The following is a 55515-nucleotide window of genomic DNA, read 5'->3' on the forward strand; positions in this document are numbered from 1 at the left end:
GTGGCTGCCCTGTCCGGCTGCTGGCAGCCGGGCGGTCCCGTGGGTGGCTGCTCGGCTCCCTGCGGGCGGTTGCTCACTCGGCCGGGGGTGGCCGCCCGGTCCCGCCCGCGGGCTGTCGTCGACGCTCTGCGGGTAGCTGCCCGGTTCGTTGCAGGTAGCTGCTTCGCCCGCCGGTGGGCAGTTGCCCGGCTCTCTTGTGGGCAGGCGGCCGGCGCGCTGGGGGCTGGCGTCCGGCCCGCTGTGGGCCGGTTGTCCGCCCGGTCGTGGGGCAGTCGCCCGGCACCGCCCCTGGGCAGGCGTTCGGCCGTCGGAACGGGTGGGCACGGCCGGCAGCGCCGGGTACCGGCAAGAGCGCCCCGGGCTGCCCGGCCCCGCCCGCCCCGGGCGTCTGCCGAGTGGCCCGGAGCGCCTCCCCGGCCCTCGCCGCCCTGCCCGAGCGGCGAGCGCTCACGTACGGTTGACGCATGACGAGCATCGGTGGTGCTTCAACCGGCATGGTCGACTGGAATCTCGCGGTGGCGACCGCGACCCGGCTCGTGCGCCCGGGCCCCGAGGTCAGCCGTGAGGAGGCGAGGGCCGTCGTCGCGGAGTTGCGCCGGCACGCCAAGGCCTCGGAGGAACACGTCCGCGGCTTCACCCGGCTGGGCACCGAGGAGGGCCACGACACCCCGGTCCTCGTCGTGGACCGCCCGGGCTGGATCCGCGCGAACGTCGCCGGCTTCCGGGAGATTCTCCGGCCCCTGCTCGACAAGATGCAGGAACGGCGCGGCAGCAACCCCGGCGGCGCGATGATGAGCGCCGTCGGCGGCAAGGTCACCGGCGTCGAACTGGGCATGCTGCTGTCCTTCCTGGCCTCCCGCGTCCTCGGCCAGTACGAGACCTTCGCCCCCGCCACCCGCGAACTCCCCGCCGGGGCGAACGGCGGCGGCCGGCTGCTCCTGGTCGCCCCCAACATCGTCCACGTCGAGCGCGAACTCGACGTCGACCCGCACGACTTCCGCCTCTGGGTGTGCCTGCACGAGGAGACGCACCGCACCCAGTTCACGGCCGTGCCCTGGCTGCGGGACCACCTGGAGGGTGAGGTCCAGTCGTTCCTGGGGGAGACCGACGTCGACCCCATGACCGTCCTGGAACGCGTCCGTGAGGCCGCCCAGAGCCTGGCCGGGGGGCGCCCGGAGGCCGAGGAGGACGACGGCGGCCGCTCCCTCGTCGAGATCGTCCAGACCCCCGCCCAGCGCGAGATCCTCGGCCGTCTCACGGCCGTGATGTCCCTGCTGGAGGGGCACGCCGACTTCGTCATGGACGGCGTCGGCCCGGCGGTCGTGCCGTCCGTCGGCGAGATCCGCGAGAAGTTCCAGCAGCGCCGCGCCAAGGGCGCCTCCCGCCTCGACCTCGCCCTGCGCAAGCTCCTCGGCCTGGACGCCAAGCTCCGCCAGTACCGCGACGGCGAGCGGTTCGTCCGGGCCGTCGTCGACGAGGTCGGCATGGACGGCTTCAACCGGGTGTGGACCTCACCCAACACCCTGCCCACCAAGTCGGAGATCGCCAAACCGGCGGACTGGGTCGCGCGGGTGCATCGCAAGGCCGAGTAGTGAACATCGCGGGAAGGTCGTGAAAGGAAACCGGCCCGCGGCAGGCGAACGCCCCTGCAATCACCCGTCCGAGGGACCGTGAGCCAGGGGTAGGCGTGCAATGCTCGGGGAACGGCCCGTTTCTGTCACCATCTATACACTCTGCGTGACCGGCACGCGGGTTCACCCCCGAAAACCTCATGAAGGGAACCGGACATGGGTCCCCATCCTGCGGTCGCGGCGATACGCCTGGCGGTACGCCGCGTCCTCCACGACCTCCTCACCGAACACCACCGCGCCCCCGCCGCGGTCCCGCACGCCCTCTCCCAGGAGTCCCCGCCGCTCGTGCTCGTGGCGTGCTCCGGCGGCGCCGACTCCATGGCCCTCGCCTCCGCCCTCGCCTTCGAGTCCCCCAAGCTCGGCATCCGAGCCGGCGGCGTGACCGTCGACCACGGCCTCCAGCCTGGCTCCGACCTGCGCGCCGCGGAAGTCGTCCAGCGCCTGCGGGAACTCGGCCTCGACCCCGTCGACTCCGTCGCCGTCACCGTCGGCCGCGCCGGCGGACCCGAGGCCGCCGCCCGCGACGCCCGCTACGCCGCGCTCGACACCGCGGCCGAACGCCACGGCGCCGCAGCCGTCCTGCTCGGCCACACCCGCGACGACCAGGCCGAGACCGTCCTGCTCGGCCTCGCCCGGGGCTCCGGCATCCGCTCCCTGTCCGGGATGGCCGCGGTCTCGGGGGCCGACGGCCGTTACCGCCGCCCCTTCCTGGAACTCGACCGGCAGACCGCCCGCAAGGCCTGCATGGTCCAGTCCCTGCCCGTCTGGGACGACCCGCACAACGCCGACCCGGCCTACACCCGCTCCCGGCTGCGCCAGGAGGGCCTGCCCGCCCTGGAGAAGGCCCTCGGCAAGGGCGTCGTCGAGGCCCTCGCCCGGACGGCCCGGCTCTCCCGCGACGACGCCGACGCCCTCGACACCTGGGCCGCCCAGGCCGAGGCCACCGTCCGCGACGCCGCCGGACTGCTGGAGTGCGCCAGGCTCTACGCCCTGCCGCCCGCGGTACGCCGCCGCGTCCTGCGCCGCGCCGTCATCGCGGCCGGTGCCCCCGCGGGCTCGCTGTTCGCCCGCCACATCGAGGAAGTCGACCGGCTGATCACCGGCTGGCGCGGTCAGGGAGCCATCAACCTCCCCGGCAAGGTCGTGGCACGGCGGCAGGGTGGCAGACTGGTGATTCGGCAAGGCTGAATCCGACCCCTCCGAGCAGTCGGGGCAGGGGCCGAGCGGCCGGTGGGACGACCGAAAGTGATGCGGGTGGACGCGAAAGACATGGGTGCCGACCTCCAGCAGGTGCTCATCACCAAGGAAGAGATCGACGCCAAGCTGGCAGAGCTGGCAGCGAAGATCGACGCGGAGTACGCGGGCAAGGACCTGCTGATCGTCGGTGTCCTCAAGGGCGCGGTGATGGTCATGGCCGACCTCGCGCGGGCGCTGTCCACCCCCGTCACCATGGACTGGATGGCCGTATCCTCGTACGGGGCGGGCACCCAGTCCTCCGGTGTGGTGCGGATCCTCAAGGACCTCGACACCGACATCAAGGGCAAGCACGTCCTCATCGTCGAGGACATCATCGATTCCGGCCTGACCCTGTCCTGGCTGCTCTCCAACCTCGGCTCGCGCGAGCCCGCCTCCCTGAAGGTGTGCACGCTGCTGCGCAAGCCCGAGGCCGCGAAGGTGGCCATCGACGTGGAATGGGTCGGCTTCGACATCCCCAACGAGTTCGTCGTCGGCTACGGCCTGGACTACGCCGAGAAGTACCGCAACCTCCCGTTCGTCGGTACGCTCGCGCCCCACGTCTACGGCGGCTGAACCCCCGCCGGGGCGCCGTGACGGTGATCGGGAACCCCAGGGCGCTTCCCGCCGTTGGAGCATGCGTGGACGGATCGCCAGCCGCACCGCGCAGCTTCAGGTGACAATGCTGGGGTACCGTCCGAAGAACAGTCTTTATCAAACTCACTATGGCAGGAGGGACGGGGCGGCACCGCTCCGTGTGGATGGACGTGAAGCGATACTTCCGTGGGCCGGTCATGTGGATCGTGCTGGCCGTCCTTGCCGTGGTCGTGTTGATGCAGGTCGTCGGCTCGTCCGGCGGCTACAAGACGGTGGACACCGGCCAGGTCGTCCAGGCGATCAACCAGAACAAGGTCGAGTCGGCCAAGCTCACCACCGGTGACGAGCAGATCATCAAGGTCACGCTCAAGGGCGACGAAAAGATCGAGGGCAGCTCGAAGATCCAGGCGAGCTACATCGGCGACCAGGGTGTGGCCGTCGCCAACATGCTGCAGAACAAGTACCAGGACAAGCAGATCCCGGACGGCTACACGGTCTCGCCGTCCAAGCAGAACCCGTTCGTCGGGATCCTGCTCTCGCTGCTTCCCTTCGTGCTGATCGTGGTCGTGTTCCTGTTCCTGATGAACCAGATGCAGGGCGGCGGCTCCCGTGTCATGAACTTCGGGAAGTCCAAGGCCAAGCTCATCACCAAGGACACCCCCAAGACGACGTTCGCCGACGTCGCCGGATCGGACGAGGCCGTCGAGGAGCTCCACGAGATCAAGGAGTTCCTCCAGGAGCCGGCCAAGTTCCAGGCGGTCGGCGCCAAGATCCCCAAGGGCGTGCTGCTCTACGGCCCGCCCGGAACCGGCAAGACCCTGCTCGCGCGTGCCGTCGCGGGCGAGGCGGGCGTGCCGTTCTACTCGATCTCCGGTTCCGACTTCGTCGAGATGTTCGTCGGTGTCGGTGCCTCCCGGGTCCGTGACCTGTTCGAGCAGGCCAAGGCGAACGCCCCGGCGATCGTCTTCGTCGACGAGATCGACGCGGTCGGCCGCCACCGCGGCGCCGGCCTCGGCGGTGGTCACGACGAGCGCGAGCAGACCCTGAACCAGCTGCTCGTCGAGATGGACGGCTTCGACGTCAAGGGCGGCGTGATCCTCATCGCCGCGACGAACCGGCCCGACATCCTCGACCCGGCCCTCCTGCGCCCCGGCCGTTTCGACCGGCAGATCGCCGTCGACCGCCCTGACATGCAGGGCCGTCTGGAGATCCTCAAGGTCCACCAGAAGGGCAAGCCGGTCGCCCCGGACGTCGACCTGTCGGCCGTCGCCCGCCGCACGCCCGGCATGACCGGTGCCGATCTCGCCAACGTCCTGAACGAGGCCGCCCTGCTGACGGCCCGCAGCGACCGGAAGCTGATCGACAACCACATGCTGGACGAGGCGATCGACCGTGTGGTCGCGGGCCCGCAGAAGCGGACCCGGATCATGTCGGACAAGGAGAAGAAGATCACCGCGTACCACGAGGGCGGACACGCCCTGGTCGCGGCGGCCTCGCCGAACTCCGACCCGGTCCACAAGATCACGATCCTGTCGCGTGGCCGTGCCCTCGGCTACACGATGGTCCTGCCGGACGAGGACAAGTACTCGACCACGCGCAACGAGATGCTCGACCAGCTCGCCTACATGCTGGGCGGCCGCGCGGCCGAGGAACTCGTCTTCCACGACCCGACCACGGGTGCCGCCAACGACATCGAGAAGGCCACGGGCCTGGCCCGCGCGATGGTCACGCAGTACGGCATGACCGAGCGTCTCGGCGCGATCAAGTTCGGCGGGGACAACACCGAGCCGTTCCTCGGGCGTGAGATGTCTCACCAGCGGGACTACTCGGAAGAGGTCGCCGCGCTGGTCGACGAAGAGGTCAAGAAGCTCATCGAGACCGCGCACAACGAGGCCTGGGAGATCCTGGTCGAGAACCGCGACGTCCTCGACAACCTGGTGCTGCAGCTGCTGGAGAAGGAGACGCTGGGCAAGGAGGAGATCGCCGAGATCTTCGCCCCCATCGTCAAGCGCCCGCCCCGGCCCGCCTGGACCGGCTCCTCCCGCCGCACGCCGTCCACCCGTCCGCCGGTCCTCTCCCCCAAGGAGCTGGCCCTGACGAACGGGGCGAACGGCGCGACGCCGGCCATCAGCACCGCCAAGAGCACCGCGGCGGAGCCCGCCCCGGCGCCCGAGCGGACCCCGGAGGACCGCCCCGAGAGCTGATCCGGCTCTCCCGACGGTCCCACCGGGCCCGGAATGGATGCCGCGCCCCCCAGGTTTTAGCCTGGGGGGCGCGGCTTTCCGCCATTTACGCAGGCCGCCCCGGATGGACACAGGAACGAGGCACCAGATGACCGACCCCGTGACGCTGGACGGCGACGGCCAGATCGGCGAGTTCGACGAGAAGCGCGCCGAGAACGCCGTACGCGAACTGCTGATCGCGGTCGGCGAGGACCCGGACCGCGAGGGCCTGAGGGAGACGCCGGCACGGGTGGCGCGGGCCTACCGGGAGATATTCGCGGGGCTGTGGCAGAAGCCCGAGGACGTGCTGACGACGACGTTCGACCTCGGGCACGACGAGATGGTCCTGGTGAAGGACATCGAGGTGCTGAGCTCGTGCGAACACCATCTCGTGCCGTTCGTCGGCGTCGCGCACGTCGGCTACATCCCGTCCCTGGAAGGCAAGATCACAGGCCTGTCCAAGCTCGCTCGGCTCGTGGACGTCTATGCCCGGCGCCCGCAGGTGCAGGAACGACTCACCACGCAGATCGCCGACTCCCTGATGCAGATCCTGGAGCCGCGCGGCGTGATCGTCGTGGTCGAGTGCGAGCACATGTGCATGTCCATGCGCGGGGTCCGCAAGGTGGGCGCGAAGACGATCACCTCGGCCGTGCGGGGGCAGCTGCGCGATCCGGCGACCCGTAACGAGGCCATGAGCCTGATCATGGCGCGCTGACGCCCCGCGTCACACCGAGGGCGCCGCCCCCGTGCCGTCGTGCTCGTCGTCCTCCGGGAGCTTGCAGACGCGCTCCAGGAAGATCGCCGCCGCTATCACGCCGATGCCCGCGAGGACCGAGAAACCGGCGTAGATGGCCTGGTCGCGGCGGGCGGGGATGTCGAGGGACTCCAGCAGGAAGACGCCCGTGCCGCCGTACATGCCGGAGACCAGGGCGGCGACCAGGGCGCTGGCGTGGCCGAAGACGACCGCGCGGGCCGCCATCATGGGGTCGACGCCCTTGGCGTCGGGCCGCCGCTCGCGCTGGGCCTTCAGCCGGGAGCGCAGCGACAGCGCCGTGGCCAGCAGGACCACGGCGATCAGGGCCAGGACGATGGGGGCGGCCAGGGGGACGCTGGGGAGCGTGCCGATCGAGTTCCACAGGCGGGCGCCCGCCCAGGACAGGACCCCGGCCACGACGAAGAGGCCGGCCAGCAACCTGATACGCAGCTCTTTCACGGTGTCCCTTCGGTTCCCCCGGCCCCGTTCGCGGCCGTCTCGACCTTAACGGCTACTCGGGCAGCCGGAGTTCCAGGTCCGCGCGGGGCGCGACACCTTCCCGGGTGACGGCGTCCAGCAGGCCGGCGACCGGGCCACGGCCGGGGAGCTGCGCCTCGGGGTCCAGGTCGTGCCAGGGGGCCAGGACGAAGGCGCGCTCGTGGGCACGGGGGTGGGGGAGGGTGAGCTGCGGGTCGTCGGAGACGACGTCGGCGTAGGAGACGATGTCGACGTCGAGGGTGCGCGGGCCCCAGCGCTCGTCGCGGACCCGGTGGAAGGCCTCCTCGACCGCGTGCGCGCGCTCCAGGAGCGAGGAGGGCGGGAGGGTGGTCTTGAGGACCACGACCGCGTTGAAGTAGGAGGGCTGGCTGCCGGGGTCCACGCCCCAGGGCTCGGTCTCGTAGACGGGGGAGACGGCCTTGACGCGGACGCCGGGCGTGTCCTCCAGGGCGTCGATGGCCCCCTGGAGGGTCTCCAGGCGGTTGCCGAGGTTGGAGCCGAGGGCGACCACGGCCCGCCTGGGGTTGGACAGGGTCGTGTCGGCGGCGTCGACCTTGTCGACGACGGAGGCGGGTACCGGCTGTACGGTCGGATCGCTGGGACCCTTGAGGAAGGGCGCGGTCATACTCGGCTCCGGATGATGGTGACGGTCACGTCGTCGAAGGGGACCGTGATCGGGGCGTCCGGCTTGTGGACGCAGACCTCGACCTGCTGGACCGCCTCGTGTTTCAGACAGACCTGGGCGATGCGCTCGGCGAGGGTCTCGACGAGGTCGACGGGCTCGCCCTTGACGACGGCCACGACCTCCTCGGCCACGATGCCGTAGTGCACGGTCTTCGTCAGGTCGTCGTCGGCCGCGGCCGGGCGGGTGTCCAGGCCGAGGACGAGGTCCACGATGAAGGTCTGGCCCTCCTCGCGTTCCCTCGGGAACACACCGTGGTGCCCACGGGCCTTCAGGCCGCGCAGCGCGACACGATCCACGCGAATCACTCCTGCAATCGTCGGTCACGGCCGGTCCGTGCCGTGTGCGGGCGGCACACCGGCCTCGGTCGAATCTACCTGCGAGCGCGGGCGGGGCCGGGCCACGGGGGGTGGGGCCCGGCCGGGGTCCGGCAGGATTCATCCAGCGTTCCCCCAGGGGAATCCGGCGGCTCACGGGTTGATAGCCGCCCCTACCCGCGGCTCGGTGATTCCAACCACTACCGGGCGACTACCCACTCATGCGGGGGAGTCGCCCTGCTCGTCCTCGTCGGTTTCGGCCAGGACGGGGGAAGCGTGGTGCGACCAGATCTTCCACCCCGAGGGCGTGCGCCGGAACACGTTGGTGGCGACCACGAGCTGGCCGACGAGCGGGCCCAGCTCCTCTCCCTCGCCCTCGGGGGCGGGGCCGCCGCTGAGGATGTTCTCCGTGCAGGTCACCAGAGCGGTGTCGCCGGTGACGGAGACGTGCACGTCGGTGAGGAAGAACTGGATGTAGTCGGTGTTGGCCATGATCAGGGCGTAGGAGCGCAGGACCTCGCCGCGGCCGGTGAGCACGGGCCAGCCGGGGTGCACGCAGGAGACCACGCCGGTGTCGGCCGGGTCGTGGTAGGTCTCGTCGACGCCCAGGTCGGCGGGGGTGAGCCAGAGCGACGCGAGTTCCTCGAAGTCGCCCTGTTCCAGTGCCTCGTAGAAGGCGGTGTTGGCGGCTTCGACCTGCTCGACGTCGGTGTGCGGGGCGCTCACCGGGTTCCTTCCGCGCCGGGGCGTGCCCCTTCGAGGGCGCGGGCGACGCGCACGGCGTCCGCTGTGGCGCGTACCTCGTGCACGCGTACGGCCCACGCGCCGGCGTGCGCCGCGAGGGCGGAGACGGCGGCGGTGGCCGCGTCGCGTTCCCGGGCGGGCGGGGGCGGTGCGTCGGGTCCGGCCAGCACCCGGCCGAGGAACCGCTTGCGGGAGGCGGCGACCAGGAGGGGGTGGCCGAGGCGGAGGACCCGGTCGAGACCCGCGAGGAGCGCCAGGTCGTGCTCGGCGTCCTTGGAGAAGCCGAGGCCGGGGTCGACGACGACGCGGTCGGGGGCGATGCCGCCGGCGAGGACGGCCTCCACGCGCGCGTGGAGCTCGTCCACGACCTCGGTGACGACGTCGGCGTAGACGCCCTTGACGTTGCCGCCCTGGAGGAAGCCGCGCCAGTGCATGACGACGAAGGGGGCGCCGGCGTCGGCGACGGCCGGGATCATGCGCGGGTCGGCGAGGCCGCCGCTGACGTCGTTGACGAGGGCGGCGCCGGCCGCGAGGGCCCGCTCGGCGACGGAGGCGCGCATGGTGTCGACGGAGACGGTGACCCCTTCGGAGGCCAGGCCGCGGACGACGGGGATGACACGGCGCAGTTCCTCGGCCTCGTCCACCCGGGTGGCGCCGGGGCGGGTGGACTCGCCGCCGACGTCGACCAGGTCCGCGCCCTCGGTGACGAGGTCGAGGCCGTGCTTGACGGCGGCCGTGGTGTCGAAGAAGCGGCCGCCGTCGGAGAAGGAGTCAGGGGTGACGTTCACGACTCCCATGACCGCGCAGCGGTCCCATTCCGGTAGGCCCGCCACGCGCCCGCGTCCGCTCTGATTGCTCATATGTTCAGCGTAGGCCCCGGCGGGGGCCGCCAGGCGCCGCGGCCCGGGCCACGGCCCCGGGCGGGCGTCCGGGTCAGGCCGCCCGGACGGTGCGTTCGGTCGCGGTGCCGTGGGCGCAGGGGCGGCGGGGCGTCGTGCGGCGGCGGCGCAGGAAGCGGGGCAGGGGCAGGGCGAGGTTGACGAAACCTTCCGCCTGCATGGCGGCGAAGCCGATGCGGGGCAGGTCGGCGGAGGCGCGGTAGACGACGAAACGGGGCTCCCAGCGCGGCTGGAACTTGGCGTTGAACCTGTACAGGGACTCGATCTGGAACCAGCGGGAGAGGAAGACCAGCAGGCCGCGCCAGGCACGCAGGACCGGGCCCGCGCCGATCTTCTCGCCGCGTGCCAGGGCCGAGCGGAACATCGCGAAGTTGAGGGAGACGCGTGCGATGCCGAACCTCGGGGCGGCCTGGAGGGCGGCCACGATGAGCAGTTCGTTCATGCCGGGGTCGGCACAGCGGTCGCGGCGCATGAGGTCGAGCGAGGCGCCGTCGGTGCCCCAGGGCACGAAGTGCAGGACGGCCTTGAGGTCGCCGTGGGGGCCGGGGTGGTCGTCCTGCTTGTGGGCGGTGGCGATGAGGCAGTCGCCGTCGGCGGGGTCGCCGATCCGGCCGAGGGCCATGGAGAAGCCGCGCTCGGTGTCGGTGCCGCGCCAGTCGTCGGCGGCGCGCCGGATGCGCTCCAGCTCGGCCTCGCCCAGGTCACGGACACGTCGTACCCGGGTCTCGTAACCGGCGCGCTCGATGCGCTTGACCATCTGGCGCACATTGCGCATCGCGCGGCCGGCGAGGGAGAAATCCTTGACGTCCACCACCGCCTCGTCGCCCAGTTCGAGGGCGTCGAGCCCGGTCTCGCGGGTCCACACCTCGCCCCCGGTCTCGGAGCAGCCCATGACGGCGGGGGTCCAGGAGTGGGCCCTGGCCTCGTCCATGAACCGTTCGATGGCGCCGGGCCAGGCCTCCACGTCGCCGATGGGGTCGCCGCTGGCGAGCATCACGCCGGAGACCACGCGGTAGGTGACGGCCGCCTTGCCGCTGGGGGAGAAGACGACGGCCTTGTCGCGGCGCAGCGCGAAGTGGCCGAGGGAGTCGCGGCCGCCGTGCCGGTCCAGCAGGGCGCGCAGCCTCGCCTCGTCCTGCTCGGTGAGCTGGGCGGCCGGGTGCTCGGGGCGGAAGGCCAGGTAGATGGTGGTGACGGCGGTGAGCAGGCCGAGGGCGCCGAGCGAGAAGGCGACGGTCCAGGAGGTGCTGCCCTGGTAGTCGACCGGGCCCTCGAAGCCGAAGAGGCCGTAGACGACGTGGGTGATGCGGTCGGCCAGGCTCGGGTCGCCGAGCATGCGGTCGCCGTGCACGCTGACGACGATCAGGCCCAGCAGGAGCGAACCGGCGCTCATCAGCAAGAAGTTGGCCAGTGCCCGCCAGCGGCTGCGCGGGTCGGGCAGGGCGTCGAACTGGTCCCGGTGGCGCAGCAGGGGCGCCAGCAGGGCGAGGGAGATGAGGACGCCGGCGACCGAGTGGCGGTAGGTGAACTGCGCGACGGCCCCGGCCGGGAGCAGGGCGACGGCGGCCCGCCAGGCCCGGCGCTTGCCGCGCTTGAGGCCGTGGGCGAGCAGCAGCAACAGCGCGCCCGTGCTCAGCGACAGGGCGGCCGCGAAGGGCCCGAGGGCGCCGGGCAGCACCTCGGCGACGGCGTGCATCCGGCTGTGCCGGAAGCGTGGGAAGACGCCCGCGGCGATGTCCAGCACGCCCACCAGGGCGCAGGCTCTGCCGACGAGGAGCGGCACGGCCTCGGGGCGCGGCCCGCGCAGCAGCCGGCCCACCCGGCCCGTGCGCGCCGTACCGCCGCGGCGGTACGGAACCCCACCCGATATTTCCTCATCTGTCCTGACAGACATCGCATCCTGTAGTTCTGCGAGAGACCTTGGATCCGGTGCCGATTCGGGCATCCGGCGACATTGCGCCCTCTAGGACGGTGTCTCGGGGGGAGAGGTTCACTCCCCACGTCAAAGCCGTTTCAAAGGCGGAGGAAAGTCCGGGACAAGCCCTCGCGAAGGTGTGATCGCGGGGCGGGCCCGGGCGGAGAGCGCGGACAGGTAACCGATCCATGGGTCTCACGAGTGACAAGACGCTGGCACTGGCGGTGCTCTGCGCCGTGCTGCTGTTCTCCGGCACGGTCCGGCTGTGGCCGCGGCTGGCCCGCCGCGGATGGCGGGCGGTGAGCGGCCGCGTCGGCCTGCTGCTGGGCACGCAGTTGGCGCTGTTCGCCGCGGTGGGCCTGGCCGCCAACCAGGCCTTCGGGTTCTACGCGAGCTGGGCGGACCTGTTCGGGCAGGAGAAGGACCAGGGCGTGGTCGTCGACCACACGCCGGGCCGGGGTCCGCTTGAGGTGGTCGGCTCGCGGCGGGTGCCGGGGGCGGGCGGGGTGCGCCCGGCCTCCGGCGGCCGGATCCAGGAGGTCGAGCTCATGGGCCGCACGACCCGCATCGCCACCCCCGCGTACGTGTATCTGCCGCCGGAGTACTTCCAGCCGCGGTACCGCACCCACCGGTTCCCGGCGGCCGTCGTGCTGACCGGATATCCCGGCACGGCGTCGGCGCTGGTGGAGAAACTGCACTATCCGCGCACCGCGCTGGAACTGGCCCGGGCCGGCCGGGCGCGGCCGATGATCCTCGTCATGCTGCGGCCGACGGTGGCACCGCCCCGGGACACGGAGTGCGTCGACGTTCCCGGCGGTCCGCGCACCGAGTCGTTCTTCGCGAAGGATCTTCCCGAGGCATTGCGCACGCACTACCGGGTGGCCGAAAAGCCGGGCGGTCTCGGCGTCATCGGCAACTCCACGGGCGGCTACTGCGCGTTGAAGCTCGCACTGCACCATCCCGGTGTCTACGGCGCCGGGGCGGGTCTGTCCGCGTACTACAAGGCGCCGATCGACGCCACGACGGGCGATCTCTTCCAGGGCGACAAGGGCCTGCGCGAGCGCGCCGATCTGTGGTGGTACCTCGCGCACATGCCCGCTCCCGACACGTCCCTGCTGGTCACCAGCAGCAAGAGGGGCGAGGCCAACTACCGGGACACGCTGGAGTTCATAGCGCGGGTGAAGGGCAACGGGCGGACACGGATCTCCTCGATCGTCCTGGAAAGCGGCGGGCACAACTTCAACACCTGGCGGCGGGAGATTCCGGCGACACTGGAGTGGATGAGCGAGCGGCTGACACGGGGCTGAACGCGCTGTTCCCCGGTGCCGGAAATGATCTTGGAAATTGAATGAGCGACGGGTTCCGGTTCTTCCGGAGTTCTGATGCGTCGTGACTCTCTTGGTATGGCTTTGTTTTTGCGGGGTGGCTCACCACGATTCGCCTACGCGCGGTAAGTTTCTGGCCATGCCACGTGGACGTCATCGCCATTCCCCGCCCCTGCACAGGCTGCTGCCCCCGTCGGCGATCGCAGGCGTCTCCCTCGTCTGCGCCCTGGGGCCCTGGGTGTTCACGGAGCCGACGCTGCTCCGTGGTCTGGCCGCGGCCGCCGCGGCGACGGCGGTCATCGGCGCGGTCGTGCTGCGCCGCTGGGACATCCAGGCGGGCAAACAGGTCGCGGACCTCACGCGCGCGCGGGCGAGCGACGAGTGGCGCTTCGAGGAGCGCGTCGCCGAACTCGAAGCCGATCTGGAGGAGTCCCGCGAGCTGCGCGCCAAGCTGGAACAGCGGCTGCGCGCCAAGCGCACTGAACTGGCCGGGCTGCGCAACGAACACGCCGCGCTGCTGCGCCGGTACGCCACGTCGGAGACCGAGCGCGCGAGCGTCCTGGAGGAGCGCCGGGTACTGGAGATCGAGGCGACGGCTCCGGTGCGGGCGGCGCTGCCGGCGGGGGCCGCGGACGCGGCGGACGTCGGCCCGGCGCAGCCGGACGAGGCGGCCGCCGGTCTCTCCGCCGCGACGGAACCCGCGGCTTCGGCGGTGTTCTCGCCGGAGGGCTCCCGGCTGTTCCTGCGCGCCGCGGCCGCGCTCGCCCGGTTCGACGGCGAGCGGGTCCCGGACCCGGACGGTGGCGGGGACGGCGGCGGCGACGGCGTGCCGAAGGGCGAGGACACCGCGGAACCCGCGCGGGAGTCCCGGCGGGAGCAGGCGGAGCAGCGGGAGCCGTCCCGGGAGGACGAGCCGCAGGGGCAGTCCAAGGCGGTCGACGGACACGAGCACACCACCGCCGCCGCCCCCGCGCAGACCGGTGCCGGGCAACTGCCCGAGCCCGCCCGGGCCGGGCAGGCGGGGTCCGGCCACTACGCGGTGCCGACCGCCGTGGCCGTCGCGCCGCAGCGGCCGGTGCGGCGCCCGCGGACCGAGGGCGGCTTCGACTTCTTCGGCACCAAGCAGGGCACCTCACGGGCGGCGCTTGAGGCCGTGCAGAACGAGGACCTCGCCGATGTCGTCGGCCAGGAGGCCCTCGCCCTGCACAAGGCCGAGACCGAGGCCCGTTACAAGCCGGCGGACGAGGAGTCGCGCGGTATCGGCCAGGTCATCGACCTGACGGCGCACGACGAGACGGAGCAGATCGATCTTCAGGGGCTGCGGAGCGCGGTGTCCTGACCGTGCTCCGGCCGCTGCGTGCGCGAGGCCTCCGGCTGTGGCCGGGGGCCTTCGCGCGTGCGCGGGGGCTCATGCCATCCAGCGGTCGGGGCGGGCGTCGCGGCGTCCGGTGCGTGAACGTTCCGCCTGGGCCGCCAGCAGCCCGCGCGCCTCGGCGGTGTCGCGCAGCCGTGCCGTCACCGTCTTGCCGGCGCCGGTGTCCACCGACACGTCGGCCAGGCCCCGGGCCCGTTCCCACGGTCCCTGCGTCAGCCGGACGCTCTGCACCTTGGCGTGCGGCACCAGCGCCAGGCTCCGCCGCAGCAGCCCCGAACGGGCCGCGAACACGGCGTCCGTGACGGCGAGTCCGTAGCCACGCCACCACACCGGCACGCACCAGCGGGCGCGGCGCGGCGACGGTGCCAGGGCCGTGGGCTGCGGCACCGTCACCCCGGGCAGCACGCGCGCGACGACGTCCTCGGCGATCTGGCGCGGGGCGACCGGCAGCAGCACGGAGTTGGACGAGCCGGCGACGTCCAGTTCCACGCGCACCCAGCCCCGCCGCCGCCACAGCAGCGGCTCCACGATCCGCACGGTCTGCACGCGCCCCGGCGGCACCGTCTCGTGGGCCCGGTCCAGCAGGCCGTGGTCGATGCGCAGCCCGTCGGGCGACTCGCCCACGGTCCAGTCGTACTCGGTGACGAACCGGCCCACGCTGCTCGCGCCGGCCGCGCCGAGCAGCGGCAGGGCGACCGCGAGGACCGTCCACAGGCTGTGGGTGGCCAGCCACAGCACCGGCGGTACGACGAGCGCCGCGGCCAGTGATCCCCAGGTCGCGCCGGTCAGCACCAGCGACATCGCGAGCACGCCCGGCGGCACCCGCAGCAGCTGCCGGGAGGGGGCCTCGCCGACCTCGTGCGCGGTCTCGGGGGCGAAACCGGCCGCCCGGGCGAGCAGTTCGGCCCGCAGGGCCCGGGCCTCGTCGGCGCCGAGGAAGGCCAGCTCGTCCTTCTTGTCGGTGCCTATGACGTCGAGCCGGAGCTTGGCGACGCCGGCGACCCGGGCGAGCAGCGGCTGGGTGACGTCGATGGCCTGGATCCGCTCCAGGCGGATGTGGGCGGTGCGGCGGAAGACCAGGCCGGTGCGGATGCGCAGTTCGGTGCCGGTGACCGCGAAGTGGGTGAACCACCAGGAGCAGAAGCCGTAGAGGGCGGCGGCCGGGACGATCACCGCGAGGCCGATGAGCAGGGTCGTCGTGGTCAGGCGGGTCAGGTGGCGCTGCGCCCCGTCGGGGTCGTGCACGGCCCAGCCGATCACGACGGCGACCGGGGCCCAGGCCCGCCGGAGCGGGGTGACGGGGTGCAGCCGCCGCTCGATCACGTCACCGGTCGCCTGCGCGGGCCCGGCGGGCTCGGTGGGCTCGGCCGGCTCGGCCGGCTCGGCCGGCCCGGTGGGCTCGGTGGGCTCGGCCGGCCCGGTGGGCTCGGTGGGCTCGGCCGGCCCGGTGGGCCCGGTCGGCTTTGCCGGCTCGGTGGGTCCGGCGGCCCGGGGGGTCGTCACAGCCCCGCCGATCGGGCCTCGCCCAGCTCGGTGAGCCGGTCGCGCAGCCGTTCCGCCTCGGCCGGGTCCAGACCCGGGATGGTCGCGTCGGTCGCCGCGGCGGCCGTGTGCAACTGCACGCTGGCCAGCCCGAAGTGCCGCTCCACGGGCCCGGAGGTCACCTCCACCAGCTGCATCCGCCCGTACGGCACGACCGTCTCCTCGCGCCACAGCACGCCCCGGCTGATCAGCAGGTCGTCGGCCCGCTCGGCGTACCGCCAGGACCGCCAGTTGCGCTCGATCATCACCCAGCCCCATACCGCCAGCGCCAGCGGAGGCAGTGCGAACAGCGCCCACGCGGGCCCGGCCAGCAGTCCCGGCACGAGCCCGGCGGCCAGGGTGATCAGCCCGAGCCAGAAGACGAGCAGCAGCCGCCGCATCCTGAGCAGACCGGGTGGCAGGGCGATCCAGGTGGGCTCGGCCTTCTCGGCCGGTCCGCCGGGCCCCTCCGGTCCCGTCGGCCCGATCGCGCTGCCTGTCCCCGTCGCCCCCGCCTCGTGCGGGCTCCCCGTCTCCATGAGGTCAGGGTACGTAGGGGAGACTGTGCGCATGACTCCTACGACGGAGACCATGGTCGGAATCGGCGGCGCCGCGGAGAGCACCGACATGGTGCTCAACATCGGGCCCCAGCACCCGTCCACGCACGGGGTGCTGCGTCTGAAGCTCGTCCTGGACGGCGAGCGCATCACGCACGCGGAGCCGGTGATCGGCTACATGCACCGCGGCGCGGAGAAACTGTTCGAGGCGCGCGACTACCGCCAGATCATCATGCTCGCCAACCGCCACGACTGGCTGTCGGCGTTCTCCAACGAACTGGGCGTCGTCCTCGCCGTGGAGCGGATGCTCGGCATGGAGGTCCCCGAGCGCGCGGTGTGGCTGCGCACGCTGCTCGCCGAGCTGAACCGGGTGCTCAACCACCTGATGTTCCTCGGCTCCTATCCGCTGGAGCTCGGCGGCATCACCCCGATCTTCTACGCCTTCCGGGAGCGCGAGGAGCTCCAGCACGTCATGGAGGAGCTCTCCGGCGGGCGGATGCACTACATGTTCAACCGCGTCGGCGGCCTCAAGGAGGACCTGCCGGCCGGCTGGACCGCACGCGCGCGTACCGCCGTCGCCGACGTCCGCTCCCGCATGGACCGCTTCGACGACCTGGTGCTGGGCAACGAGATCTTCCGCGGCCGCACCCGGGGCGTCGGCGTGCTGTCCCCGCAGGCCGTCCACGCCTACGGCGTCAGCGGGCCGATCGGCCGCGCCTCGGGCGTCGACTTCGACCTGCGCCGCGACGAGCCCTACCTCGCCTACGGGGACCTCCAGGACACTCTGAAGGTGGTCACCCGGCAGGAGGGCGACTGCCTCGCCCGCTTCGAGTGCCTGCTGGAGCAGACGCACAACGCGCTCGACCTGGCCGACGCCTGCCTCGACCGCCTCGCGGAGCTGCCGCCCGGGCCGGTCAACCAGCGGCTCCCGAAGGTCCTGAAGGCACCCGAGGGGCACACGTACGCCTGGACCGAGAACCCCCTCGGGATCAACGGCTACTACCTGGTCAGCAAGGGCGAGAAGACCCCGTACCGGCTCAAGCTGCGCTCCGCCTCGTACAACAACATCCAGGCGCTGACGGAGCTGCTGCCGGGGACGCTCGTCGCGGACATGGTGGCGATCCTCGGATCAATGTTCTTCGTGGTCGGGGACATCGACAAGTAGGGCTCACCGCGAGAGCCACCGACGAGCAGGGGCTCATCGCGGGAGACATCGGCAAGCAGGGGCTCACCGCGGGAGTGGGTCCCCGATCCCCACCGGCTGCACCAGCCACCCGAAGTCGCCCAGTCCGCCGGCCGCCGTCAGCTCGGCGGCCTCCCCGGCGCCCGCGAGGGCGCGCACGTAGGCGGGCGGGTCGGTGGAGGCGAGCGTGAGCGGGGGGCGTGCGCCGGTCACGCCGAGGGCGTGCAGCGCCTCGCGCTGGGGGAGCACCCGCCCGCCGGGGAGCGCGCAGGCGTCCAGGGCGACATGCGCCGTGATGTCGCACGAGCCGTCCGGCACGGGGGAAACCTCGCGGCCCGCGCGGAAGCCGGTGAGCGTCCCGAACGGCGGCCGGGTCCGCGCCGTGTGCGCGTAGTCCACGGCGACGGCGAGCCCCCGGCCGACGGTCGCGACCGCCGCCGCCCAGGCCTCGTCCCGGGGCAGCCCGATCTCGGCCCGCAGCCCCTCCTCGCCGGGCAGCGGCCACCACCGCTCCAGCCACCGGGCCTCCGCGCCGCCGACCGGCTCCCCGAGCCGCTCGGTCCCGTCCTCGCGTACCAGGACCCGCCGAGCCCGCCCCGCCGAGTCCACCTGCGCGACCTCCACCGGCACGTTGTCCAGCCACTCGTTGGCGAACAGCAGTCCCGTCGTCCCCGGCGGCGGCGTGGACCGCCACTCGATCCGGTGATCGAGTCCCGCGGGCCGGGCGGCGACCTCGACGGCGTACGCGCGCGTGCGGTCCGCCACCTCGGCGGGCAGCGCGGCCAGCACCCCGGCGGCCAGCTCGCCCCGTCCGGCGGCCATGTCGACGAAGTCCAGCACCGCGGGCCGGCCCAGCGCCTTGTCGACCCGGCACAGCAGCCGTGCCACGGCCCCCGCGAACAGCGGCGACGCGTGCACGGAGGTACGGAAGTGCGCACCCGGCCCCGCCGCCCGGCGGTAGAAGCCGCGCGGCCCGTACAGCGCCTCGCGCGCCGCGTCCCGCCACCCGCGCCACTCGTCCCTCGCACCCGCAGTCACCGGGTCAGGCTATGCGGACACAACGAACGCAACTCCACCTTGCGGAGTACACGCGCCGGACGCGGATCGGTCCTCCGGTTGACCCCTGCACCTATCCGCTTCCCTACGCTGGGTTACGTGCAGCGCCTCTATGACTTCCTCCGCAGGCACCCGATGTGGGTCGACGGCTTCTGGGCCGTGGTCCTCCTCGGGATTTCGCTGGTGGGCGGAGTGGCGGGCGGCTACGGCTCCCCGGCCGCCGCCGTGCCGATCACGCTGCTGCTGTGCCTGGTGATCGCGCTGCGCCGCCGGATACCGGAGAAGATGCTGCTGCTCGCGGCGGTGGCCGGCGTGGCCCAGCTGATCACCGACGTGGAGATCGGCCCGGCCGACTTCGCCATGCTGGTGATCGTCTACACGGTCGCCGCGGAGGGCGCCCGCTGGGCCTCCCGCTTCGCGCTGGGCGCCGGTCTGTGCGCCGCTCCCGTGGCCCACATGCGCTGGCCGAGCGAGCAGACGGGCCTCGCGGGCAACATCGCCCTGACCGTCTTCATGACCGTGCCCTTCGCCCTGGCCTGGGTGCTCGGCGACTCCATCCGCACCCGCCGCGCCTACTTCGCGCAGCTGGAGGAGCGGGCCGCCCGCCTGGAACGGGAGCGCGAGGCCCAGTCCAAGGTGGCCGTCGCCGCCGAGCGCGCCCGCATCGCGCGCGAGTTGCACGACGTCGTCGCCCACAACGTGTCGGTGATGGTGGTGCAGGCCGACGGCGCCGCCTACGTCCTGGACGCCGCGCCCGACCAGGCGAAGAAGGCCCTGGAGACCATCTCCTCCACCGGCCGCCAGGCCCTCGCCGAGATGCGCCGCCTGCTCGGCGTGCTGCGCACCGGGGAGCACCAGGAGGCCGGCGAGTACGTGCCGCAGCCCGACGTGCGGCAGATCGAGGACCTCGTCGAGCAGTGCCGCGGATCCGGGCTGCCCGTCGACTTCAAGGTCGAGGGCACCCCGCGCCCGCTGCCCAGCGGCGTCGAGCTCACCGCGTACCGCATCGTGCAGGAGGCGCTGACCAACACCCGCAAGCACGGCGGGCCCAACGCGGGCGCCAGCGTGCGCCTGGTCTACTTCGACGACGGCCTCGGCCTGCTCGTCGAGGACGACGGCAAGGGCGCCCCGCACGAGCTGTACGAGGAGGGCGGGTTCGACGGCCGGGGCCACGGCCTGATCGGGATGCGGGAACGGGTCGGTATGGTCGGCGGCACGCTGGACGCCGGACCGCGTCCGGGCGGAGGATTCCGCATCAGCGCCCTGCTGCCGCTCAAACCCGCGCACTGACGTCGGCACGCGCCCTGCTGACACCTGTCACACCCCCGCCACCGCCCCGCTGTTCCCCCACCGCCACACATACGGAAGAGGCCCCGATGACGATCCGCGTGATGCTCGTCGACGACCAGGTGCTGCTGCGCACCGGGTTCCGGATGGTGCTCGCCGCCCAGCCGGACATGGAGGTCGTGGCGGAGGCGGGCGACGGCGTCGAGGCCATCCAGGCGCTGCGGACCACCGAGGTGGACGTCGTGCTGATGGACGTCCGCATGCCCAAGCTCGACGGGGTCGAGGCGACCCGCCGGATCTGCGCGGACACCGACCCGCCGAAGGTGCTCATCCTGACCACCTTCGACCTCGACGAGTACGCCTTCTCCGGGCTGAAGGCGGGTGCCTCCGGCTTCATGCTCAAGGACGTGCCGCCCGGTGAGCTGCTCGCCGCCATCCGGGCCGTGCACAGCGGGGACGCGGTCGTCGCGCCCTCCACCACCCGGCGGCTGCTGGACCGCTTCGCGCCGATGCTGCCGGGCACCCGGCAGCCCCGGCACAAGGAGCTCGAGCGGCTCACCGACCGCGAGCGCGAGGTCATGATGCTGGTCGCGCAGGGCCTGTCCAACGGCGAGATCGCGGCCCGGCTCGTGCTGTCCGAGGCGACCGTGAAGACCCACGTCGGCCGCATCCTGACCAAGCTGGGGCTGAGGGACCGGGTGCAGGTCGTGGTGCTGGCCTACGAGACCGGGCTGGTGCGGGCCGGCGGACACGGCTGATCAGGGGGCCCGCGCCCGCTACCGGAGGATGCCCTCCAGGAACTCGCTGCCCAGCCGGGCCACCACCGTCACGTCGAGCTGGTGCAGGACGTAGCGCCCGCGGCGGCGGGTGGTCACCAGGCCCGCCTTCTTCAGCACGGCCAGGTGCCGGGATATCTCCGGGGCCGTCATGCCGTGCACCTGGGCCAGCTCGCCGGTGCTGTAGGCGCTGCGGGCCAGATACCGGCACAGGCGCATGCGGACGGGGTGGGACAGCGCGGTCATGCGCAGGGCCAGCTGCTCCAGCGTGGGCGGGGCGGCGAGCTCGGGGGAGCCGACCGGAAAGTGCAGCACGGGCTGCCAGCCGTGGCGGTGCAGCACCATCAGGTGCGGCCAGCCGAGGCTCGTCGGGACGAGCAGCAGTCCGCCGTCGCCGGTGGCCGTGCGGCCCTCGCCCAGCTTGTCGACCGAGATCACGGCGGCCGGCTCGTCGAGCGTCACCGCCGGGGACACCGCGGCCAGGGTTTCGGCCAGGCCCTTGCGGCGCAGCAGGTCCGTCTTGTGCCGGGTGTCCGCCGCGAGCTGGTGGCGCAGCCGGGACCAGGCCTCCGCGAAGAACGCCTCGTCGCAGTCCTGGAGGAACTGCCGCAGCCAGCCCCGGATCCGGGGCGGGTCGGCCAGCAGCCGCTCGCTGAACCGCAGCTGCCGCGGCCCACGCGCGGCCGCCAGGTCCAGGGCGCGGCGACGCACCTGCGGGTCGGTCAGCGCCGTGGGCGCGCACTCGCCGTAGCCGGTGGCGCAGGTGAACTCCAGCGCGGCGTCCACGAACTGCTCGTCGGACAGCTTGTCGAGCAGGCCGAGCTCCTCGGCGAGCGTGCCGCCCGGGAGCGCGGTGCGGTCCGGCAGGCCCGCGCACGGCAGGAACAGGTCGGCGAACGTCGTCCGCCACAGGAAGTCCGCCTCGCACATCCGGTCGGCCAGATGCGGGTCGAGCCGGGCGGACACACCCGTCACCCAGCCCTGCAGCCCCGGATGGTGCGCCGGCTCGGACAGCGCGTGCAGCGCCATGCCGAGCTCGGCCAGGGGGGAGGGGACGACGGCGACCCTCTCCGGCCGCAGCCCCGTGATGTCGATGCGCACGCTCATGACCTCATGGTGCACCCCGCCACCGACAACGCCCCGTCGATTGACGGGGGTCGTCAATCGACGCGACGACCCGCGGGGCACGGGCGCACGGTGGGAGGACCGGGGCCTTCCGCGGAGCCTTCGGACCTCCCCCTCCCGTCCCGCAGAGGCGATCAGTCATGAGCATCACGCAGCAGTACCTCCTCGACGCCCACCGCGCCCGGTCCCTGGGCGAGACCGCCCCGCCCGCGCCGGGCACGCACGAGTGGCAGGTCGTACGGGAATGGCGCGACGAACGGCACTTCCGGGCCGTCCTCGCGGGCCGCCCGGTCCGCCGCGGGTTCCGGGCGGCCCTGGTGCGGTGGTGGCGGCGCCCTACCTGACCTGCTCCGGGAGCCTGGCCACGAACTCCGCGACCGCGGCCTTCACGTCCTCGGCGGTCCACTCCAGCGCGGCCGACCGCACATGGATCTCGGTGAACGCCAGGTCCGGACCGCGCCGGTCCCACGCGTTGCCGAACAGGACGGCACCCGTCTCCTCGGCGGTGCGGACCGCCGTCTCGGCGAGGACGTCGGGGTCGTACGGCAGCCAGACCTGGAAGTCGTGGGTGTGCGGCACCCTCGGGTACACCCGCGCCCACGTCCCGGCCGCCGCGAACCCCTCGCGCAGGGCGGCGGCCACCACGCGCGCGTGCGCCACGTACTCCGGGAGCCGGGGCAGCTCCCGCTCCAGCCCGATCAGCGCCGACAGGGCGGTGGGGAACTGCTGGAAGACCAGGCCGCCGTACCGGTGCCGCCAGGCCTTCGCCTCGGCGACGAGTCCGGCCGGGCCCGCGAGGGCCGCGCCGCCGAACGCCTCCAGGGACTTGTAGAACGACACGTAGACGCTGTCGGCCAGGCCCGCGATCTCCGCCAGGGGCCGGCCGAGGTGGACGGTGGACTCCCACAGCCGGGCCCCGTCGAAGTGCACCACCGCGTCCCGCTCCCGCGCGGCCGCGACGACAGCGGTCAGCTCCTCCCAGGAGGGCAGCACGAAACCGGCGTCCCTCAGGGGCAGCTCCAGCATCAGCGCGCCGAACGGCTCCTCGAAGTCCCGGACCTCCGCGGCCGTCGGCAGCCGCGGCTCGCTCGTCACACGCACCGGGCGCAGGCCGCCGACCTCGCTGAACGCGTTCCGCTCGTGCACCTCCGGATGGCCGAGGGCGTGCAGGGCGACGGTCGGGTTCCCGGTGCGGCCCGCCCAGCAGCGCAGCGCCACCTGCTGGGCCATCGTGCCGGTCGGGAAGAACGCGGCGGCCTCGGTGCCGAGCAGCTCGGCGACCCTGCCCTCCAGGGCCTCGACGACGCCGTCGCCGTACACGTCGGACAGCTCGTCCAGGTCGTACACGTCGCCCGCCGCGTCCAGCCGGGTCAGGCGCTCGCGCAGCGTCTGGTGGAAGCCGAAGCGCGCCATCACCCGGTGCGCGCCGCGGTGGGCGGTCAGCCGCCGCCTGCGCAACTGCGCCCTGCGGTCCTCGTCCGGTACCCGATCGTCCTGTTCCGCCGTGTCAGTCATGCCCCGGATCCTCCCCCGCGCGCGTGCGGCCCGGCATCCGCATTTCCCTGCGGGCCCCGGTCGTCAGTCCGTAGGCATGCCGACCGGTGCCCTGTCCACCGGAACGCACAGCCTGTGGACAACCGGACGCCCCCGGAACCGATCGCGTTAACATGACGAGAAATCGTCCGGTACCCGGAGCGGACTGGAACGGGAAGGCCGCCGTCGAGTGAACACAACCCCACAGCCAGATCCCAGGGACCGCCCCGCGCGGCTCACCGTCGGCGTCGTCGGCGCCGGCCGCGTGGGACCCGCGCTGGCCGCTTCCCTCCAGCTCGCCGGGCACCGCCCGGTCGCCGTGTCCGCGGTCTCCGACGCCTCCCGGCGCCGGGCCGCGCAGCTGCTGCCCGACGTGCCGGTGATGCCCCCCGAGGACGTCCTGGAGCGGGCCGACCTGGTGCTGCTGACCGTCCCGGACGACGCCCTGCCGAAGCTGGTCGCGGGCCTCGCCGACACCGGCTCCGTACGGCCCGGGCAGCTGCTCGTGCACACCTCCGGCCGGTACGGCGTGGGCGTGCTCGACCCCGCCCGGCGCGCGGGCGCGCTGCCGCTGGCCCTGCACCCGGCGATGACCTTCACCGGCACGCCCGTGGACGTCCAGCGCCTGGCCGGCTGCTCCTTCGGCGTCACCGCGCCCGAGGAGCTGCGCCTGGCCGCCGAGGCCCTGGTCATCGAGATGGGCGGCGAGCCGGAGTGGATCGCCGAGGAGAACCGGCCGCTCTACCACGCCGCCCTCGCCCTGGGCGCCAACCACCTGGTCACGCTCGTCGCCCAGTCCATGGAGCTGCTGAGCACCGCCGGGGTCGCCGCCCCCGACCGGATGCTCGGCCCGCTGCTCGGCGCGGCCCTGGACAACGCCCTGCGCTCCGGTGACGCGGCCCTGACCGGCCCGGTCGCTCGCGGGGACGCGGGCACGGTCGCCGCGCACGTCGCCGAGCTGCGCCGGCACGCCCCGCAGACCGTCGCCGGATACCTGGCCATGGCCCGCGCCACCGCCGACCGGGCCCTGGCGCACGGCCTGCTGAAGCCGGAGCTCGCCGAGGACCTCCTCGGGGTACTCGCCGACGGCACCGACGGCAGCACCGACGGCCCCGGGAGGGACGCCCGATGACCACCACCCTGCTGCGCACCGCCGGTGAACTGCACGCCCGCGCGCGTGCGGGCCGCCGCGCGGTGGTGATGACCATGGGCGCCCTGCACGAGGGCCACGCCACGCTCATCCGCACCGCCCGCACCATCGCGGGCCGCGAGGGCGAGGTCGTCGTCACCGTCTTCGTCAACCCGCTGCAGTTCGGCGCGGGTGAGGACCTCGACCGCTACCCGCGCACCCTGGACGCCGACGTCGAGCTCGCCGGGCGGTCGGGCGCCGACGTCGTGTTCGCGCCCTCCGTCGACGAGGTCTACCCGGGCGGCGAGCCCCAGGTCCGTGTCACCGCGGGTCCCATGGGCGAGCGCCTGGAGGGCGCCTCCCGCCCCGGGCACTTCGACGGCATGCTCACGGTCGTCGCCAAGCTGCTGCACCTCACCCGCCCCGACGTCGCCCTGTACGGCCAGAAGGACGCCCAGCAGCTGGCCCTGATCCGCCGCATGGTGCGGGACCTGAACTTCGGCGTGGAGATCGTCGGCGTCCCCACCGTCCGCGAGGAGGACGGCCTGGCCCTGTCCAGCCGCAACCGCTACCTCTCCGACCGTGAGCGGCGCACGGCCCTGGCCCTGTCCCGGGCCCTGTTCGCGGGCCGGGACCGGCACGCCGCGCAGGAGGCGCTGCGCGCCCGGGCCCGCGAGGTGCCCGCCAGCCGCGCGCGTGCCGCAGCTCTCAGTGCCCTCGGCGAGTCCCGCGCGGCGGCCGACGCGCACGCCGTGGCGACGGCCGTCCCGGGCGGCCCGGCCGCCGTCCGCGCGGCCGCCCGCCAGGTCCTCGACGAGGCCGCCCGTCTCGACCCGCCGCTCAGGCTGGACTACCTCGCCCTGGTCGACCCGTCCGACTTCACCGAGATCGGCGACGACTTCACCGGCGAGGCGGTCCTGGCCGTCGCCGCCCGGGTCGGGACGACCCGGCTGATCGACAACATCCCCCTCTCCTTCGGAACCTTCGGAGCCGCCTCGTGACCTCCACAGGCATACGACTGCACGCGCCCGCCCCCGGATGGTCCATCGCGGCGGACGTGGTCGTCGTCGGCTCCGGCGTCGCCGGGCTGACCGCGGCCCTGCGCTGCGAGGCCGCGGGGCTGAGCACCGTGGTCGTCACCAAGGCCCGGCTCGACGACGGCTCCACCCGCTGGGCCCAGGGCGGCATCGCCGCGGCCCTCGGCGAGGGCGACACCCCCGAACAGCACCTCGACGACACCCTGGTCGCCGGCGCGGGCCTGTGCGACGAGGAGGCGGTGCGCATCCTCGTCACCGAGGGCCCCGACGCCGTACGCCGCCTCATCGAAACCGGCGCCCGGTTCGACGAGTCCTCCGGTGGCGGACTCGAACTCACCCGCGAGGGCGGCCACCACCGCCGCCGCATCGCCCACGCGGGCGGTGACGCCACCGGCGCCGAGATCTCCCGCGCCCTGGTCGAGGCGGTCCGCGCGCGCGGCATGCGCACCGTCGAGAACGCGCTCGTGCTGGACCTCCTCACCGACGCCGAGGGCCGCACGGCCGGTGTCAGCCTGCACGTCATGGGGGAGGGCCAGCACGACGGCGTCGGGGCGGTCCACGCCCCCGCCGTGGTCCTGGCCACCGGCGGCATGGGCCAGGTCTTCTCCGCCACGACCAACCCCGCGGTCTCGACCGGCGACGGCGTGGCCCTGGCCCTGCGGGCGGGCGCCGAGGTCAGCGACCTGGAGTTCGTCCAGTTCCACCCGACCGTGCTGTTCCTCGGCCCGGACGCGGAGGGCCAGCAGCCCCTGGTGTCCGAGGCGGTACGCGGCGAGGGCGCCCACCTTGTGGACGCCGACGGCGTGCGCTTCATGGTCGGACAGCACGAACTCGCCGAACTCGCCCCCCGGGACATCGTCGCCAAGGGCATCATGCGCCGCATGCAGGAGCAGGACGCCGAGCACATGTTCCTCGACGCCCGCCACTTCGGCGCCGAGATGTGGGAGCACCGCTTCCCGACGATCCTGGCCGCCTGCCGCGCCCACGGCATCGACCCGGTCACCGAGCCCGTCCCGGTCGCCCCGGCCGCCCACTACGCCTCCGGCGGCGTCCGCACCGACTCCCACGGCCGGACGACCGTCCCCGGCCTGTACGCGTGCGGCGAGGTCGCCTGCACCGGCGTGCACGGCGCCAACCGCCTGGCCTCCAACTCCCTGCTCGAAGGGCTCGTCTACGCCGAGCGCATCGCGGCCGACATCGCGGCGACGGGCCTGCACGCCCGTGTGCCGCAGCCGCTGCCCCACCCCGAGATCCCCGAGCACCCCCTGCAGACCGCCGAGGCCCGCTTCACCATCCAGCGGATCATGACCCGCGGGGCGGGCGTCCTGCGCTCGGCGGAGTCGCTCACCAAGGCCGCCGACCAGCTCCAGCGCCTGCACACGGACGCCCGGGAGGCCCTCGCCGAGAACGGCAAGACGGCCGAGCCCGGCACCGACACCTGGGAGGCCACCAACCTGCTGTGCGTGGCCCGCGTCCTGGTCGCCGCCGCCCGGCTGCGCGAGGAGACCCGGGGCTGCCACTGGCGCGAGGACCACCCCGAGCGCGACGACGAGGCCTGGCGCCGCCACATCGTCGTACGCCTGAACCCCGACCGGAGCCTGGCCGTGCACACCACGGACACGACAGACTTCCCCGCGACCTTCCCGCCCCCCGCCCTCCAGGAGCAGTGACCGACGTGACCACCCCCGAGCTTCCCCTCGCCTCCTCCGGAGGCTGCGGTGACGGCTGCGCCTGCGGCGCGGACGACGAGGCGTACCTGGAGAGCGGGCTCGACCCCGCCCTCGCCCAGTTGCTGGCCGACGCCGGCCTCGACCCCGTCGAGGTCGAGGACATCGCCAACGTGGCCCTCCAGGAGGACCTGGCTCACGGCGTGGACGTGACCACGGTCGCGACCATCCCCGAGGACGCGGTCGCCACCGCCGACTTCACCGCCCGCGAGGCGGGCGTCGTGGCCGGCCTGCGCGTCGCCGAGGCGGTCGTCTCGGTCGTCTGCGAAGAGGAACTCGAGATCGAGCGCCACGCGGAGGACGGCGACCGCGTCGAGGCGGGCCAGAAGCTCCTCTCCATCACCACCCGCACCCGCGACCTGCTCACCGCCGAGCGCAGCGCGCTGAACATCCTGTGCCGCCTGTCGGGCGTCGCGACGGCCACGCGCGCGTGGGCGGACGTCCTGGAGGGCACCAAGGCCCGGGTCCGCGACACCCGCAAGACCACCCCCGGCCTGCGCAGCCTGGAGAAGTACGCGGTCCGCTGCGGCGGCGGCGTCAACCACCGCATGTCCCTCTCGGACGCGGCCCTGGTCAAGGACAACCACGTGGTCGCCGCGGGCGGCGTCGCCCAGGCCTTCCAGGCGGTCCGTGAGCGCTTCCCCGACGTCCCCATCGAGGTCGAGGTCGACACCCTGCACCAGCTGCGCGAGGTCCTGGACGCCGGCGCCGACCTGATCCTGCTGGACAACTTCACACCGGCGGAGTGCGCGGAGGCCGTCGCGATCGTCCGGGGCCGCGCCGCCCTGGAGGCATCCGGCCGCCTCACCCTCGACAACGCCAGGGCCTACGCCGACACCGGCGTCGACTACCTGGCCGTCGGGGCCCTCACCCACTCCTCGCCGATCCTGGACATCGGCCTGGACCTGCGGCCGGCGGAGTAGGGGAGCGGGTACGGGCCATGCTGCTGACGATCGACGTAGGAAACACCCACACGGTCCTGGGCCTGTTCGACGGCGAGGAGATCGTCGAACACTGGCGCATCTCCACGGACGCGCGCCGCACCGCCGACGAACTGGCGGTCCTGCTCCAGGGCCTGATGGGCATGCACCCGCTGCTCGGCGACGAACTGGGCGACGGCATCGACGGCATCGCCATCTGCGCGACCGTCCCCTCGGTCCTGCACGAGCTCCGCGAGGTGACGCGCCGCTACTACGGCGACGTGCCCGCCATCCTCGTCGAACCGGGCGTCAAGACCGGCGTGCCGATCCTCATGGACAACCCCAAGGAGGTCGGCGCGGACCGCATCATCAACGCGGTCGCGGCCGTCGAGCTCTACGGCGGCCCCGCGATCGTCGTCGACTTCGGCACGGCGACGACGTTCGACGCGGTCAGCGCGCGTGGCGAGTACGTCGGCGGTGTCATCGCCCCCGGCATCGAGATCTCCGTCGAGGCCCTCGGCGTCCGCGGCGCCCAGCTCCGCAAGATCGAGGTGGCCCGGCCCCGCAGCGTGATCGGCAAGAACACGGTCGAGGCGATGCAGTCGGGCATCGTCTACGGTTTCGCCGGCCAGGTCGACGGCGTCGTCAACCGCGTGGCCCGCGAACTGGCGGAGGACCCGGACGACGTCACCGTCATCGCGACGGGCGGCCTGGCACCGATGGTCCTGGGCGAGTCCTCGGTCATCGACGAGCACGAGCCGTGGCTGACGCTGATCGGCCTGCGCCTGGTGTACGAGCGGAACGTGTCGCGCATGTGAGCCGCGCCGGGGCGCGAGGCCGGGTGGGTGCGCGACTCGGCGCGCCGAGGTACCGCTGCGCCCACCCGTGCCGCCCCAGCGGCACGACTGCCCGCAGCTGAGCGGACCGGGGTCCGCCCCCGTCCGCCCGCACCCGCGGGACGGCGCGGCCCCGACCCACCACCGGCGTCAGGCGAAGACGCACACCCCCACCCACCGGAGACATCCGACGGGACCCCGCCCACCCGAGTGGTCCCCCACGCCACACCCGTCCGCTATGTCGAAATTGTCTGATTAGCGCGTATCGTCGCCGCATGCCCACGCCCTACGGATCCCGCGGCGGCATGGCGTTCGGCGTGGAGGAGCTGCGTGTGCTCCGCCGCGCTCTCGCCCTCGCCCTCCACCCGACCTCCGCATCGTCCGACGACGTCCAGGACTGTCTCCGCCTCGCAGAGTCGCTCGACGAGGCGATGCGGGAGGGGGCCAGGCTGCGCGCCTTCCTCGTGGCCGACCTGGGCCGGTACCGCGCCGCCCTGCCCGGCGCCGCCGCCGGTTACCTCACACTCCTCGACGAGGCCCTGGCCGCCGGCTACCGCCCCCGCCCCGACGACCTCACCGCCCTGCGCGCCCTGCGCGGCAACCCCTCCGCCGCGGCCCTCCTGGACCGCTGCTCGGTCATCCTCGTCGGCACGGGCGCCCCCGCCCGCCCCGGTGCGCACTCCACCGTCCCCGCGGCCCGCACCCGGCTCCTGGCCCTCCCCGGCGGAGCCGACAAGCAGCCCGAGAAGAAACCCGCCCGCAAGTCGCCGGCCCCGAAGCCCGCCCCCAGGCCCGCCCCGGGCCCGGCCCCCGCTCCGGGCGACCCGAAGCCCTCCCGCCCCATCCCCACCCCGGGCGAGGTCTTCCCGCGTCGCAAGCCCGCCCCGCCACCCCCGGCGAACCCCCAGCAGCTCGCCGCGGGCTGACGTGGCTACCCTGGATCCATGGACTACGTCTCCGCGCTCCTGCCCCCGGTCGTCATGGCCGTCTTCTTCGTCGGCGTGATCCGGGTGATCGTGAAGACCCAGGGCGGCGCCAACAAGGCCAAGGAGGACGCGGCCGTCGACGCCGCCCTCACGCGCGTGGAGGGCGCCCGCCAGGCCTCCGCGGCCGGCCCGAAGGCCGACGCCTGACCCACCCCTCCCACGGCGTACGACTCCGCGGGGCCCGCCTACGGCGCCCGCACATTCGAGTCGTACGCCCTTTTTGTTCCCGTTCGCCGGTGAAGCGCACGTCCGCCACGCCAATACCGAGATCTCCCACTATTGTTCTGAGCTGTGCCTCGTCCATTGGGAGAACTCGAAGACGCGGTCATGTCGCGGGTCTGGAAGTGGAACCGCCCCGTGACCGTTCGAGAAGTCCTGGAAGATCTTCAGAAGGAGCGGTCCATCGCCTACACCACGGTGATGACCGTTTTGGACAATCTCCACCAGAAGGGCTGGGTGCGCCGCGAGGCGGAAGGCCGCGCCTATCGATATGAGGCGGTCTCCACCCGAGCCGCCTACGCCGCCGCCCTGATGAACGACGCCTGGTCGCAGAGTGACAACCCCGCCGCCGCTCTCGTCGCCTTCTTCGGCATGATGAGCGAGGAACAGCGCCAGGCTCTCACCGATGCCGTACGCATCGTCCAGGGCCCGGAAACCCAGGAACCGACCGAACCGTCGGAATCCGCGGAAGCCCCCGAACCGTCAGCCGAGACGGAACAGGCGGAACAGCCGGAACAGGCGGAACCCCGGGAAGGCCCCCCGCGGAACCCCGCCTCCGCTCAGGGGCGCGGCGGGCGATAGCGTCCGTTCATGTCCGCGAAGAGCCCCGATGCCCCCGCAAAAGCCATCACCGTCCGACGGGCCCGCACCAGCGATGTCCCGGCCGTACGCCGCCTCCTCGACGCCTACGTCCGCGGCGGCATCCTCCTCGACAAAGCCACGGTGACCCTTTACGAGGACATCCAGGAGTTCTGGGTCGCGGAACGCGACGACAACGCCGAGGTCGTCGGCTGCGGCGCCCTGCACGTGATGTGGGAAGACCTCGCGGAAGTGCGCACTCTCGCGGTGAAGCCCGGCCTCAAGGGCGCGGGTGTCGGACACCAAGTGCTGGAGAAGTTGCTGCAGACCGCCCGCTGGCTCGGCGTTCGCCGCGTTTTCTGTCTGACCTTCGAAGTCGACTTCTTCGGCAAGCACGGCTTCGTGGAGATCGGCGAGACCCCGGTCGACACGGATGTCTACGCGGAGCTGCTGCGTTCCTATGACGAGGGTGTCGCGGAGTTCCTCGGTCTCGAACGAGTGAAACCGAACACCTTGGGCAACAGCCGGATGCTTCTGCATCTGTGATCGCCGGGCGGACAACAGTCCGGCCACAACCGGGCCCGCCCGGTTCGTCAAGGCATATTCCGTGCCGCGCCCCCTGCCCAGGTGGCCTATGTCCGAAACGCGCACGTTTCCGGACGGAGGTGGGGGTCCCGGTCTCTGCCGAGGGTTTGTGTTTTTCCGGCAAAAGCGGTTTGCTTTCCGAGGTACTGCAGTACTGCATATAACAGGGGACGGCGATACGGCGGACGCCGGCACACCCGGCCCTGAAGATATCGATGAAAGGAAATCCGGTGGCACAGAAGGTTCAGGTCCTTCTTGTCGACGACCTCGACGGCGGCGAGGCGGACGAGACCGTGACGTTCGCGCTGGACGGCAAGACGTACGAGATCGATCTCACCACCGCCAATGCGGACAAGCTCCGTGGCCTTCTCGAGCCTTACGTGAAGGGCGGTCGTCGTACCGGAGGCCGTGCTTCGGGCGGGCGTGGAAAGACGCGCGCCGCTTCGGGCGGCAGCCAGGACACCGCGGCGATCCGCGCCTGGGCGAAGGAGAACGGCTACGAGGTCAACGACCGAGGCCGTGTTCCCGCGACCATCCGCGAGGCTTACGAGAAGGCCAACGGCTGAACAGCGGCACTACCGACCCTGCGCACGCAAGGCCGGCGGCTGGGCGCCCGCGCGCCGCAGCCGGGCCCGGTGGCACTGCGTGGCCACCGTGTCCACCAGCCGCACGAGATCGGGGGCGTCTCCTCCGCCCCCCAAGGCCGACAGCGTCGGCAGCGAGGCCTCGACCTCGCACCCCGGCTCGGGGGGCCGCAGCCACACGGCGGCCCCCTGGGAACCGAGCCGACCCCGGGAAGGCGGCCGGCCGGCCCCCGGGCCGGATCCACGCGCCGCCGGCCCGCCCGCCCCGGAGGACGCCGCTGCGCCCCGGCCGACGGTCAACCGCGCATCCGCCCCGCTGAACGACGCAGCACCCGCGTCGACGGTCAACCGCGCATCCGCCCCGCTGAACGACGCAGCACCCGCGTCGACGGTCAACCGCGCATCCGCCCCGCTGAACGACGCTGCTCCCGAGTCGGCGGGCGACCGCGCATCCGGCCCGTCGACCAACGGGGCGCCCGCGCCTGTGGGCAACCGCGCATCCGGTCCTGTGAAGGCCGGGCCGCCCGCCCCTGCGCGCATCCCCGCATCCGCCCCGCGGAACGACGCTGCGCCCGCATCCGCCCCGCGGAACGACGCAGCACCCGCATCCGCCCCGCGGAACGACGCAGCACCCGTGTCGACGGCCGAGCGCGCATCCGGCCCGCTGACCAACGGGGCCCCCGCACCTGTGGGCAACCGCGTATCCGGCCCGCCCGGCGCCGACGGCTCCCGCCCGAGCCACGCCTCCGGCAGTGGCGCGCTCGGCCCCGGCGGCAGTGGCGCCCGCAGGAACGCGCCCGCGCCGAGTGCCCTCACGTCCAGCGGCAGTGCTCCCCAGTCCAGCCACTCCAGCAGCCCCGGCAGTTCCTCCGCGCTGCCCGCGGCCACCAGCAGCTGGACGCGCTCGCCGCGGACGGCCACCGGCGAGCGCGGTCCGAGGCGCCGCAGCGCGGCCGGTGCCGCTTCCGCCGGTACGTCCAGGACGTCGAAGCGCACCCCCAGGACCAGGCGCAGCGGGTCCCCGGGCGCCGTCGGCCAGCCGAGGTCGTCCTCGTACCACCGCCGGGTGCGGCAGCGGCGGGGTGGTGGGACCACGCCGGGTGTGCGGGCGGTCACGGAGGGGAGGACGCCGGACATGCCAAGTGCAACCCGCGGAAGAGCGTGCGGGTTACGCTGAGTTCACTTTGTGTGCCGATGTGAGCGCACCGCGTGGCGAAGCGGGGGCGCGCGGGGGGTGCGGGGAGGCGCAAGGTTGTTCGCCCGTAGCGGAGGGAACGGGGGCGCTCGGCATGGACTGTCGGTCCCCGCGGGTAAGACATCCCTAGTGGGAGGGGGCGACACGCAGGAAAGGACGTCTCACGTTCGCCATCGGCGTACTGGCGAGTGGGGTATCTGCCTGGCCTGCGGGAACATCGTCTCGCACCATCGGGTTGGAGCAGATGTCGGCGTTCGGGGTCAGGAGGCCAAGGACGGTGTCGGCAGTTGGAATGAGCGGTCCCCGCTCGCGGGACTAAGCTGCGGAAGGACAGGGAGGGGAAGTTCCCCCCACTGCCTGACCGCTCTGAGGAGCGATTAACGATGTTCGAGAGGTTCACCGACCGCGCGCGGCGGGTTGTCGTCCTGGCTCAGGAAGAAGCCCGGATGCTCAACCACAACTACATCGGCACTGAACACATCCTCCTGGGCCTGATCCACGAGGGCGAAGGTGTCGCCGCCAAGGCCCTTGAGAGCCTCGGGATTTCGCTCGAGGCGGTCCGCCAGCAGGTGGAGGAGATCATCGGCCAGGGCCAGCAGGCCCCGTCCGGGCACATCCCCTTCACCCCCCGTGCCAAGAAGGTCCTGGAGCTGTCGCTCCGCGAGGCCCTTCAGCTGGGCCACAACTACATCGGCACGGAGCACATCCTGCTCGGCCTGATCCGCGAGGGCGAGGGCGTCGCCGCCCAGGTCCTGGTCAAGCTGGGCGCAGATCTGAACCGCGTGCGGCAGCAGGTGATCCAGCTGCTCTCCGGTTACCAGGGCAAGGAGACCGCCACCGCCGGCGGTCCTGCCGAGGGCACGCCCTCCACGTCCCTGGTCCTCGACCAGTTCGGCCGGAACCTCACCCAGGCCGCTCGTGAGTCCAAGCTCGACCCGGTCATCGGGCGCGAGAAGGAGATCGAGCGGGTCATGCAGGTGCTGTCCCGCCGTACGAAGAACAACCCGGTGCTGATCGGTGAGCCCGGCGTCGGCAAGACCGCCGTCGTCGAGGGCCTCGCCCAGGCCATCGTCAAGGGCGAGGTGCCCGAGACCCTCAAGGACAAGCACCTCTACACCCTGGACCTCGGTGCCCTGGTCGCCGGCTCCCGCTACCGCGGTGACTTCGAGGAGCGCCTGAAGAAGGTGCTCAAGGAGATCCGCACCCGCGGCGACATCATCCTGTTCATCGACGAGCTGCACACGCTGGTCGGTGCGGGTGCCGCCGAGGGCGCCATCGACGCGGCCTCCATCCTGAAGCCGATGCTGGCCCGCGGTGAGCTGCAGACCATCGGTGCGACCACGCTGGACGAGTACCGCAAGCACCTGGAGAAGGACGCGGCCCTGGAGCGCCGCTTCCAGCCCATCCAGGTCGCGGAGCCGTCCCTGCCGCACACGATCGAGATCCTCAAGGGTCTGCGTGACCGGTACGAGGCCCACCACCGCGTCTCCATCACGGACGAGGCGCTGGTCCAGGCCGCCACGCTGGCCGACCGGTACATCTCGGACCGCTTCCTGCCGGACAAGGCGATCGACCTGATCGACGAGGCCGGTTCCCGGATGCGCATCCGCCGGATGACCGCGCCGCCGGACCTGCGCGAGTTCGACGAGAAGATCGCCGGTGTCCGCCGGGACAAGGAGTCCGCGATCGACTCGCAGGACTTCGAGAAGGCCGCCTCCCTGCGCGACAAGGAGAAGCAGCTCCTCGCCGCCAAGGCCAAGCGGGAGAAGGAGTGGAAGGCCGGCGACATGGACGTCGTCGCCGAGGTCGACGGCGAGCTGATCGCCGAGGTCCTCGCGACCGCCACCGGCATCCCGGTCTTCAAGCTGACCGAGGAGGAGTCCTCCCGCCTGCTGCGCATGGAGGAGGAGCTCCACAAGCGGGTCATCGGCCAGACCGACGCCGTCAAGGCGCTGTCGAAGGCGATCCGCCGTACGCGCGCCGGTCTGAAGGACCCCAAGCGCCCCGGTGGCTCGTTCATCTTCGCCGGCCCGTCCGGTGTCGGTAAGACCGAGCTGTCCAAGGCGCTCGCCGAGTTCCTCTTCGGCGACGAGGACGCGCTGATCTCCCTCGACATGTCGGAGTTCAGCGAGAAGCACACGGTCTCGCGTCTCTTCGGTTCGCCCCCCGGCTACGTGGGCTACGAGGAGGGCGGCCAGCTGACCGAGAAGGTGCGGCGCAAGCCGTTCTCGGTGGTCCTCTTCGACGAGGTCGAGAAGGCCCACCCGGACATCTTCAACTCGCTGCTGCAGATCCTGGAGGACGGTCGCCTGACCGACTCCCAGGGCCGGGTCGTGGACTTCAAGAACACGGTCATCATCATGACGACCAACCTCGGCACCCGGGACATCTCCAAGGGCTTCAACCTGGGCTTCGCGGCCTCGGGTGACACGAAGACCAACTACGAGCGCATGAAGAACAAGGTCTCGGACGAGCTCAAGCAGCACTTCCGGCCCGAGTTCCTCAACCGCGTCGACGACGTGGTCGTCTTCCCGCAGCTCAGCCAGGAGGACATCCTCCAGATCGTCGACCTGATGATCGGCAAGGTGGACGAGCGCCTGAAGGACCGGGACATGGGCATCGAGCTCTCCCAGTCCGCCAAGGAGCTGCTGTCCAAGAAGGGCTACGACCCCGTGCTGGGTGCGCGTCCGCTGCGCCGCACCATCCAGCGCGAGATCGAGGACTCGCTGTCGGAGAAGATCCTCTTCGGCGAGCTCCGCCCCGGCCACATCGTGGTCGTGGACACGGAGGGCGAGGGCGAGGCCAAGACCTTCACCTTCCGCGGCGAGGAGAAGTCGGCCCTGCCGGACGTCCCGCCGATCGAGCAGGCGGCCGGTGGCACCGGCCCGAACCTGAGCAAGGACGCGTAAGCGTCACGGCCGAGTGAGAGGGGCCGGTGCCGAAAGGCACCGGCCCCTCTCGCGTGCCCGAAGCCCTACGAGAGCTGCCCGTCGTAGTCCGGCAGCTTGAACGTGCGCTCGGCGTGGCCGCCCGAGAGGTCGGTGGCGCTGTTGCCGATGTTCGCGATGATCGTGTAGCCCTTCTTCTCGATGTCGGCGCGCTGAGCCGTCTTGTAGTCGGCGACGTTCTTGAAGAGGTCGACGAAGCCGCGGACGTAGAGCCCGGAGACCCGGTAGCCGGTCTGCTTCAGGTTGTACTCGGTGAACGAGTAGATGATTCCGGGCCGGGCCGTCACGAAGAACACGGCGACGCCGCGCTCCTGGGCGTATCTGGCGGCCTCCAGGACCGGCTTGTTGGCCGGCTGCGGGTAGCTGAAGCCGAAGTCCGTCTCCAGCGCCGTGTTGTCGATGTCGAGGACGACGGCCTGCTTCTCGCCGGGCTTCGGGGCCGCGATCCGCTGCCTCAGGTAGGGCAGCGCCTGGTCCATCACCGCCTGGCAGTCCTTCTGCCAGGTGGCGTAGTCGACGTCCGCCGCGGCGGACGCGGCGGTGACGGCCGTGGAGGCGCGGGCCGGGGTCGCGGCCTCGGCCGGTGCGGCCATCGCCACGAGGGCGGCCGCCGAGACGGCGGTGACGGATGCGTGGCGCAGCCAGGGGCGTCGGGTCTGCATGTCGTGGGGGGTCCTCTCACGTCATTGACGCTGCCAACATGTCGTGTGCATGTTCGTGGGCGAGGGTGGCGCGAGGGGAACCGTAGGGTTACCGGACGGTAGGCGCCTAGAGGCGTGCGCCACATTTCCGGAATGGCCGAAGAGGGCCCCCGGTGACATGCCGCACAGGCGATATGTCCGTTACTAGCTGGAATAGTGGATAACGGGACAGGGGGAGATGGGTGCCGACCGGGTGGCGAGCCCGCAGAAGGGGCGGAAGTGCGTGCTCATGGCCGGATTCATCCCGAATGGGAGCTGTGTCAAGAGACGTAGAACACTGAACTAAATTACTAACTTCTGTCGTAGATCACGCTTTTGGGAGTTTGTCGGACTTCGGGTTACCAAGGGATGGCCATTCGGCGAGCGACTGCGCGCCGGGTGGTTTTCTCCGTCCCCTTCCCCACGAGGTTTCGATGTCCCAGCGCGTCACGTCCCGTTCTTCCCGTACGTCCCAGCTCCGCACCCGTGCGACCGTGCTGGCCGCCGGCCTCGGTGTCTCGGCCGCACTGGGGGCCGGGGTCGCGGCCGCCGCCGACACCACGGCCGCGTCCGGTGCCGCCAGTGCCGTCCAGGCACAGGCCGCCGCCCAGGCCAAGGCCGCCAAGGCCGAGGCGGTGAAGGCCGAGAAGGCCGCCGCCGCGAAGAAGGCGGCCCAGAAGAAGGCCGCCGCCGTGAAGAAGGCGGCCAAGAAGGCCAAGCCGTCCTGGGTCGACCCGGTGAAGAAGTACAAGCTCTCCGCGAGCTTCGCCCAGAACGGCGGCATGTGGCAGTCGACCCACAGCGGCCAGGACTACGCCGTCCCGAGCGGCACCCAGGTCGTCGCCGCCCACGGCGGCACCGTGGTCAAGGCCGGTCCCAACGGCGCCGGTGACGGTCCCGCGTACGGCAACGCCGTCGTGGTCAAGCACGGCAACGGCACGTACTCGCAGTACGCGCACCTGTCGCAGGTCAAGGTGCGGATCGGCCAGGTCGTCAAGACCGGCCAGGAGATCGCCCGCTCCGGCAACACCGGCAACTCCAGCGGTCCCCACCTGCACTTCGAGATCCGTACGAGCCCGAACTACGGCTCGGCGGTCGACCCGGTGAAGTTCCTGCGCGGCAAGGGCGTGAAGATCTGATCGGGCCGACGGATCCCTAGGAGCCCCTGGCTCCCCGGTGGGCCTGGGTCACCAGGTCCGTGGCGACCTCGAGGACGGCCTTGTGCCGTTCCTCGGGGTCGTCTCCCACGTCCTGGAGCAGGAACATCCCGGCGTGCAGCGTGAAGATCGCGCTGGCGCAGCGGACCTGGTCGACCAGGTCCGCGTCCGGGTCGACGATGATGTCGCGCAGGCTGTGCACCCGCGCCTTGAAGGACTCGCCGATCCGCAGGTCCCGTACCGACGCCTGGTTGTCGTGCATGAAGCGGAACAGCGGTGCCGCCTGGGCGAGCGTGTCGGCGTAGCGGCGGATGATCTCCTGCTTGGTCTCCAGCGTGTGCGGCTGGCGCCGGCCCCAGTCGATCAGGTCCTCGATCGGCTGCGTGAGGTCCTCGAAGATGCTGACGAGGATCTCTTCCTTCGTCTTGAAGTGGTAGTAGAGCGCAGCCTTGGTCACGTCCAGGTGCTCCGCGATCTCGCGCAGTGACGTCTTCTCGTAGCCCTGCTCCGCGAAGAGGTCGAGGGCCACGTCCTGGATGCGCCGGCGGGTGTCCCCGCGGCGCCGCTGCCTGGTGCCGTCCATGGTGCCGCCCATCCTCCTACGCCGCTCGCTTTCCATAAAACTTACTTGACGACCGGCTAGTTCCGCGGCTAGCTTCCCGAGTGTCGCACTAGCCGGTCGGCAAGTAAGTAGCAGTAGCTAGGGGGAGTGGGAAGCGACGATGGCGGACACAACGGACACCACGGTGGCGACCGACGCCGGCACCGGGGGGAAGAAGCCCAGGAGCGTGCGGGTCGTGCTCCTCGCGCTGATGATCGCGATGATGCTCGCGATGCTCGACAACATGATCATCGGTACGGCGATGCCGACGATCGTCGGTGAGCTCGGCGGGCTCGAACACCTCTCGTGGGTCGTCACCTCGTACACGCTCGCCACCGCCGCCTCCACCCCGCTGTGGGGCAAGCTCGGCGACATGTACGGCCGCAAGGGCACGTTCATGTCGTCGATCGTCCTGTTCCTGATCGGCTCGGCGCTCAGCGGCATGGCCCAGGACATGGGGCAGCTCATCGGCTTCCGGGCGATCCAGGGCCTCGGCGCGGGCGGTCTGATGGTCGGCGTCATGGCGATCATCGGCGACCTGATCCCGCCCCGGGAACGCGGCAAGTACCAGGGCATGATGGCCGGCGTCATGGCGCTGGCGATGATCGGCGGCCCGCTGGTCGGCGGCACGATCACCGACAACTGGGGCTGGCGCTGGGCGTTCTACATCAACCTGCCGCTCGGCGTGGTCGCGCTGGTCGCCGTCAGCGCCGTGCTGCACCTGCCGAAGAAGCGGGCGCAGGCGCGGATCGACTACCTGGGCGCCGTGCTGCTGACCGTCGGCATCACCGCGATCGTGCTGGTGACGACGTGGGGCGGCACCGAGTACGCCTGGTCCTCGGCGCGGATCATGGAGCTGATCGGCATCGGCGTCGCCGCGCTCGTCGGGTTCGTGTTCTGGCAGACGCGGGCCGCGGAGCCGGTCCTGCCGCTGCACATCTTCCGCAGCCGGAACTTCACGCTGATGTCGGTCATCGGCTTCATCACGGGCTTCGTGATGTTCGGCGCCACGCTGTTCCTGCCCTTCTACCAGCAGGCCGTGCAGGGCGCCTCCGCGACCAACTCGGGGCTGCTCCTCCTGCCGATGCTGGGCGCGATGCTGGTGACGTCGATGGTCGCCGGGCGGGTGACGACGAACACCGGCAGGTACAAGGTCTTCCCGGTGCTCGGCAGCGCGCTGATGATCGTCGGCCTGTACCTGCTGTCCACGATGGACACGGGGACCTCCCGGCTCACCTCCGGCGTGTTCATGGCCGTGGTCGGTCTCGGGATGGGCTGCCTGATGCAGATCACCATGCTCGTCGCGCAGAACAGCGTAGAGATGAAAGACATGGGCGTCGCGTCCTCGTCCGCCACCCTCTTCCGCACGCTCGGTTCCTCCTTCGGCGTGGCGATCATGGGCGCGCTGTTCAACCACCGTGTCCAGGACGTCATGGCCGAGCGGGCCGGGGCGCTGGGCTCCAAGGTGACCGAGCAGTCCGCCCAGCTCGACCAGGCGGGCCTGGCCAAGCTGCCGGAGGCGGCCCGGGAGGCCTACCAGCACGCGGTCGCGGCCGGCACGCACTCGGCGTTCCTGCTCGGAGCGGCGGTGGCGGTCCTGGCGCTCGCGGCGGCGGTGTTCGTGAAGGAGGTACCGCTGAAGGGAGCGGGCCCGAAGCCGGCGGAGGACGGCACGGCCGGCGGACCGGCGTCCAGGACGCCGGTGGCCGAGGCGGTGTAACCGGCGTCGCTCCCGTCGCCGCCCCTCGGGGCGACGACCGCAAGCCGACCGGCGAAACGGCCCACGCGCAAGCCCCCGGCGGGTTCCGGTCCCCGGGGGCTTCGCCGTGTCCGGCGGGTTCCGGTCCCTGGGGGGGGCGCCGAGTCCGGCGGGTTCCTGCCCCCCCCGGAAGGAGGGGCTTCGCCGTGTCCGGCGGGTTCCGGTCCCTGGGGGGTTCGCCGTGTCCGGCGGGTCACGGCCCCCGGGGGGTTCGCCGTGTCCGGCGGGTCACGGCCCCCGGGGGGTTCGCCGTGTCCGGCCGCTTGAGGGCGCCGCCCTCAGCCCGGCGGGTTCCGGTCCTCGGGGTTCGCCATGGCCGGCGGGTTCCTGCCCCCCGGGGAGGGGCTTCGCCGTGTCCGGCCGCTCGGGGGTGCCGCCCACAGCCCGGACCGCTGTCACACCCCCGTGCCACCATCGGTCGCATGGACAAGACGCGGCAGGTCCGGCTCGCCAAGGACGCCATGGACCGGGACTGGGCCGATCCCGGGCTCGACCTGGACACCGTCGCCGCGCACGCCGGGTACTCGCGGTACCACTCATCCGCGCCTTCAAGGAGGCGTACGGCGAGACCCCCGGCCAGTACCTCACGCACCGCCGGATCGAACGGGCCGAGGACCTGCTGCGCACGGCGAACCTGTCGGTGACGGAGATCTGCCACCTGGTCGGCTTCAGCAGCGTCGGCACGTTCTCGGCCCGCTTCAAGGCGTGGACGGGGCTGACGCCCAGTGAGTACCGGTCCAAGCACGTCGGCCGCGGCGCCGCGCTCATTCCGGGCTGCTACGCCATGCTCTGGGCCGGCGGCTTCCGCTCCGCCCCGGCCTCCGCCGAGGAGCGCAATTCCGGAGAAGCGCGCTGACACCCCCGCTGCCTACGGTGGCAGGGCAAGCACCGACCGGCCGCGAAGCAGCAGGAGCACGCCATGATCAAGGGTCTCGCCATCACGACCGTCTGGGTCCTCGACCAGGACCGGGCCAAGGAGTTCTACACGGAGAAACTGGGCCTGGAGGTCCGTACGGACCTGACCATGGGCGAGGGCGGCATGCGCTGGCTCACGGTCGGCTCCCCGAACCAGCCCGGCGTCGAGTTCACCCTGATGGTGCCCGGCGGGCCCGCGATGGACCCCGAGTCCGCCGGGATGCTCCGCAAGCTGGTGACGAAGGGCGCGCTCGGCGCGGGCGTGCTGACCACCGACGACATCCACGGCGACTACCGGAAGCTCAAGGACCGGGGCGTGGAGTTCCTCCAGGAGCCGCAGGAGCGCCCCTACGGCACGGAGGCGCTGTTCCGCGACGACTCCGGCAACTGGTTCTCGCTCACCCAGCCCCGCGAGGGCGGCCTCGACCTGGACCAGGACTGGTCCTGCTGACCACCGCGGTCTACGACGCCGGCAGCATCGGGTAGCTGCCCGTGTTCGTCGGCGCGTGTTCCGGCAGCCACAGCACCGCCACCGCGCCCTCGGCCGGTACGCCCTCCGGCGCCCCCGGCGTGCGGACGTTGCGGAAGGTCAGCCGGGCGCCCAGCACCCGGGCCTGCCCGGCCGCGATGGTCAGGCCGAGGCCGTGCCCGTGCCCGGCCCGGTCCTTGCTGCCGGTGCGGAAGCGGCTCGGCCCCTCGGCCAGCAGGTCCTCCGGGAAGCCCGGGCCGTGATCGCGGACCCGGATGACCCGGCCCTCGACGGTGACCTCGACGGGCGGCCTGCCGTGCCGGGCCGCGTTGGCCAGCAGGTTGAACAGCACGCGCTCCAGGCGCCGCGGGTCGGTGGTGACCTCCGACTCGTGCACGATCCGCACCTCGATGTCCGGGTCCTTGGCCGCCACCCGCCGGGCGACGAACTCGCCCAGCATGATGTCCTGTAGCTCCGCCCGCTCCGAGGCGCCGTCCAGCCGGGCCACCTCCAGCACGTCCTCCACGAGCGTGCGCATGGCCTTGGCCCGGTCCAGCACCAGCTCGGTCGGGCGGCCGGGCGGCAGCAGTTCGGCGGCGGTCAGCAGCCCGGTCACCGGGGTGCGCAGCTCGTGCGCGATGTCGGCGGTGACCCGCCGCTCGGCCTCGATGCGCTGCCGCAGGGCGTCCGCCATGGCGTCCACCGCGCTCGCCAGGTCGTCCGTCTCGTCCCGCACGACCCCGCCCATGGCGTCCCGCACGCGCACGTCCGTCTCGCCGCCCGCGAGCTGACCCGCCGCTACGGCCGCCTTGCGCAGCCGCCGCGACAGGTGCCCGCCGATGAGCACGCCGAGCGCGCTGCCGCCGAGGACGACGGCGATGGAGCCGATCACCAGCGCCTGGTCGAGGTCCTTCAGGATGTCCGAGCTGCGGTCGGTGAAGCCCGAGTGCAGGGACATCACGTGCCCGTTCTTCAGCGGCACCGCGGCCCATATGTCCGGCGCGTCACCGGGCCGGTCCGCCACGTAGGTGGCCCGCTGGCCGGCCTCGACCCGGTCGCGCAGCTCCTCCGGGAGGTTCGGGTCGTCGATCTTGGTGTTGGGGAAGTTCATCCGCCCGGACAGCTCGAAGTTGCGCTGGGCGATCATGATCCGCTCGTCGGCGAGGTCGCGTGCGTTGTCCAGCATCGACACCCGCGCCGCGTTGTGCACGACCAGGCTCAGCGCGATCGCCACGAGTGCGCCGACCAGCGCGATGGCCGCGCTCAGCTTCCATCTCAGGCCCGTGCGGATGCCCGCGCGCTCCAGACCCGCGGCGACCAGGCGCCGGAAGTGCCCCCTCATACCCGGCTCAGGCCTTCAACTTGTAGCCGAAGCCCCGGACCGTCTCGATCCGGTCCTGGCCGATCTTCTGCCGCAGCCGCTGCACGTGCACGTCGACGACCCGGGTGTCCCCGCCCCAGCCGTAGTCCCACACCCGCTCCAGCAGCTTGTCGCGGGAGAGCACCGTGCCCGGCGCCGAGGAGAACTCCAGCAGCAGCCGCATCTCGGTCGGGGTGAGCGCCACCGGCTGCCCGGCCCGGCGGACCTCCATGCCCTCGGTGTCGACCTCCAGGTCCCCGAAGGTCAGCACCCCGCCGTCGGCCGGGGCGGCCCGCTCCTCGGCGCGGTCCCCGGCCGCGTGCCCGAACCGCCGCAGCACCGCGCGGATCCGGGCCACCAGGACGGCACCGTCGAACGGCTTGGTCACGTAGTCGTCGGCGCCCGCCTCCAGACCCAGCACCACGTCGATGGAGTCGGCCCGCGCCGAGAGCATGATCACCGGCACGGTCGACTCGTCCCGGATGCGGCGGCACAGGCTGACCCCGTCCAGGCCGGGGACCATCACGTCCAGCAGCGCGATGTCGGGGCGGTCGGCCCGGAACGCCTCCAGGCCCGACAGCCCGTCGGGCATGGCGGTGACCGCGAAGCCGTCCCGTTCCAGGGCGAGCTGCGTGGCCTCGCGGATGACGTCGTCGTCCTCGACGAACAGGACGTGGGTCTGGTCTGCCATCCCGGTGCTCTCTTGTCCTCAGTGGTTCGTGGGGTGCGTTCTCTTCGCTGGGACGCGCGGAACGGGCGTCGCGTTCACCGGGTGGTCGGCCCGAGGCGCCCGAACGGTTCACGCGGCCTTCCGGCGGCGTCAGCTCGCGGGCACCGGCGACGCGCTGTCGCCGACGACCTTCCCGTAGTCGTTGTGCGTGCGGTACTCCTCGTCGAACCGGCCGGACGACCACCGGTACGTGATCACGTTCTCCCCGGAGGGACTCGACACCGGGTCGCCCTTCTCGTACACCTGCTTGGTCACCACGAGGTCGCCGCGGTCGATCTCCGCGTAGACCGGGGGCTCCTCGGCCTTGAACACATTCTGGTACGAGCCGTCCTGCTCGCGGTACACGTAACTGCCCACACCCACCGCGTCACCGCAGGTCAGCACGTTGACTACGACGTCGTCGGCCGAGCCGCCGGTCAGGTTCCCGTAGGAGACGTCGACGGGGTACTCGTCGGCCACGCACGGCTTCAGCTCCCGCTTGACCTCCGGCGCGACCTTCGGGTCGTCCTTGACGAGCCGGACCGCGTCCTCGGTGCCGGGCGTCTTCGACGGGGCCGCGGTCGGCGTGGCGGCGGAGGCCCCCGCCACCGAGTCGGAGTGTGCCGGACCCTCGTCCCGGGCGCCGGTGCCGCCGGCGGCACACGAGGACGCGAAAAGGGCGAGGGCGGCGAACACGGCCAGCGCCGTGATCACCGCCTGGATGCCGCCCCGGTTCCCCGCGGAACCCTCACCGGTCAGGCCGCGCACCGCTCCCGCTCCTCACGCTCCAGCGCGCGTGCGTCCAGATCGCGGGACTCCAGCTCCTCGCGGAGCCGGGCGAGCGCCCGGTGCAGCGTGCTCTTGACCGTTCCGGCCGACATGCCGAGGGCGGCGGCCGTCTCCTCCGTGGACATCTGCTCCCAGTGTCGCAGCACCACGACACTGCGCTGCTTGGGGGCGAGCACCCGCAGGACGTCCATCAGCAGAGCGCGGTCCGCGTGCTGCTCGGTGGAGTCGTCGACCGAGGCGTCCGGGAGCTGCTCGGTCGGCACCTCCTCCAGCTTGCGGGCCCGCCACCACTCCGTCCGCGTGTTGATCATCACCCGGCGCAGGTAGGCGTCGGCCAGCCGCTTGTCCTCGATGGTCTCCCAGCGGCCGTAGGTCCGCACCAGTGCCGTCTGCAGCAGGTCCTGCGCGTCCGTCGGGTCCGGCACCAGGCGGCGGGCGCTGCGCAGCAACGCGTCCTGCCGGGTGCGGACGTACTCCTCGAACTCGAGCACCTCGCCCTGCGCCATGGTGACCCGCCTCCCGTTTCCCCGTTCCGGGCCGGCTCCCCGCCGCCCGTGCACTGCCTGTGGTTCTCCGTCGTCCCGGGTCCTTCCGGGAACGCATCCGAAGGTACGGAGCCGTTGTCACGGCGCTGTCCGAAGCAGCCTGCGGCCAGCGCTCGGCTGTCCGTCGGTTGTGTAACGGATGTCGGAACGGGGTAAAACGATGGGCCTGTTGGGAAGCTTATGGGGCGATTTGTCGATCACTGGAGCGCGGTGACGGCAGGGCGGCGGCTGTGACGTTCCCGTGCGTTCAGGTCATCGGCAGCCGGTAGAGCCCGTCCGCCAGCGGCTCCACCAGACCGTCGGCGACGAGCCCGTCCAGGGCGCGGGCCCGCTGCACCGGCTCGTGCCACACCCGGTCCAGGGCGGCCTGCGGCACCGGTCCGTGCGCCTCCCGCAGCACGGCGAGCAGCCGCCCGCGCACCTGCCGGTCGGTGCCCGCGTACGTCTGGCCGCGCCGCGGCGGGCCGTCGTGCTCCGGCTTGCCCGCCAGCCGCCACGCGCACTGCGCGGCGATCGGGCAGCGGTGGCACGACTCGCTCTTCGCCGTGCACACCAGCGCGCCCAGCTCCATGGATGCGGCGGCCCAGCGCGCGGCGGTCGGCTCGTCGTCGGGCAGCAGCGCGCGGGCCAGCCTCCGTTCGGCGGCGGTCGTGGCGTTGGGCGGGTACTGCACGCCGGTGACCGCGCGGGCCAGGACCCGGCGTACGTTCGTGTCCAGCACGGGGTGCCGCCGGCCGTAGGCGAACGAGGCGACGGCGGCGGCCGTGTACTCGCCGATGCCGGGCAGCGCCAGCAGCTGGGCGTGGTCGGCCGGTACGTCACCGCCGTGCCGTTCCGTTATCGCGACGGCGGCGCCGTGCAGCCGCAGGGCGCGGCGCGGGTAGCCGAGCCGTCCCCAGGCGCGGACGGCCTCACCGGGCGCCTCCCGGGCCAGGTCGGCGGGGCGCGGCCAGCGGGCCAGCCACTGCTCGTAGACGGGCAGGACACGGCTCACGGGGGTCTGCTGGAGCATGAACTCACTGACCATCACGCCCCACGCCCCGGCCTCGGGGCGCCGCCAGGGCAGGTCACGGGCGTTCTCTTCGAACCAGTCGATGACGGGGGCGTGCAGGTTCTCTCCGCGGGGCGGGCCGGGGAGGGGCTCGGTGGGGGAGGCGGTGGGGTGCGAGGGCTTCGTGGGAGCAGTCATGGCCTTCCGATGGTGCCACGCAAGGGTGCCGTCGCGGGCACACCGCCACCGGCGCGGGAGGCCGGTACCTGACGATCGGCAGCAGTGCCGCCCGGCCCGGCGCCAGTAGCGTCGGGCCGCATGGAACGTCCTCACCCGGCCTCGTGCGCCCGGGGTGCCCTGCTCTGGGCGGCCCTCGCCCTGCCCGCGCTCACCGCGGACCGGCTCGGGCTGAACGAGCCGCGGCCGGCCTGGCAGCAGGTCACCGGCGTGGCGGCGCTGGCCGTCGCGGCCGGTTCGGCGCGCCGCGCCCCCCTGGTCGCCTTCGCGCTCGCGGCCGCCGTGAGCCTCGCCGCCGCCCCCGCCCTGTTCACCGTCTCCTACGGCCCCGCCCTCGGCGTGTTCGCGCTGCTGCTCGGGCTGCGGGCGGCCCGGGCGCGTCCCGCCGTGCTGTGCTTCACCGCCCTCGCCGGCGTCGGCACCGCGCGCATCGCGCTCGTCGGGGTCGACCCCGCGCCCGAATGGCTCGTCATGACGGGCACGCTGCTGTTCGGCTGCGTCTTCCCCTGGCTGGGCGGGCGCTACTGGCGGCAGAGCCGGGAGCTGGCCGAGGCCGGGTGGCTGCGGGCCGCCCGGCTGGAGGACGAGCAGCGCCACGCCGAGGAACGCGCCCGGCTGCGTGAACGGGCCCGGATCGCCCAGGACATGCACGACTCCCTCGGCCACGAGCTGAGCCTCATCGCCCTGCGCGCGGGCGCCCTCCAGGTCGCTTCCGGACTCGGCGAGACGCACCGCAGGGCGGCGGCCGACCTGCGCGCGGCCGCCGCTGACGCCACGGACCGGCTGCACCGGATCATCGGCGTCCTGCGCGAGGACGACGAGCCCGTACCGCTCGCGCCGGCCGGCGAGACCCTGGAGCAACTCGTCGCACGGGCCGCGCAGTCGGGACTCCCCGTGCGCTTCGAACCCGCCGGGCGGGAGGGGGAACCGGAGCCCGGCGGGGTCGCCGGGCGGCTGCTGCACCGCGTGGTGCGGGAGGCACTGACCAACGCGGCACGGCACGCGCCGGGCGCACCCGTGGTCGTGTCGGTGGCGGAGCGGCCCGCGGGCACGTCCGTCACCGTCGCCAACGGCCGGGCCACCGACGGCGGTTCCGGCCCGTCCGGGGGCGGCACGGGCCTGCTCGGGCTGCGCGCCGCGGTCGCCTCGGCGGGCGGCGAGTTCGAGGCGGGCCCGCACGAGGACGGCTTCCGGGTCCGGGCGTGCGTGCCGCGGCAGCCGCCCCTCGCCGCGCCCACGCGCCCTGCCGTGTCCCTGAGTCCTGGGGTGTCGCCGGGCCCGGGCGCGGCCCCGGACCCCGCGACGTCCCCGCGTTCCGGCGCCGCCCCGGCCCCCTTCGCGCAGGCCCGCCGCCGTGTCGCCGTCGGCCTCGGCACCGCCGCCGGCGCGGGGGCCGCCGTGGTCGGCGCGGCCTTCGGCTGGTACGCCTACGCCGAGACGCACTCGGTCCTGCCGCCCGCCGTGTACGCGCGGCTCCAGCCGGGCGCCCCGGCCGCCGACGTCGCCCGCGTGCTGCCCGGGCGCGAGGTGAACGACCCGCCCTCGGAACGCGCCCCCGCGCCGCCCGCCGGAGCCGACTGCCGCTACTACCGCGCCAGCGGCGAACTCTTCGTCTCCGTCGACCACTTCAGACTGTGCTTCGAGGACGGGCGGCTGGTCGCCAAGGACGTCGTCCCGCGCGTCGGCCTGTCCGGTGAAGGACGAGAGGAATACGAGGAGCTCGCACGGTGATCCGCATCCTGCTGGCCGACGACGAGGCGGTGGTGCGCGCCGGGGTGCGCGCCATCCTGGACAGCGACGGCGGCACGGAGGTCGTCGCCGAGGCGGGTGACGGGCGCGAGGCGGTCGATCTGGCCCGTGCCCACCGCCCGGACGTGGCACTGCTCGACATCCGCATGCCGCGCCTGGACGGTCTCTCCGCGGCGGAGGAGATCGCACGGACCGTGCCCGGCACCGCCGTCGCCATGCTCACCACCTTCTCCGAGGGCGCCTACGTGACCCGCGCCCTCGGCGGCGGCGCCACCGGGTTCCTGCTGAAGTCCGGCGACCCATACGAACTCATCGCGGGCGTACGGGCGGTGGCGGCGGGCGCCGCGTTCCTGTCGCCGAAGGTGGCCCGGTACGTCATCGATCAGGGCCTCGGCGGCGGCCGGCTCACCCGCGAGGCCCGGGCACGCGCGCGCGTGGCGGTGCTGAGCCCTCGCGAGCGCGAGGTGCTCGGCCTGGTCGGCGCGGGCCTGTCCAACCCGGAGATCGCCGCCCGGCTCCATCTCGTCGAGGGCACGGTCAAGGCGTACGTGAGCGCGGTCCTGGACCGGCTGGAGGTACGCAACCGGGTGCAGGCGGCCGTCGTGGCGTACGAGGCGGGCCTGGTGGAGCCGTAGGTCGTGTCCGCAAAGTTCCTCCTGCCCCGCGACGCCTGGCACGCGCTCTCGCCGCACCGGACGCAGTCCCGAGTACGCCCGGTACGAGGGACTGCGTCCGGCACGCCGAGAGCACGCACCGGACGCCGCAGGGCCCGCCCTCCGGGCGGACGAAGGGACTCCGCGGACACGACCTCGGCCCGGGCTCACCGACCGGCGGGCGTTCCGTACGACCGCACGACAGCCGGGCGGCCCGGTCCCACCACCCAGCGCACGAGCGGGGCCGACGAGCCGCGCAGCGCGCCGCTGAGCCGCGTCACGGGGCCCGTGCCCAGCCGGACGGCGACCAGGGCGACGAGTGCGCCCAGCGCCAGCCCCGCGAGGACGTCGTGCGGATAGTGCACGCCGACGAAGACCCGGGAGAAGGCCATCAGCAGGGCGAGCGGGGCCGTCAGCCACAGCAGCGCGCGCCGCACCAACGCCAGGGCGACGGCCGATCCGCCCGCGATCGTCGCGTGGTTGGACGGGAACGACCAGTCGCCGTGCGGTGGGCACGCGGCCAGGGACGCGGCCGCACCGGCGACCGCGCGGCACGGCCGCTCCTCCGTGACAACGGACTTGAGCACCTCACTGCACACGTACGCCCCTGCCGTGGCCAGAGGTGCAAGGGCCGCGATCGCGAACGCGCGCGGACTGTCGCGGCGGGCGCGCCACCACACGGCGGCGAACAGCGCCACGAAGACCAGCAGTCCGGCCTCCGTCCACAGTCCGGCCCCCTGCCGTACCCACATCGGGGTGTCGCGGGCGAAGTCGGTGATGTCGCGGTAGAGCGCGGCGTCGGCGAAGGTCATGGTCACGGACGGTAGGCGGCGGACCGGAACCGTCACACCCCGCGATCGTCGGGTGCCGTACCTGACGAAAGACAGGGGTGGGACGGCGTTTTCCCGGGATGATGATCCGGAAAAAATGTGCCCCGAGCGGCGGGTGGGACAAGCGAACGCGCCGTTCTCTCGTAAGGTTTGCGCCGTGGGATCTCTGCGCAATCCGGTCGGGCCGCTTCCCTCCTCCATCTACTGGCGTCGGAGGGTCGTACTCGTGTCTGTGGTAGCCCTGTTGGCGCTGCTGATCACCTGGATCGTGACCATGGGCGGCGGGGGCGGCAAGGACGGCGACAACGGCGCCAACGGCAAGAATCCCGCGCCCTCCATCACGCCCGGTCCGTCGAGTTCGGGCCCGGCCATCAGCCAAGCCCCCGGCGGACGCGACGAGTCGGGCGGCAGCGGCTCGGGCGGCTCGTCGTCCGGGTCCGGGAACGGCTCCGGCGGTTCGGGTGGCGGTTCCGGTGACGGCGCGGGCGGCGGCTCGGGCGACGGGTCCGGCAACAGCGGCTCCGGCGGATCCGCCGGGTCGGGCGGTGCCGGCGGCTCCGGGAGCGGCAGCACGGTGGGCGGCGTCGGCGCGGGCGACACGCTCCCGGCCGGCTCCACCCTGCCCAACTGCACCGCGAGCGTGGTCAAGTTCAGCCTGCGCAGTCGGCACAACACCTACGACCCCGAGCAGACGCCCACGTTCCTGCTCACCGCGCGGAACATCTCCGGCAGCGACTGCAAGATCGACCTCGGGCCGAGGAACGCGGTGTTCACCGTCACCCCGGCGAGCAGCGACGACGACTACTGGTCCTCGAAGGACTGCCCCAAGGCGGCCGCCCACCAGGTGTACCGGGTACCGGCCGGCAGCGACATCACCTACATGGTGAAGTGGGACCGCAAGCCCAGCGCCCCCGAGTGCGCCACGCCCCCGGCGGGTTCGGCCAAGACCGGCACCTATCTGGTGGAGGCCAAGGCTCCGGGCTTCGCGAAGGTGCAGACGTCGTTCGTGCTGTCCGCCGACTGAAGCGCGACGGCCGCCAACGGCTGAGGGCGATACCCGGCACCGGGTACCGCCCTCAGCCGTACGCGGCCGGTGAAGGCTCAGGCGGCTAGACGTACCGCTCCAGGATCGACGACTCCGCCAGCCGCGACAGCCCCTCGCGCACGCTGCGCGCCCGGGCCTCGCCCACGCCGTCCACCGTCTGCAGGTCGTCGACGCTCGCGGCGAGCAGCTTCTGCAGGCCGCCGAAGTGCTCCACGAGGCGGTCGATGATCGCGCCGGGCAGGCGCGGCACCTTGGCGAGCAGCCTGAAGCCGCGCGGGGACACCGCCGAGTCCAGCGTCTCGGGAGAGCCCGTGTACCCCAACGCCCGTGCCACCGTGGGCATTTCGAGCAGCTCGGCGTGGCTGAGGGCGTCGAGCTCGGCGAGGGCCTCGTCGACCGTGCGGGAACGCTTGGCCGTGGGCTCGGGGACGTAGTCCCGCACGACCAGCTCGCGCTCCGGCTCGACGCCCGCGATCAGCTCGTCCAGCTGGAGGGCGAGCAGCCGGCCGTCCGTGCCGAGCTCCACCACGTACTCGGCGATCTCCGTGGCGATGCGGCGCACCATCTCCAGGCGCTGGGCGACCGCCGAGACGTCCCGGACGGTGACCAGGTCCTCGATCTCCAGCGCCGACAGCGTGCCCGCGACCTCGTCGAGGCGGAGCTTGTAGCGCTCCAGGGTCGCGAGGGCCTGGTTGGCGCGGGACAGGATCGCCGCCGAGTCCTCCAGGACCCGGCGCTGGCCGTCGACGTACAGGGCGATCAGGCGCATCGACTGGGAGACGGAGACGACCGGGAAGCCGACCTGCTTGCTGACGCGGTCCGCCGTGCGGTGCCGGGTGCCCGTCTCCTCCGTGGGGATCGTCGGGTCCGGGACCAGCTGCACGCCCGCGCGCAGGATCTTCGACAGGTCCGAGGACAGCACGATGCCGCCGTCCAGCTTGCACAGCTCACGCAGACGGGTCGCCGTGAACTCGACGTCCAGCACGAAACCGCCGCTGCACAGCGCCTCGACCGTCTTGTCGGAGCCGAGCACGATGAGACCGCCGGTGTTGCCGCGGAGCACGCGCTCCAGGCCGTCGCGGAGGGCGGTTCCGGGTGCCACGGCGCTCAGGGAGGCGCGCATCAGGCCATCGGTACCGGCACTCCCGCCGGACTTTCCGGGAGCTGATGCCCGGTCGTTGGCTGCCACTGCACTCCTCCGGTCGCAGGTTCTGGGCGCCCCCGTGTCGCGCGCTTGGTTCGCACGGACGGGCGAGACCAGGGCAAAGTCTACCGGCGACCCTCCTCGTCCCGTGGGGCCTCTCTGCGACGGGAGCGGGGGAGGACCCGCAGGGCGTCCCCTATGTCCGCGACTTCCAGAACCTTCATGCCCGCGGGAATCCGGCCCGGATCGCCCGGTACCAGGGCGTGCGTGAAGCCCAGACGGTGGGCTTCGGCCAGGCGGCGCTGCACGCCCGTGACCCGTCTCACCTCGCCCGCGAGGCCCACTTCGCCGATCGCCACGAGGTTCTTGGGGAGAGGTGTGTCACTCGCCGCGCTCGCCAGGGCGAGGGCGACCGCCAGGTCCGCCGCGGGTTCCGAGAGCTTCACCCCGCCCACCGTCGCGGAGTAGATGTCCCTTTTGCCCAAGGCGCTGATCCGGCCCCGCTGTTCCAGCACCGCCAGCATCATCGAGACGCGGGAGGTCTCCAGGCCCGAGGTGGTGCGGCGCGGGGAGGGGATCTGGGAGTCGACCGTGAGCGCCTGGACCTCGGCGACCAGGGGGCGGCGGCCTTCCAGGGTGACGGTCAGGCAGGTGCCCGGGACCGGTTCGGCCCGACGTGTCAGGAAAAGTCCGCTCGGGTCCGCGAGGCCCGTGATGCCCTCGTCGTGCAGTTCGAAGCAGCCGACCTCGTCGGTGGTGCCGTAGCGGTTCTTGACGCCGCGTACGAGCCGCAGGCGGGCGTGCCGGTCGCCCTCGAAGTGCAGGACGACGTCGACCAGGTGCTCCAGCAGGCGCGGGCCCGCGATCGCGCCGTCCTTCGTGACGTGGCCCACCAGGAGCGTGGACATGCCGCGTTCCTTCGAGGCCCGGATCAGGGCCCCGGCGACCTCGCGCACCTGGGCCATGCCGCCGGGTGCGCCGTCGATCTCCGGTGAGGCCACCGTCTGCACCGAGTCCATGATCAGCAGCGACGGCTTCACCGCGTCCAAGTGGCCCAGCACCGCCGCCAGATCCGTCTCGGCCGCCAGGTACAGGTGGTCGTCGATGGCGCCGATGCGGTCGGCGCGCAGCCGGACCTGGCTCGCCGACTCCTCGCCCGTCACGTACAGCGTGCGGTGCTCCTCGCTCGCCGACTTGGCCGCCACGTCCAGCAGCAGCGTCGACTTGCCGACGCCCGGCTCGCCCGCGACCAGCACCACCGCGCCCGGGACCAGCCCGCCGCCGAGCACGCGGTCCAGCTCGGGCACGCCGGTGGTGCGGGCGGCGGCCTGGCGGCCGTCCACCTGGCCGATGGGCAGGGCGGAGGTGGTGACCCGCCCGGGTGACGTCGTACGGACCGCGGGCGTGCCGTACTCCTCGATCGTCCCCCAGGCCTGGCACTCGGGGCAGCGGCCGAGCCACTTCGCCGTCTGCCAGCCGCACTCCGTGCAGCGGTAGGACGGGCGGTCCTTGGTGGATTTCGTACGGGCAGCCATGGACGAAACCGTAGCCGCCGCCACTGACAACGCGGGGACCGGACGGCGCGGCCACCTGCGCGCCAGGGCTGCGCCACCCCTCGCCGGGGCCCGGGCCAGTGGCCCGTGTCCCCGATTGAGGGATCGTTTCACCCGTACGGATTAAATGTGCTCAAGCCGTCGGAAGGCGCCCCTCCCGGCCGCCTACGGTCGCCGAATGATGAGCAGTTCTCCGGAGATCTCGACCCGCTCGACCCGTACGGCCGGCGCGCATCGGGCGCACCGGGAAGCGCGCGACCGAGGAGCGGCCCGCACACTGGCGCAGCGTCCGCCCGCGCGCTACGAGCCGTACCTGGACGGCCTGTTCACCTACTGCCTGTCCGTGCTGTGCGATCACGACGCCGCGACCGCCGCCCTGGGCGACGTCCTCGCCCTCGCCGAACGCCGCGGCCGGCACGTCCCCGACGCGCCCGCGGACCGCAGGGCCTGGCTCTACGCGCTGGCCCGCTGGGCGTGCCTGCGCAAGCTGGCCGAAGCCAAGCAGAAACGTCAGAGCAGCCACGCCGCGGGCCGCGCCGACCGGCAGCGCGCCGACCGGCCGGCCGCTCCGGCCCCCTCGGAGGAGGTCCGCGAGCTGCGCCGCCGCGAACTGGCCCTGCTCGCCTGGCCGGAGGCCGCCGGCACCACCCCGGAGCAGCGCGAGGCGCTCGAACTGGCCGTGCGCCACCACCTCGCCGCCCACGAGGTCGCCGCCGTCCTCGGCATGGACGTGGCCGCCGCCCGCGACCTGCTCGCCTCCGCCGCCTGCGAGGTGGAACGCACACGCGCGGCTCTCGCCGTCGTCGAGACCGGGGCGTGCCCGAGCGTCGCGCACCTCGTCGGGGACGACCGGCTGGTGCTCGGCACGGCCCTGCGCCGTGAGCTCGTCCGGCACGTCGACGACTGCCCGCGCTGCCGCCGCGCCGCCGAGCGCGCCACCCCCGGCCGCTGGCCCGGCACCAGCGTCACCCCCGCCGAACTGCCCGTCCTGCCGGCGCCCCGCGCGGCCCTGCACGTCGCCATGGCCCACCACCCGCGCGCGCGGAGCGCCGCGCCCCGCTTCGACCGGCGCGGCTTCCCGATCGACCCCAAGGACCACGCCGCCCGCCGCGACCGGCTCCGCGCGCGTGCCGTCACCACGACCGTCGTCGCCACCGTCGTCGCCGCCCCCGTGCTCGCCCTGTGGGCCGCCTACCGGGGCACGCCGACCGGCGAGGGCCACGACGGCCGCTCGGCCTCCGCACGCGAGGCCGACGACCCGTTCGCCCTGGACGGTGAGATGGCGGGCGGCGGCTACGAGAACACCGGCAACGCCGGCACCCGCCCCGGCCCCCGCTTCGGCAAGGACGGCAAGGCCGACGTCTCCGTCGAGGTCATCGGCGTCGCCGGCGCCGGCCGTGCGGCCACCCTGGAGGTCTCGGCCGACAACAGCGGCGACACCACCCTCGTCACCCTCACCGCCACCGGGCGGGCCCCGGTCCGCTGGTCGGCCACCACGGGAGCCGACTGGCTCTACCTCAGCCAGGCCTCGGGAACGCTCCGGCCCGGCGAGTCGTTGACGATCAGGGTGTACGTCGACCACCTGCGGGAGCCCGCCGGGCCCTGGCACGCGCAGGTGGCGGTCGCGCCCGCCGGGGCCGTCGTCCACATCGAGGGCTACGGCAGCGCGCCCAGCCCCTCCGGCCCCGGCCCGCGCCCCAGCAGCCCGGCCGAGCCGCCCTCCACCCGGCCCGACCCGACGCCCACGACCTCCGCCCCGGACCCGACGCCGACCACCCCGCCCCCGTCGCCGGACCCCACGCCCACCCCGACGGACCCGGAGCCCAGCGAGCCGGCGGGCTCGGCACCACCGCCCTCCGACGGCGGCCACCCGAGCCCGGCCATGTCGTAGGTCCCGGCCGCTCAGCCCACCGGGTCCGCCGGGTGCGGCGCCAGGAGCGGCAGCTGCGAGGCCAGCCGCTCCTCGCACAGCTCGACCAGCCGGTCGTAGCCGGCCTTGCCCATCAGCTCGATCAGCTCGGGCCGGTAGGAGACGTACACGGGATCGCCCGCGCCGTGCGCCGAGGTCGCCGAGGTGCACCACCAGTGCAGGTCGTGCCCGCCCGGCCCCCAGCCGCGGCGGTCGTACTCACCGATCGACACCTGCAGCACGCGCGTGTCGTCGGGCCGGTCGATCCACTCGTACGTCCGGCGCACCGGCAGCTGCCAGCACACGTCCGGCTTGGTCTCCAGCGGCTCGCGGCCCTCCTTCAGGGCCAGGATGTGCAGCGAGCAGCCCATGCCGCCCGGGAAGCCGGGCCGGTTCTGGAAGATGCAGGAGCCCTCGAAGGGCCGCGTCTGCCGCTCGCCGTCCT

The 55515-nt window shown here is 72.8% G+C and carries 51 protein-coding genes and 3 pseudogenes (1 of these 54 only partly in view); 30 read left to right on the forward strand and 24 right to left on the reverse strand.

Annotated features, from left to right (window positions below):
• Positions 1-464 precede the first annotated feature (464 nt).
• From ABTZ58_RS13720 to folE, 5 genes are all read left to right on the forward strand, one after another.
• On the forward strand, positions 465-1592 hold the full coding sequence (locus tag ABTZ58_RS13720; RefSeq protein WP_351354865.1) for an Rv3626c family coenzyme F420 biosynthesis-associated protein: 1128 nt from the start codon (positions 465-467) through the stop codon (positions 1590-1592).
• Between the two features lie 195 nt (positions 1593-1787).
• Complete coding sequence (gene tilS, locus ABTZ58_RS13725; RefSeq protein WP_351354867.1) at positions 1788-2819, forward strand: tRNA lysidine(34) synthetase TilS; 1032 nt, start codon at positions 1788-1790, stop codon at positions 2817-2819.
• 60 nt (positions 2820-2879) lie between these two features.
• Entirely contained in the window at positions 2880-3440 is a 561-nt protein-coding gene (hpt, locus tag ABTZ58_RS13730; protein WP_094057060.1) for a hypoxanthine phosphoribosyltransferase, read from the forward strand.
• A gap of 185 nt (positions 3441-3625) precedes the next feature.
• Entirely contained in the window at positions 3626-5665 is a 2040-nt protein-coding gene (gene ftsH, locus ABTZ58_RS13735) for an ATP-dependent zinc metalloprotease FtsH (protein ID WP_351355036.1), read from the forward strand.
• Positions 5666-5792: 127 nt separating this feature from the next.
• Positions 5793-6398 carry a GTP cyclohydrolase I FolE gene (folE, locus tag ABTZ58_RS13740; RefSeq protein ID WP_351354869.1) on the forward strand — a complete coding sequence of 202 codons (606 nt, stop codon included), beginning with the start codon at positions 5793-5795 and terminating at the stop codon, positions 6396-6398.
• Between the two features lie 9 nt (positions 6399-6407).
• Here the strand turns inward: folE and ABTZ58_RS13745 are convergent, their stop codons facing one another.
• From ABTZ58_RS13745 to ABTZ58_RS13770, 6 genes are all read right to left on the reverse strand, one after another.
• The gene (locus ABTZ58_RS13745; protein WP_351354872.1) at positions 6408-6896 is read right to left on the reverse strand and encodes a DUF3180 domain-containing protein; all 489 of its coding nucleotides are present in this window, start codon (positions 6894-6896) and stop codon (positions 6408-6410) included.
• 52 nt (positions 6897-6948) lie between these two features.
• Complete coding sequence (gene folK, locus ABTZ58_RS13750) at positions 6949-7560, reverse strand: 2-amino-4-hydroxy-6-hydroxymethyldihydropteridine diphosphokinase (protein WP_351354875.1); 612 nt, start codon at positions 7558-7560, stop codon at positions 6949-6951.
• Complete coding sequence (gene folB, locus ABTZ58_RS13755) at positions 7557-7916, reverse strand: dihydroneopterin aldolase (RefSeq protein WP_351354878.1); 360 nt, start codon at positions 7914-7916, stop codon at positions 7557-7559. The genes folK and folB overlap by 4 nt, the downstream gene beginning before the upstream one ends.
• A 237-nt stretch (positions 7917-8153) precedes the next feature.
• Complete coding sequence (locus ABTZ58_RS13760) at positions 8154-8660, reverse strand: nuclear transport factor 2 family protein (RefSeq protein ID WP_351354881.1); 507 nt, start codon at positions 8658-8660, stop codon at positions 8154-8156.
• Positions 8657-9538, reverse strand: a complete 882-nt coding sequence (gene folP, locus ABTZ58_RS13765; protein WP_351354884.1) for a dihydropteroate synthase — start codon at positions 9536-9538, stop codon at positions 8657-8659. Before folP ends, ABTZ58_RS13760 begins: the two co-directional genes overlap by 4 nt.
• 73 nt (positions 9539-9611) lie before the next feature.
• On the reverse strand, positions 9612-11447 hold the full coding sequence (locus ABTZ58_RS13770; RefSeq protein WP_502996066.1) for a phosphatidylglycerol lysyltransferase domain-containing protein: 1836 nt from the start codon (positions 11445-11447) through the stop codon (positions 9612-9614).
• A 233-nt stretch (positions 11448-11680) separates the two neighbouring features.
• On the opposite strand from ABTZ58_RS13770, the gene ABTZ58_RS13775 reads away from it, so the two are divergent.
• Positions 11681-12799: an alpha/beta hydrolase gene (locus tag ABTZ58_RS13775; RefSeq protein WP_351354890.1), complete on the forward strand. Its 1119-nt coding sequence runs from the start codon at positions 11681-11683 to the stop codon at positions 12797-12799.
• Between the two features lie 157 nt (positions 12800-12956).
• Entirely contained in the window at positions 12957-14156 is a 1200-nt protein-coding gene (locus ABTZ58_RS13780) for a hypothetical protein (RefSeq protein ID WP_351354893.1), read from the forward strand.
• Positions 14157-14225: 69 nt separating this feature from the next.
• On the opposite strand, the gene ABTZ58_RS13785 is transcribed toward ABTZ58_RS13780, so the two are convergent.
• Both ABTZ58_RS13785 and ABTZ58_RS13790 read right to left on the reverse strand, forming a co-directional pair.
• Positions 14226-15515: a PH domain-containing protein gene (locus ABTZ58_RS13785; protein WP_351355043.1), complete on the reverse strand. Its 1290-nt coding sequence runs from the start codon at positions 15513-15515 to the stop codon at positions 14226-14228.
• 176 nt (positions 15516-15691) lie between these two features.
• Entirely contained in the window at positions 15692-16252 is a 561-nt protein-coding gene (locus tag ABTZ58_RS13790) for a PH domain-containing protein (protein ID WP_502996062.1), read from the reverse strand.
• Between the two features lie 31 nt (positions 16253-16283).
• On the opposite strand from ABTZ58_RS13790, the gene ABTZ58_RS13795 reads away from it, so the two are divergent.
• The gene (locus ABTZ58_RS13795; RefSeq protein ID WP_309097428.1) at positions 16284-17435 is read left to right on the forward strand and encodes an NADH-quinone oxidoreductase subunit D; all 1152 of its coding nucleotides are present in this window, start codon (positions 16284-16286) and stop codon (positions 17433-17435) included.
• A gap of 63 nt (positions 17436-17498) precedes the next feature.
• Here the strand turns inward: ABTZ58_RS13795 and ABTZ58_RS13800 are convergent, their stop codons facing one another.
• Entirely contained in the window at positions 17499-18491 is a 993-nt protein-coding gene (locus tag ABTZ58_RS13800; protein ID WP_351354896.1) for an SAM-dependent methyltransferase, read from the reverse strand.
• 117 nt (positions 18492-18608) lie between these two features.
• Here ABTZ58_RS13800 and ABTZ58_RS13805 point away from each other — a divergent pair, with 117 nt between their 5' ends.
• Positions 18609-19799 carry a sensor histidine kinase gene (locus tag ABTZ58_RS13805; RefSeq protein WP_351354899.1) on the forward strand — a complete coding sequence of 397 codons (1191 nt, stop codon included), beginning with the start codon at positions 18609-18611 and terminating at the stop codon, positions 19797-19799.
• Between the two features lie 86 nt (positions 19800-19885).
• Positions 19886-20554 carry a response regulator transcription factor gene (locus tag ABTZ58_RS13810; RefSeq protein ID WP_351354902.1) on the forward strand — a complete coding sequence of 223 codons (669 nt, stop codon included), beginning with the start codon at positions 19886-19888 and terminating at the stop codon, positions 20552-20554.
• Between the two features lie 18 nt (positions 20555-20572).
• Here ABTZ58_RS13810 and ABTZ58_RS13815 read toward each other — a convergent pair whose 3' ends face one another.
• Entirely contained in the window at positions 20573-21679 is a 1107-nt protein-coding gene (locus ABTZ58_RS13815) for a DUF5937 family protein (protein ID WP_351354905.1), read from the reverse strand.
• Positions 21680-21837: 158 nt separating this feature from the next.
• Between ABTZ58_RS13815 and ABTZ58_RS13820 the strand changes: the two genes are divergently transcribed.
• Entirely contained in the window at positions 21838-22041 is a 204-nt protein-coding gene (locus ABTZ58_RS13820; RefSeq protein WP_351354908.1) for a hypothetical protein, read from the forward strand.
• Here ABTZ58_RS13820 and ABTZ58_RS13825 read toward each other — a convergent pair.
• Entirely contained in the window at positions 22034-23212 is a 1179-nt protein-coding gene (locus ABTZ58_RS13825; RefSeq protein WP_351354910.1) for a threonine aldolase family protein, read from the reverse strand. The genes ABTZ58_RS13820 and ABTZ58_RS13825 overlap by 8 nt on opposite strands.
• 208 nt (positions 23213-23420) lie before the next feature.
• On the opposite strand from ABTZ58_RS13825, the gene ABTZ58_RS13830 reads away from it, so the two are divergent.
• The 10 genes from ABTZ58_RS13830 to ABTZ58_RS13875 all read left to right on the forward strand — a co-directional run bounded on the left by ABTZ58_RS13830 (position 23421) and on the right by ABTZ58_RS13875 (position 31814).
• Positions 23421-24362 (forward strand): Rossmann-like and DUF2520 domain-containing protein, encoded by a 942-nt coding sequence (locus ABTZ58_RS13830; RefSeq protein WP_351354913.1) that lies wholly within the window; start codon positions 23421-23423, stop codon positions 24360-24362.
• Complete coding sequence (panC, locus tag ABTZ58_RS13835) at positions 24359-25360, forward strand: pantoate--beta-alanine ligase (RefSeq protein WP_351354916.1); 1002 nt, start codon at positions 24359-24361, stop codon at positions 25358-25360. The genes ABTZ58_RS13830 and panC overlap by 4 nt, the downstream gene beginning before the upstream one ends.
• The gene (locus ABTZ58_RS13840; RefSeq protein WP_351354919.1) at positions 25357-27066 is read left to right on the forward strand and encodes an L-aspartate oxidase; all 1710 of its coding nucleotides are present in this window, start codon (positions 25357-25359) and stop codon (positions 27064-27066) included. Before panC ends, ABTZ58_RS13840 begins: the two co-directional genes overlap by 4 nt.
• Before the next feature lie 5 nt (positions 27067-27071).
• On the forward strand, positions 27072-28046 hold the full coding sequence (gene nadC / locus ABTZ58_RS13845; protein WP_351354922.1) for a carboxylating nicotinate-nucleotide diphosphorylase: 975 nt from the start codon (positions 27072-27074) through the stop codon (positions 28044-28046).
• Positions 28047-28063: 17 nt separating this feature from the next.
• Positions 28064-28861 (forward strand): type III pantothenate kinase, encoded by a 798-nt coding sequence (locus ABTZ58_RS13850; RefSeq protein ID WP_351354924.1) that lies wholly within the window; start codon positions 28064-28066, stop codon positions 28859-28861.
• Positions 28862-29184: 323 nt separating this feature from the next.
• On the forward strand, positions 29185-29805 hold the full coding sequence (locus tag ABTZ58_RS13855; protein ID WP_351355048.1) for a hypothetical protein: 621 nt from the start codon (positions 29185-29187) through the stop codon (positions 29803-29805).
• 18 nt (positions 29806-29823) lie between these two features.
• Entirely contained in the window at positions 29824-30012 is a 189-nt protein-coding gene (locus ABTZ58_RS13860) for a hypothetical protein (protein ID WP_351354927.1), read from the forward strand.
• 180 nt (positions 30013-30192) lie between these two features.
• The gene (locus ABTZ58_RS13865; protein ID WP_502996063.1) at positions 30193-30666 is read left to right on the forward strand and encodes a BlaI/MecI/CopY family transcriptional regulator; all 474 of its coding nucleotides are present in this window, start codon (positions 30193-30195) and stop codon (positions 30664-30666) included.
• Positions 30667-30675: 9 nt separating this feature from the next.
• Positions 30676-31209, forward strand: a complete 534-nt coding sequence (locus tag ABTZ58_RS13870; protein ID WP_351354933.1) for an amino-acid N-acetyltransferase — start codon at positions 30676-30678, stop codon at positions 31207-31209.
• Positions 31210-31478: 269 nt separating this feature from the next.
• Positions 31479-31814 (forward strand): histone-like nucleoid-structuring protein Lsr2, encoded by a 336-nt coding sequence (locus ABTZ58_RS13875; protein ID WP_351354936.1) that lies wholly within the window; start codon positions 31479-31481, stop codon positions 31812-31814.
• 9 nt (positions 31815-31823) lie between these two features.
• On the opposite strand, the pseudogene ABTZ58_RS13880 reads toward ABTZ58_RS13875, so the two are convergent.
• Together ABTZ58_RS13880 and ABTZ58_RS13885 are read right to left on the reverse strand one after the other, a co-directional pair.
• Positions 31824-32099: pseudogene (locus ABTZ58_RS13880) on the reverse strand (SCO3374 family protein); the annotation flags it as partial.
• A gap of 546 nt (positions 32100-32645) precedes the next feature.
• A pseudogene (locus tag ABTZ58_RS13885) lies at positions 32646-32969 on the reverse strand (SCO3374 family protein); the annotation flags it as partial.
• Positions 32970-33410: 441 nt separating this feature from the next.
• Here ABTZ58_RS13885 and ABTZ58_RS13890 point away from each other — a divergent pair.
• Positions 33411-35936: an ATP-dependent Clp protease ATP-binding subunit gene (locus ABTZ58_RS13890; RefSeq protein WP_351354938.1), complete on the forward strand. Its 2526-nt coding sequence runs from the start codon at positions 33411-33413 to the stop codon at positions 35934-35936.
• 65 nt (positions 35937-36001) lie between these two features.
• Here the strand turns inward: ABTZ58_RS13890 and ABTZ58_RS13895 are convergent, their stop codons facing one another.
• Positions 36002-36637, reverse strand: a complete 636-nt coding sequence (locus ABTZ58_RS13895; protein WP_351354941.1) for an HAD family acid phosphatase — start codon at positions 36635-36637, stop codon at positions 36002-36004.
• A 452-nt stretch (positions 36638-37089) separates the two neighbouring features.
• Between ABTZ58_RS13895 and ABTZ58_RS13900 the strand changes: the two genes are divergently transcribed.
• Positions 37090-37794: a M23 family metallopeptidase gene (locus ABTZ58_RS13900; protein ID WP_351354944.1), complete on the forward strand. Its 705-nt coding sequence runs from the start codon at positions 37090-37092 to the stop codon at positions 37792-37794.
• Between the two features lie 16 nt (positions 37795-37810).
• Here ABTZ58_RS13900 and ABTZ58_RS13905 read toward each other — a convergent pair whose 3' ends face one another.
• Positions 37811-38407, reverse strand: coding sequence for a TetR/AcrR family transcriptional regulator (locus ABTZ58_RS13905; RefSeq protein WP_351354947.1), 597 nt, complete (start codon positions 38405-38407; stop codon positions 37811-37813).
• A gap of 127 nt (positions 38408-38534) precedes the next feature.
• Between ABTZ58_RS13905 and ABTZ58_RS13910 the strand changes: the two genes are divergently transcribed.
• The 3 genes and pseudogenes from ABTZ58_RS13910 (at position 38535) to ABTZ58_RS13920 (ending at position 41538) form a co-directional block, all read left to right on the forward strand.
• Positions 38535-40133, forward strand: coding sequence for an MDR family MFS transporter (locus tag ABTZ58_RS13910; RefSeq protein WP_351354950.1), 1599 nt, complete (start codon positions 38535-38537; stop codon positions 40131-40133).
• 461 nt (positions 40134-40594) lie between these two features.
• Positions 40595-41028, forward strand: a pseudogene (locus ABTZ58_RS13915) (helix-turn-helix transcriptional regulator).
• Positions 41029-41091: 63 nt separating this feature from the next.
• On the forward strand, positions 41092-41538 hold the full coding sequence (locus tag ABTZ58_RS13920) for a VOC family protein (protein ID WP_351354953.1): 447 nt from the start codon (positions 41092-41094) through the stop codon (positions 41536-41538).
• Between the two features lie 10 nt (positions 41539-41548).
• On the opposite strand, the gene cseC is transcribed toward ABTZ58_RS13920, so the two are convergent.
• The 5 genes from cseC to ABTZ58_RS13945 form a co-directional block, all read right to left on the reverse strand.
• The gene (gene cseC, locus ABTZ58_RS13925; protein ID WP_351354956.1) at positions 41549-42898 is read right to left on the reverse strand and encodes a two-component system sensor histidine kinase CseC; all 1350 of its coding nucleotides are present in this window, start codon (positions 42896-42898) and stop codon (positions 41549-41551) included.
• Positions 42899-42905: 7 nt separating this feature from the next.
• Positions 42906-43607: a two-component system response regulator CseB gene (cseB, locus tag ABTZ58_RS13930; RefSeq protein ID WP_351354959.1), complete on the reverse strand. Its 702-nt coding sequence runs from the start codon at positions 43605-43607 to the stop codon at positions 42906-42908.
• A 129-nt stretch (positions 43608-43736) separates the two neighbouring features.
• Entirely contained in the window at positions 43737-44393 is a 657-nt protein-coding gene (locus ABTZ58_RS13935; RefSeq protein ID WP_351354962.1) for a hypothetical protein, read from the reverse strand.
• Positions 44381-44920, reverse strand: a complete 540-nt coding sequence (locus tag ABTZ58_RS13940) for a SigE family RNA polymerase sigma factor (RefSeq protein ID WP_351354965.1) — start codon at positions 44918-44920, stop codon at positions 44381-44383. The genes ABTZ58_RS13935 and ABTZ58_RS13940 overlap by 13 nt, the downstream gene beginning before the upstream one ends.
• A 286-nt stretch (positions 44921-45206) precedes the next feature.
• Positions 45207-46148, reverse strand: coding sequence for an HhH-GPD family protein (locus ABTZ58_RS13945; protein WP_351354968.1), 942 nt, complete (start codon positions 46146-46148; stop codon positions 45207-45209).
• 120 nt (positions 46149-46268) lie between these two features.
• Between ABTZ58_RS13945 and ABTZ58_RS13950 the strand changes: the two genes are divergently transcribed.
• On the forward strand, positions 46269-47918 hold the full coding sequence (locus tag ABTZ58_RS13950; protein ID WP_351354971.1) for a histidine kinase: 1650 nt from the start codon (positions 46269-46271) through the stop codon (positions 47916-47918).
• On the forward strand, positions 47915-48571 hold the full coding sequence (locus ABTZ58_RS13955; protein WP_351354974.1) for a response regulator transcription factor: 657 nt from the start codon (positions 47915-47917) through the stop codon (positions 48569-48571). Before ABTZ58_RS13950 ends, ABTZ58_RS13955 begins: the two co-directional genes overlap by 4 nt.
• Positions 48572-48756: 185 nt before the next feature.
• Here ABTZ58_RS13955 and ABTZ58_RS13960 read toward each other — a convergent pair whose 3' ends face one another.
• Positions 48757-49401, reverse strand: coding sequence for a phosphatase PAP2 family protein (locus tag ABTZ58_RS13960; RefSeq protein ID WP_351354977.1), 645 nt, complete (start codon positions 49399-49401; stop codon positions 48757-48759).
• Positions 49402-49576: 175 nt separating this feature from the next.
• Here ABTZ58_RS13960 and ABTZ58_RS13965 point away from each other — a divergent pair, with 175 nt between their 5' ends.
• Positions 49577-50443 carry a hypothetical protein gene (locus ABTZ58_RS13965; RefSeq protein WP_351354980.1) on the forward strand — a complete coding sequence of 289 codons (867 nt, stop codon included), beginning with the start codon at positions 49577-49579 and terminating at the stop codon, positions 50441-50443.
• Between the two features lie 85 nt (positions 50444-50528).
• Here the strand turns inward: ABTZ58_RS13965 and disA are convergent, their stop codons facing one another.
• Together disA and radA are read right to left on the reverse strand one after the other, a co-directional pair.
• Positions 50529-51653: a DNA integrity scanning diadenylate cyclase DisA gene (gene disA, locus ABTZ58_RS13970; RefSeq protein WP_309096670.1), complete on the reverse strand. Its 1125-nt coding sequence runs from the start codon at positions 51651-51653 to the stop codon at positions 50529-50531.
• Positions 51654-51733: 80 nt separating this feature from the next.
• Positions 51734-53143, reverse strand: a complete 1410-nt coding sequence (gene radA, locus ABTZ58_RS13975; RefSeq protein WP_351354984.1) for a DNA repair protein RadA — start codon at positions 53141-53143, stop codon at positions 51734-51736.
• Between the two features lie 196 nt (positions 53144-53339).
• Between radA and ABTZ58_RS13980 the strand changes: the two genes are divergently transcribed.
• Positions 53340-55052, forward strand: coding sequence for a BACON domain-containing protein (locus tag ABTZ58_RS13980; RefSeq protein ID WP_351354987.1), 1713 nt, complete (start codon positions 53340-53342; stop codon positions 55050-55052).
• Positions 55053-55063: 11 nt separating this feature from the next.
• Here ABTZ58_RS13980 and ABTZ58_RS13985 read toward each other — a convergent pair whose 3' ends face one another.
• A protein-coding gene (locus ABTZ58_RS13985) for a DUF3109 family protein (protein ID WP_351354990.1) crosses the window boundary here: on the reverse strand, positions 55064-55515 show its 3' portion. 349 nt of this gene lie beyond the right edge of the window; only the last 452 of its 801 coding nucleotides appear in the window; its start codon lies beyond the right edge, outside the window; the stop codon is at positions 55064-55066.

Origin of the sequence: Streptomyces sp. NPDC094143, assembly GCF_040303825.1 — a bacterium.
In the GTDB taxonomy this organism is placed as follows: Bacteria; Actinomycetota; Actinomycetes; order Streptomycetales; family Streptomycetaceae; genus Streptomyces.

What these genes read in the sequence shown, in the direction of transcription:
- ABTZ58_RS13855 (WP_351355048.1), top strand. Translation starts at nt 29,185, where the DNA reads ATGGCGTTCGGCGTGGAGGAGCTGCGTGTGCTCCGCCGCGCTCTCGCC.
- tilS (WP_351354867.1), top strand. Translation starts at nt 1,788, where the DNA reads ATGGGTCCCCATCCTGCGGTCGCGGCGATACGCCTGGCGGTACGCCGC.
- cseB (WP_351354959.1), bottom strand. Translation starts at nt 43,607, where the DNA reads ATGGCAGACCAGACCCACGTCCTGTTCGTCGAGGACGACGACGTCATC.
- ABTZ58_RS13790 (WP_502996062.1), bottom strand. Translation starts at nt 16,252, where the DNA reads ATGGAGACGGGGAGCCCGCACGAGGCGGGGGCGACGGGGACAGGCAGC.
- ABTZ58_RS13940 (WP_351354965.1), bottom strand. Translation starts at nt 44,920, where the DNA reads ATGGCGCAGGGCGAGGTGCTCGAGTTCGAGGAGTACGTCCGCACCCGG.
- ABTZ58_RS13945 (WP_351354968.1), bottom strand. Translation starts at nt 46,148, where the DNA reads ATGACTGCTCCCACGAAGCCCTCGCACCCCACCGCCTCCCCCACCGAG.
- ABTZ58_RS13815 (WP_351354905.1), bottom strand. Translation starts at nt 21,679, where the DNA reads ATGAGCGTGCGCATCGACATCACGGGGCTGCGGCCGGAGAGGGTCGCC.
- ABTZ58_RS13920 (WP_351354953.1), top strand. Translation starts at nt 41,092, where the DNA reads ATGATCAAGGGTCTCGCCATCACGACCGTCTGGGTCCTCGACCAGGAC.
- ABTZ58_RS13950 (WP_351354971.1), top strand. Translation starts at nt 46,269, where the DNA reads ATGGAACGTCCTCACCCGGCCTCGTGCGCCCGGGGTGCCCTGCTCTGG.
- ABTZ58_RS13825 (WP_351354910.1), bottom strand. Translation starts at nt 23,212, where the DNA reads ATGACTGACACGGCGGAACAGGACGATCGGGTACCGGACGAGGACCGC.
- ABTZ58_RS13870 (WP_351354933.1), top strand. Translation starts at nt 30,676, where the DNA reads ATGTCCGCGAAGAGCCCCGATGCCCCCGCAAAAGCCATCACCGTCCGA.
- ABTZ58_RS13720 (WP_351354865.1), top strand. Translation starts at nt 465, where the DNA reads ATGACGAGCATCGGTGGTGCTTCAACCGGCATGGTCGACTGGAATCTC.
- folE (WP_351354869.1), top strand. Translation starts at nt 5,793, where the DNA reads ATGACCGACCCCGTGACGCTGGACGGCGACGGCCAGATCGGCGAGTTC.
- ABTZ58_RS13895 (WP_351354941.1), bottom strand. Translation starts at nt 36,637, where the DNA reads ATGCAGACCCGACGCCCCTGGCTGCGCCACGCATCCGTCACCGCCGTC.
- hpt (WP_094057060.1), top strand. Translation starts at nt 2,880, where the DNA reads ATGCGGGTGGACGCGAAAGACATGGGTGCCGACCTCCAGCAGGTGCTC.
- ABTZ58_RS13780 (WP_351354893.1), top strand. Translation starts at nt 12,957, where the DNA reads ATGCCACGTGGACGTCATCGCCATTCCCCGCCCCTGCACAGGCTGCTG.
- radA (WP_351354984.1), bottom strand. Translation starts at nt 53,143, where the DNA reads ATGGCTGCCCGTACGAAATCCACCAAGGACCGCCCGTCCTACCGCTGC.
- ABTZ58_RS13850 (WP_351354924.1), top strand. Translation starts at nt 28,064, where the DNA reads ATGCTGCTGACGATCGACGTAGGAAACACCCACACGGTCCTGGGCCTG.
- ABTZ58_RS13775 (WP_351354890.1), top strand. Translation starts at nt 11,681, where the DNA reads ATGGGTCTCACGAGTGACAAGACGCTGGCACTGGCGGTGCTCTGCGCC.
- ABTZ58_RS13795 (WP_309097428.1), top strand. Translation starts at nt 16,284, where the DNA reads ATGACTCCTACGACGGAGACCATGGTCGGAATCGGCGGCGCCGCGGAG.
- cseC (WP_351354956.1), bottom strand. Translation starts at nt 42,898, where the DNA reads ATGAGGGGGCACTTCCGGCGCCTGGTCGCCGCGGGTCTGGAGCGCGCG.
- ABTZ58_RS13865 (WP_502996063.1), top strand. Translation starts at nt 30,193, where the DNA reads ATGTCGCGGGTCTGGAAGTGGAACCGCCCCGTGACCGTTCGAGAAGTC.
- ABTZ58_RS13820 (WP_351354908.1), top strand. Translation starts at nt 21,838, where the DNA reads ATGAGCATCACGCAGCAGTACCTCCTCGACGCCCACCGCGCCCGGTCC.
- ABTZ58_RS13900 (WP_351354944.1), top strand. Translation starts at nt 37,090, where the DNA reads ATGTCCCAGCGCGTCACGTCCCGTTCTTCCCGTACGTCCCAGCTCCGC.
- ABTZ58_RS13810 (WP_351354902.1), top strand. Translation starts at nt 19,886, where the DNA reads ATGACGATCCGCGTGATGCTCGTCGACGACCAGGTGCTGCTGCGCACC.
- ABTZ58_RS13910 (WP_351354950.1), top strand. Translation starts at nt 38,535, where the DNA reads ATGGCGGACACAACGGACACCACGGTGGCGACCGACGCCGGCACCGGG.
- folP (WP_351354884.1), bottom strand. Translation starts at nt 9,538, where the DNA reads ATGAGCAATCAGAGCGGACGCGGGCGCGTGGCGGGCCTACCGGAATGG.
- ABTZ58_RS13960 (WP_351354977.1), bottom strand. Translation starts at nt 49,401, where the DNA reads ATGACCTTCGCCGACGCCGCGCTCTACCGCGACATCACCGACTTCGCC.
- ABTZ58_RS13905 (WP_351354947.1), bottom strand. Translation starts at nt 38,407, where the DNA reads ATGGGCGGCACCATGGACGGCACCAGGCAGCGGCGCCGCGGGGACACC.
- ftsH (WP_351355036.1), top strand. Translation starts at nt 3,626, where the DNA reads ATGGACGTGAAGCGATACTTCCGTGGGCCGGTCATGTGGATCGTGCTG.
- panC (WP_351354916.1), top strand. Translation starts at nt 24,359, where the DNA reads ATGACCACCACCCTGCTGCGCACCGCCGGTGAACTGCACGCCCGCGCG.
- folK (WP_351354875.1), bottom strand. Translation starts at nt 7,560, where the DNA reads ATGACCGCGCCCTTCCTCAAGGGTCCCAGCGATCCGACCGTACAGCCG.
- ABTZ58_RS13890 (WP_351354938.1), top strand. Translation starts at nt 33,411, where the DNA reads ATGTTCGAGAGGTTCACCGACCGCGCGCGGCGGGTTGTCGTCCTGGCT.
- ABTZ58_RS13980 (WP_351354987.1), top strand. Translation starts at nt 53,340, where the DNA reads ATGATGAGCAGTTCTCCGGAGATCTCGACCCGCTCGACCCGTACGGCC.
- ABTZ58_RS13860 (WP_351354927.1), top strand. Translation starts at nt 29,824, where the DNA reads ATGGACTACGTCTCCGCGCTCCTGCCCCCGGTCGTCATGGCCGTCTTC.